At 69.8% G+C, this 56587-nt stretch carries 54 protein-coding genes and 2 pseudogenes (2 of these 56 running past the window's edge); 31 read left to right on the forward strand and 25 right to left on the reverse strand.

Translation table 11 applies throughout. From position 1 onward, the window contains the following. The 4 genes in view from FCI23_RS07995 to FCI23_RS08010 are tightly spaced (each overlapping or abutting the next) and all read left to right on the forward strand, a layout consistent with a single transcriptional unit that may run on beyond the window. Positions 1 to 458, forward strand: the final stretch of a protein-coding gene (locus tag FCI23_RS07995; RefSeq protein ID WP_136722748.1) for a sensor histidine kinase. Its footprint begins 2020 nt before the window's first position; the window shows 458 of its 2478 coding nt (coding positions 2021-2478); its start codon lies beyond the left edge, outside the window; its stop codon occupies positions 456 to 458. After that, positions 455 to 889 carry a roadblock/LC7 domain-containing protein gene (locus FCI23_RS08000; RefSeq protein WP_136722749.1) on the forward strand — a complete coding sequence of 145 codons (435 nt, stop codon included), beginning with the start codon at positions 455 to 457 and terminating at the stop codon, positions 887 to 889. The genes FCI23_RS07995 and FCI23_RS08000 overlap by 4 nt, the downstream gene beginning before the upstream one ends. Beyond that, on the forward strand, positions 886 to 1284 hold the full coding sequence (locus tag FCI23_RS08005; RefSeq protein WP_136722750.1) for a DUF742 domain-containing protein: 399 nt from the start codon (positions 886 to 888) through the stop codon (positions 1282 to 1284). The genes FCI23_RS08000 and FCI23_RS08005 overlap by 4 nt, the downstream gene beginning before the upstream one ends. Next, on the forward strand, positions 1265 to 1864 hold the full coding sequence (locus FCI23_RS08010) for a GTP-binding protein (protein ID WP_136722751.1): 600 nt from the start codon (positions 1265 to 1267) through the stop codon (positions 1862 to 1864). Before FCI23_RS08005 ends, FCI23_RS08010 begins: the two co-directional genes overlap by 20 nt. 660 nt (positions 1865 to 2524) lie before the next feature. Here the strand turns inward: FCI23_RS08010 and FCI23_RS08015 are convergent. The 6 genes from FCI23_RS08015 to FCI23_RS08040 all read right to left on the reverse strand — a co-directional run bounded on the left by FCI23_RS08015 (position 2525) and on the right by FCI23_RS08040 (position 8156). After that, a complete protein-coding gene (locus tag FCI23_RS08015) occupies positions 2525 to 2959 on the reverse strand; it encodes a VOC family protein (RefSeq protein WP_136722752.1) in 435 nt (144 codons plus the stop codon). A gap of 201 nt (positions 2960 to 3160) precedes the next feature. Beyond that, positions 3161 to 4024, reverse strand: coding sequence for an ABC transporter permease subunit (locus tag FCI23_RS08020; protein ID WP_136722753.1), 864 nt, complete (start codon positions 4022 to 4024; stop codon positions 3161 to 3163). Then, on the reverse strand, positions 4021 to 4932 hold the full coding sequence (locus tag FCI23_RS08025; RefSeq protein WP_246143486.1) for an ATP-binding cassette domain-containing protein: 912 nt from the start codon (positions 4930 to 4932) through the stop codon (positions 4021 to 4023). Before FCI23_RS08025 ends, FCI23_RS08020 begins: the two co-directional genes overlap by 4 nt. 615 nt (positions 4933 to 5547) lie before the next feature. Next, positions 5548 to 6984 (reverse strand): IS607 family element RNA-guided endonuclease TnpB, encoded by a 1437-nt coding sequence (gene tnpB / locus FCI23_RS08030; protein WP_246143498.1) that lies wholly within the window; start codon positions 6982 to 6984, stop codon positions 5548 to 5550. 8 nt (positions 6985 to 6992) lie between these two features. Then, positions 6993 to 7568 carry an IS607 family transposase gene (locus tag FCI23_RS08035; protein WP_136722755.1) on the reverse strand — a complete coding sequence of 192 codons (576 nt, stop codon included), beginning with the start codon at positions 7566 to 7568 and terminating at the stop codon, positions 6993 to 6995. A 96-nt stretch (positions 7569 to 7664) separates the two neighbouring features. Then, positions 7665 to 8156: a MarR family winged helix-turn-helix transcriptional regulator gene (locus FCI23_RS08040; protein WP_246143500.1), complete on the reverse strand. Its 492-nt coding sequence runs from the start codon at positions 8154 to 8156 to the stop codon at positions 7665 to 7667. A 95-nt stretch (positions 8157 to 8251) separates the two neighbouring features. On the opposite strand from FCI23_RS08040, the gene FCI23_RS08045 reads away from it, so the two are divergent. Beyond that, on the forward strand, positions 8252 to 8635 hold the full coding sequence (locus FCI23_RS08045) for a tautomerase family protein (protein WP_136722756.1): 384 nt from the start codon (positions 8252 to 8254) through the stop codon (positions 8633 to 8635). A gap of 322 nt (positions 8636 to 8957) precedes the next feature. Here FCI23_RS08045 and FCI23_RS08050 read toward each other — a convergent pair whose 3' ends face one another. Both FCI23_RS08050 and ctaD read right to left on the reverse strand, forming a co-directional pair. Next, entirely contained in the window at positions 8958 to 9362 is a 405-nt protein-coding gene (locus tag FCI23_RS08050; RefSeq protein WP_136722757.1) for a hypothetical protein, read from the reverse strand. A gap of 17 nt (positions 9363 to 9379) precedes the next feature. Beyond that, the gene (gene ctaD / locus FCI23_RS08055) at positions 9380 to 11110 is read right to left on the reverse strand and encodes an aa3-type cytochrome oxidase subunit I (RefSeq protein ID WP_246143502.1); all 1731 of its coding nucleotides are present in this window, start codon (positions 11108 to 11110) and stop codon (positions 9380 to 9382) included. Between the two features lie 350 nt (positions 11111 to 11460). Here ctaD and FCI23_RS08060 point away from each other — a divergent pair, with 350 nt between their 5' ends. The 10 genes from FCI23_RS08060 to pssA all read left to right on the forward strand — a co-directional run bounded on the left by FCI23_RS08060 (position 11461) and on the right by pssA (position 23548). Next, complete coding sequence (locus FCI23_RS08060) at positions 11461 to 12603, forward strand: glycoside hydrolase family 88/105 protein (RefSeq protein WP_136722759.1); 1143 nt, start codon at positions 11461 to 11463, stop codon at positions 12601 to 12603. 176 nt (positions 12604 to 12779) lie between these two features. Next, on the forward strand, positions 12780 to 13295 hold the full coding sequence (locus tag FCI23_RS08065) for a GNAT family N-acetyltransferase (protein WP_246143504.1): 516 nt from the start codon (positions 12780 to 12782) through the stop codon (positions 13293 to 13295). Positions 13296 to 13601: 306 nt separating this feature from the next. Beyond that, the gene (locus tag FCI23_RS08070; protein WP_136722760.1) at positions 13602 to 15398 is read left to right on the forward strand and encodes a 3-hydroxyacyl-CoA dehydrogenase family protein; all 1797 of its coding nucleotides are present in this window, start codon (positions 13602 to 13604) and stop codon (positions 15396 to 15398) included. Positions 15399 to 15593: 195 nt separating this feature from the next. Then, positions 15594 to 16358, forward strand: a complete 765-nt coding sequence (locus FCI23_RS08075) for a TetR family transcriptional regulator (protein WP_136722761.1) — start codon at positions 15594 to 15596, stop codon at positions 16356 to 16358. Positions 16359 to 16740: 382 nt separating this feature from the next. Then, complete coding sequence (ccrA, locus tag FCI23_RS08080; protein WP_136722762.1) at positions 16741 to 18078, forward strand: crotonyl-CoA carboxylase/reductase; 1338 nt, start codon at positions 16741 to 16743, stop codon at positions 18076 to 18078. Between the two features lie 10 nt (positions 18079 to 18088). Next, positions 18089 to 20152 (forward strand): protein meaA, encoded by a 2064-nt coding sequence (locus FCI23_RS08085; RefSeq protein WP_136722763.1) that lies wholly within the window; start codon positions 18089 to 18091, stop codon positions 20150 to 20152. Between the two features lie 5 nt (positions 20153 to 20157). Further along, positions 20158 to 20661 (forward strand): MaoC family dehydratase, encoded by a 504-nt coding sequence (locus FCI23_RS08090; RefSeq protein WP_136722824.1) that lies wholly within the window; start codon positions 20158 to 20160, stop codon positions 20659 to 20661. Positions 20662 to 20673: 12 nt separating this feature from the next. Further along, positions 20674 to 21885, forward strand: coding sequence for an acyl-CoA dehydrogenase family protein (locus tag FCI23_RS08095; RefSeq protein ID WP_136722764.1), 1212 nt, complete (start codon positions 20674 to 20676; stop codon positions 21883 to 21885). A 171-nt stretch (positions 21886 to 22056) separates the two neighbouring features. Then, entirely contained in the window at positions 22057 to 22704 is a 648-nt protein-coding gene (locus FCI23_RS08100) for a phosphatidylserine decarboxylase (RefSeq protein WP_136722765.1), read from the forward strand. Next, positions 22691 to 23548 carry a CDP-diacylglycerol--serine O-phosphatidyltransferase gene (pssA, locus tag FCI23_RS08105; protein ID WP_136722766.1) on the forward strand — a complete coding sequence of 286 codons (858 nt, stop codon included), beginning with the start codon at positions 22691 to 22693 and terminating at the stop codon, positions 23546 to 23548. The genes FCI23_RS08100 and pssA overlap by 14 nt, the downstream gene beginning before the upstream one ends. A gap of 66 nt (positions 23549 to 23614) precedes the next feature. Here pssA and FCI23_RS08110 read toward each other — a convergent pair whose 3' ends face one another. From FCI23_RS08110 to FCI23_RS08120, 3 genes are all read right to left on the reverse strand, one after another. Beyond that, positions 23615 to 24745, reverse strand: coding sequence for a site-2 protease family protein (locus FCI23_RS08110; protein ID WP_136722767.1), 1131 nt, complete (start codon positions 24743 to 24745; stop codon positions 23615 to 23617). A gap of 103 nt (positions 24746 to 24848) precedes the next feature. Then, entirely contained in the window at positions 24849 to 25115 is a 267-nt protein-coding gene (locus FCI23_RS08115; RefSeq protein WP_136722768.1) for a hypothetical protein, read from the reverse strand. 42 nt (positions 25116 to 25157) lie between these two features. Next, entirely contained in the window at positions 25158 to 25511 is a 354-nt protein-coding gene (locus FCI23_RS08120) for a UTRA domain-containing protein (RefSeq protein WP_169316716.1), read from the reverse strand. A gap of 65 nt (positions 25512 to 25576) precedes the next feature. On the opposite strand from FCI23_RS08120, the gene FCI23_RS08125 reads away from it, so the two are divergent. Both FCI23_RS08125 and FCI23_RS08130 read left to right on the forward strand, forming a co-directional pair. Next, entirely contained in the window at positions 25577 to 25762 is a 186-nt protein-coding gene (locus FCI23_RS08125; protein ID WP_136722770.1) for a hypothetical protein, read from the forward strand. 266 nt (positions 25763 to 26028) lie between these two features. Then, complete coding sequence (locus FCI23_RS08130; protein ID WP_136722771.1) at positions 26029 to 27789, forward strand: coagulation factor 5/8 type domain-containing protein; 1761 nt, start codon at positions 26029 to 26031, stop codon at positions 27787 to 27789. 87 nt (positions 27790 to 27876) lie between these two features. Here FCI23_RS08130 and FCI23_RS08135 read toward each other — a convergent pair whose 3' ends face one another. Continuing rightward, positions 27877 to 28983 carry a glycerate kinase gene (locus FCI23_RS08135; protein WP_136722825.1) on the reverse strand — a complete coding sequence of 369 codons (1107 nt, stop codon included), beginning with the start codon at positions 28981 to 28983 and terminating at the stop codon, positions 27877 to 27879. Positions 28984 to 29084: 101 nt separating this feature from the next. Between FCI23_RS08135 and FCI23_RS08140 the strand changes: the two genes are divergently transcribed. The 4 genes from FCI23_RS08140 to FCI23_RS08155 all read left to right on the forward strand — a co-directional run bounded on the left by FCI23_RS08140 (position 29085) and on the right by FCI23_RS08155 (position 32576). Further along, entirely contained in the window at positions 29085 to 30161 is a 1077-nt protein-coding gene (locus FCI23_RS08140; protein ID WP_136722772.1) for an ADP-ribosylglycohydrolase family protein, read from the forward strand. 83 nt (positions 30162 to 30244) lie between these two features. After that, positions 30245 to 30736: an NUDIX domain-containing protein gene (locus tag FCI23_RS08145; RefSeq protein ID WP_136722826.1), complete on the forward strand. Its 492-nt coding sequence runs from the start codon at positions 30245 to 30247 to the stop codon at positions 30734 to 30736. A gap of 254 nt (positions 30737 to 30990) precedes the next feature. Further along, positions 30991 to 31791 (forward strand): nucleotidyltransferase domain-containing protein, encoded by an 801-nt coding sequence (locus FCI23_RS08150; RefSeq protein ID WP_246143507.1) that lies wholly within the window; start codon positions 30991 to 30993, stop codon positions 31789 to 31791. Next, complete coding sequence (locus tag FCI23_RS08155; RefSeq protein WP_136722773.1) at positions 31788 to 32576, forward strand: DUF427 domain-containing protein; 789 nt, start codon at positions 31788 to 31790, stop codon at positions 32574 to 32576. Before FCI23_RS08150 ends, FCI23_RS08155 begins: the two co-directional genes overlap by 4 nt. A gap of 15 nt (positions 32577 to 32591) precedes the next feature. Here FCI23_RS08155 and FCI23_RS08160 read toward each other — a convergent pair whose 3' ends face one another. Next, positions 32592 to 33188, reverse strand: coding sequence for a TIGR03086 family metal-binding protein (locus FCI23_RS08160; protein ID WP_136722774.1), 597 nt, complete (start codon positions 33186 to 33188; stop codon positions 32592 to 32594). A 96-nt stretch (positions 33189 to 33284) separates the two neighbouring features. Between FCI23_RS08160 and FCI23_RS08165 the strand changes: the two are divergent. Beyond that, positions 33285 to 33631, forward strand: a pseudogene (locus FCI23_RS08165) (Sir2 family NAD-dependent protein deacetylase); the annotation flags it as partial. A 329-nt stretch (positions 33632 to 33960) separates the two neighbouring features. On the opposite strand, the gene FCI23_RS08170 reads toward FCI23_RS08165, so the two are convergent. After that, the gene (locus tag FCI23_RS08170; protein ID WP_136722775.1) at positions 33961 to 34944 is read right to left on the reverse strand and encodes an aldo/keto reductase; all 984 of its coding nucleotides are present in this window, start codon (positions 34942 to 34944) and stop codon (positions 33961 to 33963) included. 82 nt (positions 34945 to 35026) lie between these two features. Between FCI23_RS08170 and FCI23_RS08175 the strand changes: the two genes are divergently transcribed. Further along, the gene (locus FCI23_RS08175) at positions 35027 to 38638 is read left to right on the forward strand and encodes a hydantoinase B/oxoprolinase family protein (protein ID WP_136722776.1); all 3612 of its coding nucleotides are present in this window, start codon (positions 35027 to 35029) and stop codon (positions 38636 to 38638) included. A 266-nt stretch (positions 38639 to 38904) separates the two neighbouring features. Here FCI23_RS08175 and FCI23_RS08180 read toward each other — a convergent pair whose 3' ends face one another. Both FCI23_RS08180 and FCI23_RS08185 read right to left on the reverse strand, forming a co-directional pair. Continuing rightward, the gene (locus FCI23_RS08180; protein WP_136722777.1) at positions 38905 to 40332 is read right to left on the reverse strand and encodes a phytoene desaturase family protein; all 1428 of its coding nucleotides are present in this window, start codon (positions 40330 to 40332) and stop codon (positions 38905 to 38907) included. Continuing rightward, positions 40329 to 41147 (reverse strand): inositol monophosphatase family protein, encoded by an 819-nt coding sequence (locus FCI23_RS08185; RefSeq protein ID WP_136722778.1) that lies wholly within the window; start codon positions 41145 to 41147, stop codon positions 40329 to 40331. Before FCI23_RS08185 ends, FCI23_RS08180 begins: the two co-directional genes overlap by 4 nt. 116 nt (positions 41148 to 41263) lie before the next feature. Here FCI23_RS08185 and FCI23_RS08190 point away from each other — a divergent pair, with 116 nt between their 5' ends. Further along, positions 41264 to 41509: a hypothetical protein gene (locus FCI23_RS08190; RefSeq protein WP_136722779.1), complete on the forward strand. Its 246-nt coding sequence runs from the start codon at positions 41264 to 41266 to the stop codon at positions 41507 to 41509. A gap of 187 nt (positions 41510 to 41696) precedes the next feature. After that, positions 41697 to 42512 (forward strand): class I SAM-dependent methyltransferase, encoded by an 816-nt coding sequence (locus tag FCI23_RS08195; RefSeq protein WP_136722780.1) that lies wholly within the window; start codon positions 41697 to 41699, stop codon positions 42510 to 42512. A gap of 360 nt (positions 42513 to 42872) precedes the next feature. Here the strand turns inward: FCI23_RS08195 and FCI23_RS08200 are convergent, their stop codons facing one another. The 4 genes and pseudogenes from FCI23_RS08200 to FCI23_RS08215 form a co-directional block, all read right to left on the reverse strand. Then, complete coding sequence (locus tag FCI23_RS08200) at positions 42873 to 43073, reverse strand: DUF397 domain-containing protein (RefSeq protein ID WP_136722781.1); 201 nt, start codon at positions 43071 to 43073, stop codon at positions 42873 to 42875. A 12-nt stretch (positions 43074 to 43085) separates the two neighbouring features. After that, a pseudogene (locus tag FCI23_RS08205) lies at positions 43086 to 43307 on the reverse strand (Scr1 family TA system antitoxin-like transcriptional regulator); the annotation flags it as partial. Positions 43308 to 43403: 96 nt separating this feature from the next. Beyond that, entirely contained in the window at positions 43404 to 44936 is a 1533-nt protein-coding gene (locus FCI23_RS08210) for a DHA2 family efflux MFS transporter permease subunit (RefSeq protein ID WP_136722782.1), read from the reverse strand. Positions 44937 to 44959: 23 nt separating this feature from the next. Next, positions 44960 to 45574 (reverse strand): NADPH-dependent FMN reductase, encoded by a 615-nt coding sequence (locus tag FCI23_RS08215; protein WP_136722783.1) that lies wholly within the window; start codon positions 45572 to 45574, stop codon positions 44960 to 44962. Between the two features lie 111 nt (positions 45575 to 45685). Between FCI23_RS08215 and soxR the strand changes: the two genes are divergently transcribed. The 4 genes from soxR to FCI23_RS59365 all read left to right on the forward strand — a co-directional run bounded on the left by soxR (position 45686) and on the right by FCI23_RS59365 (position 47841). Further along, positions 45686 to 46141 carry a redox-sensitive transcriptional activator SoxR gene (gene soxR, locus FCI23_RS08220; RefSeq protein WP_136722784.1) on the forward strand — a complete coding sequence of 152 codons (456 nt, stop codon included), beginning with the start codon at positions 45686 to 45688 and terminating at the stop codon, positions 46139 to 46141. A 170-nt stretch (positions 46142 to 46311) separates the two neighbouring features. Next, the gene (locus FCI23_RS59355) at positions 46312 to 46716 is read left to right on the forward strand and encodes a glycosyltransferase family 2 protein (protein ID WP_246143509.1); all 405 of its coding nucleotides are present in this window, start codon (positions 46312 to 46314) and stop codon (positions 46714 to 46716) included. Further along, positions 46686 to 47246, forward strand: coding sequence for a hypothetical protein (locus tag FCI23_RS59360; protein ID WP_246143511.1), 561 nt, complete (start codon positions 46686 to 46688; stop codon positions 47244 to 47246). Before FCI23_RS59355 ends, FCI23_RS59360 begins: the two co-directional genes overlap by 31 nt. Next, the gene (locus FCI23_RS59365) at positions 47131 to 47841 is read left to right on the forward strand and encodes a hypothetical protein (protein WP_246143513.1); all 711 of its coding nucleotides are present in this window, start codon (positions 47131 to 47133) and stop codon (positions 47839 to 47841) included. Before FCI23_RS59360 ends, FCI23_RS59365 begins: the two co-directional genes overlap by 116 nt. Before the next feature lie 73 nt (positions 47842 to 47914). On the opposite strand, the gene FCI23_RS08230 is transcribed toward FCI23_RS59365, so the two are convergent. Next, on the reverse strand, positions 47915 to 48745 hold the full coding sequence (locus FCI23_RS08230; protein ID WP_246143514.1) for an SAM-dependent methyltransferase: 831 nt from the start codon (positions 48743 to 48745) through the stop codon (positions 47915 to 47917). Positions 48746 to 48929: 184 nt separating this feature from the next. Here FCI23_RS08230 and FCI23_RS08235 point away from each other — a divergent pair, with 184 nt between their 5' ends. Both FCI23_RS08235 and FCI23_RS08240 read left to right on the forward strand, forming a co-directional pair. Beyond that, positions 48930 to 49931: a YihY/virulence factor BrkB family protein gene (locus FCI23_RS08235; protein ID WP_136722786.1), complete on the forward strand. Its 1002-nt coding sequence runs from the start codon at positions 48930 to 48932 to the stop codon at positions 49929 to 49931. Between the two features lie 268 nt (positions 49932 to 50199). Continuing rightward, on the forward strand, positions 50200 to 51303 hold the full coding sequence (locus FCI23_RS08240; RefSeq protein ID WP_136722787.1) for an AI-2E family transporter: 1104 nt from the start codon (positions 50200 to 50202) through the stop codon (positions 51301 to 51303). Positions 51304 to 51561: 258 nt separating this feature from the next. Here the strand turns inward: FCI23_RS08240 and FCI23_RS08245 are convergent, their stop codons facing one another. The 4 genes from FCI23_RS08245 to FCI23_RS08260 all read right to left on the reverse strand — a co-directional run. Continuing rightward, positions 51562 to 53091 carry an NCS1 family nucleobase:cation symporter-1 gene (locus FCI23_RS08245; RefSeq protein ID WP_136722788.1) on the reverse strand — a complete coding sequence of 510 codons (1530 nt, stop codon included), beginning with the start codon at positions 53089 to 53091 and terminating at the stop codon, positions 51562 to 51564. A gap of 119 nt (positions 53092 to 53210) precedes the next feature. Next, positions 53211 to 54227 carry a TIGR03842 family LLM class F420-dependent oxidoreductase gene (locus FCI23_RS08250; protein ID WP_136722789.1) on the reverse strand — a complete coding sequence of 339 codons (1017 nt, stop codon included), beginning with the start codon at positions 54225 to 54227 and terminating at the stop codon, positions 53211 to 53213. 11 nt (positions 54228 to 54238) lie between these two features. Further along, the gene (gene hydA / locus FCI23_RS08255; RefSeq protein WP_136722790.1) at positions 54239 to 55645 is read right to left on the reverse strand and encodes a dihydropyrimidinase; all 1407 of its coding nucleotides are present in this window, start codon (positions 55643 to 55645) and stop codon (positions 54239 to 54241) included. After that, positions 55642 to 56587: the 3' portion of an aspartate aminotransferase family protein gene (locus tag FCI23_RS08260; RefSeq protein ID WP_136722791.1), read on the reverse strand. 395 nt of this gene lie beyond the right edge of the window; only the last 946 of its 1341 coding nucleotides appear in the window; its start codon lies beyond the right edge, outside the window — the gene reads right to left on this strand; the stop codon is at positions 55642 to 55644. The genes hydA and FCI23_RS08260 overlap by 4 nt, the downstream gene beginning before the upstream one ends.

Raw genomic sequence — 56587 nt, forward strand, 5'->3', positions numbered from 1 at the left:
GCCCCCGCCCGGTACCCGGGCCGGCCGCGCTCCCCGAGGAGGTCCCCCGGGACCCCGCCGGTCCGCAGCCCCACCCGCTGGACGGTACGGACGGTCCCCGCCCGCCCCACGAGGACGGGCAGTTGCCGACCCGCTCCCGGGGACGCGCGATGGCCGACGTAACAGCACCCGCCGGATCACCGGATCGGAGTGACGCGGCCGCATCGTCCGATTCCCAGCCACTGCCCCAGCGGGTGCGCCAGGCCAGCCTGGTCACCGAGCTCAGGGCCCCGGCGGACTCCGGTGAACAGACCGACCAGGAGACCTGGGCCGTACGCGATCTGCCCAGCCGATCCGGTGCCACGATCGGCGCGTTCCAGAGACAGTCCCGCAGGACCCGGCCCGTCGACGACGCCTTCCAGCCCCCGGCGAACGGATCCCCCGAGCCCAGTTCCCGCACGACGGAGGACCGAGGATGACGCAGCCAACCACCGCCACCAACGCAGACCTGGACTGGCTCCTGGACGGCCTGGTCGACCAGGTCGCGGGCGCCCGGCACGCCATCGTCCTGTCAGACGACGGCCTGGTGATCAGCCGGTCCCAGACCATCGAACGCTCGGACGCCGAACGCCTCGCCGCGATCGCCACCGGCCAGCAGAGCCTGGCCCGCGGTGTCGGACAGCTCTTCAGCGGCGGACCGGTCCACCAGGTCATCGTCGAGATGGCCGACCTGTGGCTGTTCATCACCGCGGCGGGCCGCGGCACCCATCTGGCCGTGGTCGCCTCCCAGGAGGTCGACGCCGAACTGATGGCCGTCGCAATGCACACCCTGGTCCAGCAGGTCGGCCAGAAGCTGGGAACCGACGCGCGCAGCACCCCGCAGGCCGATGACGCGGGGAGACACGGATGAAGCACTGGACGGAGGGCTTCGACGACGATGACGCCGACGAGCCCCTGGTCCGTCCCTACACGATCACCAGCGGACGAACCACCCCCGAGCGGGACGACCTGACGCTCATCACCCTGGTGACGGCGATTCCCGAGGTCTCTTCGGAGGCCGGACACGGCCTGCGGAGAATGCAGCCGGAACACCGCACCATCCTCGCTCTGTGCAAGGGGCCCATGGCGGTGGCCGAAGTCGCCTCCGCGCTGGACCTCCCGGTGACAGTGACCAAGATCCTCATCGGCGATCTGATCGAGGCCGGCCAGGTGCGGGCCCGGCCACCGCTGGCCTTCGCACAGGCAGGCGGCATCCCCGACATGACAATCCTTGAGGCGGTGAGGGATGGGCTACGCAAGCTCTGACCACGGGGACACTGCTCCCCTGGCAGTCAAGATCCTGATCGCCGGTGGTTTCGGCGTCGGAAAGACGACCCTGGTCGGCACGTTGAGCGAAGTCGCCCCACTGCGCACCGAGGAGTACCTGACCCGTGCCAGCGTCGGCGTGGACGATCTGGAGGGGGTGAGCGGCAAGTCCACCACCACCGTCGCACTGGACTTCGGGCGCATCACCATCAGCAGCGAACTCGTCGTCTACCTGTTCGGCACCCCCGGGCAGGAACGCTTCTGGTTCATGTGGAACGACCTCGTCAACGGGGCGATGGGCGCGGTCGTCCTGGTCGACACCCGCCGACTGGATGTGAGCTTCGCGTCGATCGACTTCTTCGAAAGCCGCGGTATCCCCTTCGTCGTCGGCGTCAACTGCTTCCACGGTGTCAGGGACCGGACACAGGAGGAGATCCGCGCGGCACTCGATCTCGATCCGCAGGTGCCGCTGGTGCTCTGCGACGCCCGCGACCGGTCGGCGGCCCGCGATGTGCTGCTCGCGCTCATCGAACACCTGATGGCAGGTCACTCCCGCCCCGCACCACACCCGGTGGCCTGACCGGGCCGCGTCCCTGGACGCTCCGATGCCCCGCACCATCGCTCTGGTGGTACGGGGTCGGCGGCGTCCGACGCCGGGCCCAATCCAGTGCTGCGCGACGGTAAGCGGACGGTGTCAGCCATGAGCCCCTGGAGCAAGGAGATCTGCCCCAAGTGAGCGAAGCGGTCCCTGACCAGCCCGCGTAGTCGTTCCTCGACCGTATGGACATTTCCCGAAGTGGGGCTGACGACGACCCGGCCGAGGTCCCCGTCGGGCGCGGCCGGCAGGGAGTCCGTCCGGCCGTGACCGCGCGGCCTGGCCGGATCGTGCCCATGGCCTTCTTCCCTGTTAGGTCTGCGTGTTGAAGCGGATCGAGCAAGGGTGGGTTCGTGACTGGATGGCGTACGTACTGGGTGCCGCAGCGCCGCTGTGTGGAATCCGAGCTGGTGCCCGCTTTGGCGGGGTGGGGGGATCTCGCGGCACGTGAGGAGCGTGCTGGGGTTCATGTGGGGGACCCGATTCTGCTTTCGCCGGACTTCCGGGTCGCTCCTGCCTTCCACCAAATCGTCCACCCGCACGAGATCACAGCCGAACTCAGGCGCGAACTGATCGACGGGACGGCGACCCTCGCGATGGCGAACTGCACCAGTCGACTCGCGAAGGTGCCACGTTCGCGGCCACTCAGTCGAGACAGAACTCGTTGCCCTCGATGTCCTGCATCACGAGGCACGACTCGTCGAATCCATCGGCAAGCAGTAGTCGCACGCGTACCGCGCCGAGCGCGACCAGTCGTGCGCACTCGGCCTCAAGTGCGGCCAGGCGCTCTTCACCCACGAGCCCGATGCCGACCCGCACGTCAAGATGCAGCCGATTCTTGACGACCTTCCCTTCGGGAACGCGCTGGAAGAACAGTCGCGGGCCCACACCTGAGGGATCAATGCATGCGGACGCCGAACCCTGACGCTCAGGCGGCAGTGCGCGATCGAAATCGTCCCAAGTAGCAAACCCCTGCGGTGGCGGCGGTACGACGTACCCCAACACCTCGCACCAGAAACGAGCGACGCGCTCAGGTTCTGCGCAGTCGAAGGTGATTTGGAACTGCTTGATCGACGCCATCGGTCCATCCTAGAGACGGGGTCTTACGTCGTCTCCACGGGCCCGTCCCTGGCTAGGTTGTGGCGCATGCGGCCGACTCTTGGCGATGAGTGGGACCTTGAGCCGTGGGATGACGATCCTGACAGTGTCGATGCCCACTACATTCGGGAGTCCGGTTGCCGGATCACGGGCCACCGGTTCGCCCGCCCGGTCTGAGCCGGCTCAGACGTCTCGACGCCGCACGACGACGACGGCGACGACCACCGAGACAAGCGCCCAGGCCCCGAGCACGATCCACGATCCGGTGATCGACGGTGGGTACTTGCCCATGGTGGTGTAGGAGTTCGGGTTCACGGTCAGCCGGCCCTCCGCGACGAGGGGCAAGCAATTGCCGATCTGCCTCAGGAGCTTGTACCTGTCGCCTCCGAAAAGCAGGGGCACGACGAACAACAGCCCCACGACCCCGACGATCGAGGCCGTAGCGTGCCGGAGGACGGCACCGAACGCCATACCGATGAGCGCGCATACAGGGACGATCAACGCGTATGCGGCGACAGCCCGCAGACAGCCGGGGTCGTTGATCGAGAGTCCGACGTGGCGCGAGGCCAACATCGCGTTGGTGGTGAAGAACGACGTCGTCGAGACGAGGACACCAAGAACAAGTGTGACCGCCGAGACGACGGTCACCTTGGCTGCCACCATCGCACGGCGGTCGGGAACGGCTGCGAGCGTCGTGCGGATCATTCCGGTGGCGTACTCGCCGAAGACCGTGATGGCGCCGATACTGGCCGCGGCCAGCGCCATGAGGTAGGCGGCGATGCTGTTGAGGCCGTGCCAGAGCGGGTCGTACTTGTAGGGCAGGAAACCGGGCTGCGCGGGATGAGGGTGGTCGATGTAGGGGAAGTCAGAGTGGACGGCGTTGATATTGATCGCGATGGCTGCGAGCGCGCTGAGCACAAGCACCCAGTAGGTCGACCGGAGCGACCGGAGCTTGATCCACTCGGCGGCGAGAAGGTCCGCGAACCGCGCCGGAAGTTCGGCCCCGGGCGCGGGCGGCCTGCCGGCGGACAACGTCAGTGTGCTCATCGGGATTCTCCTGCGAGGTATTCGGCGCTGTCGGCAGTGAGTTGCATGAACGCCACCTCCAAGGAGGAGGTCTGAGTGGTGAGTTCGTGCAGCACGATGCGGTGCCGGTGGGCGAGCTCGCCGATCCGGGCCGCGCTCAGCCCGGTCACCTTGCCCACCTCGTCATTCTCCTGCTGCACCGACGCGCCCTCGGTGGTCAGTACGGCCGCCAGCGCGGCGAGATCCGGCGTATGCACCGTGACGCTCAGGTGTGTGCTGCGAGCCGAGAAGTCCACCAGGCTCTGGTCGGCGATCAGTTCGCCCTGACCGATGACGATGAGCTGGTCGGCGGTGTGCTGCATCTCGGCCATCATGTGGCTGGAGACGAAGACAGTGCGGCCCTCGGACGCCATGCGGCGGAACAGGCCGCGCACCCACAGCACGCCTTCGGGGTCCAAGCCGTTGAGCGGCTCGTCGAACAGAAGTACTGGGGGGTCGCCGAGCAGGGCGCCCGCGATGCCGAGTCGCTGCTTCATGCCGAGGGAGAAGCCGCCGATGCGGCGCCGCGCTGCTCCGGCCAGTCCGACCTCGTGGAGGACCTTGTCCACACGGCTCAGCGGGATGCGGTTGCTGCGGGCCAGGGCGGACAAGTGCGCAGCCGCGCTACGTCCGCCGTGGACGTCCTGGGCGTCCAGCAGCGCGCCGACGTGGCGGAGTCCGCGCGGGCGGTTCGAAAAGGGGACCCCGTCGACAGTGACGGACCCGCTGGTGGGAGCGTTCAGGCCGAGGATCATCCGCAGCGTGGTGGACTTGCCGGCGCCGTTCGGGCCGAGGAACCCGGTGACCTGGCCGGGCCGCACCGTGAAGGTCAGGTCGTTGACGGCGACGATGTCTCCGTAACGCTTGGTCAGTTGCTTGGCTTCAATCACGGTGTCAACGGTGCTGTTCCGGCGTCCGGGCCACATCGCGCCGGCGGCCACAATCCGCGAACGCGTTTGTATCCCGGGGGATTACGTCTGCGGGCCAATGTGCCGGTGAGTCCCGGAGCTTACGATCCATCCATGACCGCCACGTCCCGGCCCCCCCTGCTCAAGCGTCTGCCGCCAGGCGTGTGGGTGGCTGTCTTCTGGTCGACGGTGATCCTGGTGCGCACGCTCCAACGGCCCGATGAGTTGCGCCATTTGCTCGACCTCAGGGGCAACATGGAGGACGGGCCACTCCTGATCACCGCTGTCGTCACGACACTGGCCGCGCTGATGCTGTTCCGCGTGCCGCTGGCGGCCCTTGCCGTGGTGCTCGCGGGCTCCTACTTCTCCCTCGTGTGCTGGGTGGTGGAGACGCCGGTCGTGCTCTTCCTCCTGGCCGATGGAGTCGTGGGTTACGTCGCGGCCACCCGCTCGCGTCGCGTCTCTGTCCTGGCGGCCCTGATGCCGGTCGGCACGGTGACCGGCTACACGATCTGGCGGCTGGCATCCATGTACCGTTGCTTCGATCCTCAGGGAATCTCAGCAATCCGGGCATTCCGGCCCGGAAGGTCCGTCACATCACCAAAGCGTGAGGGCTTTGGTTTGAGTACGGTCTCTCGTTTCCTTCTGCTGCTGGTGCGGCAGTCTTGTGCCACCTGCCCGCCCCGCCTCGGCCTTGCGGCTGGGGCGGGTGACGCGGGTCTTCCGGTCGGCTCCACGAGGTTTCGGCGCTCGCGCGTCCTGGTCTCCGGCCACTCCGGTACCAGTCATGCAGGCCGCCGCGAGAGCGGCGAGGTTCCTGGCTGCGTTCTCGTCCCGGTCCATGACCAGGGGACAGGAATCGCAGTCGAAGACTCGGACGTGCAGCGGCAGCTTGGCTTTCACCGCACCGCAGTCCGAGCAGGTTTTCGAGGAGGGATACCAGCGGCTGGCGACCACCGTGCGGCAGCCGTTCCGCTTGGTCTTGTAGGTGATCTGACGACGGATCTCCCCGAACCCGGCATCAGCGATCTTCCGGGCCAGGCGCCGGTTGCGGAGCATTCCGGCGACGTTGAGGTCTTCGACCACGACGGTGCCGTACTCGCTCGTGATCGTGGTGGTGAGCTTGTGCAGGGCATCGGCGCGCAGGTGCGCGACCCGGTGGTGGACCCGGTTGCGCTCGGTGTTGGCCTTCAACCAGCGTTTGGACGGCTTCTGACCGGTCCTGCGGTCCGGGCCTTGCCTGCGGCAGACGCGACGTGACATGCGCCCCAGGGTCTTGAGGGCGGTGTCGTAGTGCGCCGGGTTCGGGATGCAGCGGATCTCCCCGAGGGAGTCGGCCATCACTGCGAGGACCTTCACCCCGAGGTCAACGCCCACGGCGACCTGCGGACGGGCGACGCGCTCCAGTTCCCGCTTGACCTCGACCTGGAACGAGACGAACCAGCGTCCGCGCTCGTACCTGATCGTGGCGGACAGGATGCGGGCGGTGCCGTTGCTGACGCGCCGCTCAAGCTTGCGGGTGGACTCGTGGGTGCGGATCGTCCCCAGCCGGGGCAACGTCACATGCCTGCGGTCCGCCTCGACGCGGATGGTGCCGGTGGTGAACCGGCACGCGAGGCGAGCGCGGTGCTTGGACTTGCGGCGGGGCATCCCGACCCGCTTGCCCTTGCGCTTGCCCTGCTTAGACTTCGCGTAGTTGTCGAACGCGGCAGCAGCGTTCGCGAGACCGGTGGAGTACGCCTCCTTGGAGTTTTCCTCCCACCACCCGGCAAACCGGGGGTCGATCTTCTTCGCCTCGTTGAACACCTTCCGCAGCGCGGGCAGCGACCACGGCCGCCAATGCGTCAGCCCGTCCTCGGGGACGCCGTACGACTCCTCGGCCCTCCGCTGCCACCACGATGCCTCAACCCAGGTCACCGCCCAGTTGAAGGAGGCACGGGCCGCACCGCAGTGGGAGAACATCATCTGCCTGGTTGTCGCGCTCGGGTCCAGCGCGTACCTGTACGCCTGCACCACGAACCCCGGCTGCGGCATGAACTTCCTCACCCGGCGTTCTCGCCCGTCACGGCGGCCATCGCACGGGCGGCACGGTTCTTCGCGGCCCGGTGCCCGTACAGCCGGGCGCACATAGAGGTGAGGACTTCGGTGATATCCCGGACCAGATCGCTGGTCGTCTCCTGCGGGTCGAGCACCACCAGGCGGCGGCCTGATGCCGACAGCGCGGATTCGAGGTGCTCGACTCCGAAGCGGGCGAGACGGTCGCGGTGTTCCACGACGATGACGGTAGCGGTCGGGTCCGACAGGACGCGGTGCAGCTTGCGCCGCTTCCCGTTCAGCCCAGACCCGACCTCGGTCACCACCTCGGCGACCGCGAGCCCGAGCCCAGTGGCTCCCTGGACGACACGGGAGACCTGCCGGTCAAGATCCTGCTTCTGGTCTGCGGAAGAGACGCGGCAGTACGCCACGGTCCGGCCGGACACAGGTACTTCGGGTTCGACAACGAGCCAGGAGCCAGAAGGAGTCTGGACGACGGGAACCGGCATCTTGCCGTCCCGCGCCCACTCCCACGCGGTCTGGTAGTGCACACCAGCCCGCTTCGCCCACTCCGAAAGCTTCACACGATCACGATAGACCATAAGAGAAGCTGACATTTACCTATGCATCATGCAACAGTTGACAGTTCCTCAGCGGCCGGCGAGGAATATGACGTGCGATCAGTCATCCTCGTCCCCGGCCATCCCGGCCTCGTAGGCGAGCAACGTGTCAATGAACGTCCGTCTTTGGTCGGGCGTCAGCGGTGCCAGGGCATGACGCCAGGCGGTGGCCCCCTGGGCCAGCCAGTCGGCGATGGGCGGCCGCTTGCTGTCGTTGATGCTCACGATGCGTCGGCGGCGGTCCGAGTCGTCCTCGCGTCGCTCCAGGATCCCCTTGCGGCTCAACTCGCCGACCATGAGGCTCACGGTCGTCGGTGCTACCCCCAGCCGCGCAGCCAGGTCGTTCACGGCCATCGGCCCGTCGAAGAGCAGATAGGACAGCAGCGACAGATGTCGCGGCGCCAAGGCGAGCGACTGGAGCTCGTCGGGCACCGGGATTCGCTTCGCCCGCCCGACCATGCGGGGCATGAGCAGCAGCAATTCCCTGATGGCATCGTCGACGCCCGGGGCGGATCCGCCCCGACCGCCGTCCCGTCGGCCCTCCATTGACATCGACCATCCCTCCACATAGCTTTGAGAGTAAAGGTTCTTTGTTCGCAAAGCAGAATCGCTTTCATGCTAGTGAACCAGCCGAAGGGGGATTCACCATGCCGCACTTCAACGTGCAGATCCGCGAAGAGGAGCTGGATGGAAAGGTCGAGCCGAAGCTCATCCGGGCGCTGACCGAAGCGGTGGTCACGGTGTACGGCGAGTGGGCTCGCGCAGTCGCCGTCGTGGAGCTGTTCGGCATCCCGCAGCGCCGTTGGGGCATCGGCGGCATACCTTCCGAAGCGAACGCACCGATCGTCACCCTGAACATGCGTGAACCGGCATTGAATCTGCCGGGGATCGGCAACGCCCCCGCAGGGCTGATCGCGTCCATCACCGATGCCATGGTCACGGTCTTCGGGGAGCCCGTCCGGAAGCGCGTGACCGTGCTGGTCGTCGGCGTCCCCGCAGGACGCTCCGGAGTTGGCGGGGAAGCCGTCTGAGCGAGGGGCCAGGCCGGGGCAGTGTGAAGCGGACAGCCCTGGGGCCGGTCGCCGCTGCCGCCAGCCGGACCGGTGACGTCTCCGCCGTGCACGGTGTCGTGGTCCTCGCCCGGCGCGATGGAGATGCACCCGCGCCGCCAAGCGGACCGGCTTCCACCACCTGCACGCCACCGAGGTCCACCCCCTCACCCCGAGGTTCGGACCACCGGACGGCAACCGCAGACAGCCACGCCGCGCCCGAAAAGCCTGGAAACCACAGGCACACACAGAGTTCTAGAGACGCTGCCGTGGTGACGCGCTGCGGACGGACGACGTTCCCCTCTCAAAGCCGGGCAGGCCAGCAGCCGGGCGCGGCGAAGAACGCGAGGAGAGCGACACACAGCACGCCCAGGGCGGCCGCCGCGAGGTACAGGGCGACGCATCTGCGCATGAGGCGGTGGCGCAGCGCGTCGTAGCGGGCTTGGTACTCAGCGCGGAGCTGGCGTGCCCGGTGTGCGGTGGCCTGCCAGATGCGCTGGGACACGGCGAGGCGGTGCTGGGTGTAGAGGTGGACGACCTCCTCGTGCTGCACGGTGGTCAGCCATGGCAGGTGCTGGGCGAAGGCCTCTGCTTCCTGGTGCGCGGTCGTTCGTTCGCGCTCCAGCAGGAGGTATCCCTCCAACTGGGCGATGCCGGCCCGGATTTCCTCTTCACCGGTCGGCCGGCCGGTTGGCTGTCGCTCGCTCATGTCCAAGGTCCCGGGTGTCAGCCTGTGCCGCCGGTCGGGGGGCGGTCGGTGGCGCCGGGGTCGGGTTCGACCATGTCGCGCTGCCCGCCGGGGAGTTCCCCCTCGGCGATGACCCCTGGGTGGTGCAGGTCGAAGGCCGGGGATTCGGAACGGATCCGGGGCAGGGCGAGGAAGTTGTGGCGGGGCGGGGGGCAGGAAGTGGCCCATTCCAGGGAGCGGCCGTATCCCCAGGGGTCGTCCGTCTCGACCTTCTTGCCTTCCTTGGCGGTCTTCCACACGTTGTAGAGGAACGGCAGGGTGGACAGGCCGAGCAGGAACGAGCTGATGGTCGACACGGTGTTGAGAGCGGTAAAGCCGTCGGCGACCAGGTAGTCGGCGTAGCGGCGGGGCATGCCATTGGTGCCGAGCCAGTGCTGGACGAGGAAGGTACCGTGGAATCCGACGAAGAGGGTCCAGAATTGGATCTTGCCAAGGCGTTCGTCGAGCATCGTCCCGGTGAACTTGGGCCACCAGAAATAGAATCCGCCGAACGTGGCGAACACCACGGTGCCGAACAGGACGTAGTGGAAGTGGGCCACGACGAAATAGGAGTCGGTGACGTGCCAGTCAAGTGGCGGTGACGCCAGGATCACGCCGGTCAGTCCGCCGAACAGGAACGTGACCAGGAACCCGATCGACCACAGCATCGGCGTCTCGAACGAGAGCGACCCGTTCCACATGGTGCCGATCCAGTTGAAGAATTTGACTCCGGTCGGCACCGCGATCAGATAGGACATGAAGGAGAAAAAGGGAAGCAGAACCGCGCCGGTGGCGAACATGTGGTGGGCCCAGACCGTCGCCGACAGGCCGGCGATGCTGATCGTCGCCGCGATCAGCCCCACGTAACCGAAGACCGGTTTACGGGAGAACACCGGCAGGATCTCGGTCACGATGCCGAAGAACGGCAGCGCGACGATGTAGACCTCCGGGTGCCCGAAGAACCAGAACAGGTGCTGCCACAGGATCGGACCGCCATTGGCGGGATCGTAGACGTGCGCACCGAATTTGCGGTCCGCCTCCAGGGCCAGTAGCGCGGCGGCGAAGACGGGAAAGGCGAGCAGCACCAGGACGCTGGTGAGCAGCACGTTCCAGGTGAAGATGGGCATACGGAACATCGTCATTCCGGGGGCGCGCATACAGATGATGGTGGTGATGAAGTTGACGGCACCCAGGATGGTGCCGAATCCGTTCAGGACCAGGCCCATCACCCACATGTCCCCGCCGATCCCCGGCGAGCGGACGCCGTCGGACAGTGGGGCGTAGGCCGTCCAGCCGAAGTCCGGGCCACCGTCTGGCAGGAGCAGGCTGGCGAGCACGATGAGAGAGCCGAAGAGAAACAGCCAGTACGCGAACATGTTCAGGCGCGGGAACGCCACATCCGGCGCGCCGATCTGCAGCGGCATGATCGCGTTGGTGAAGCCGGCGAACATGGGGGTGGCGAACAGCAGCAGCATGGCGGTGCCGTGCATGGTGAACAGCTGGTTGTACTGCTCGTTCGTCATGATCTGCAGCCCTGGCCGCGCCAGCTCGGCGCGCATCATCAGGGCCATCGCGCCTGCCAGCAGGAAGAAGACGAAGGAGGTCACCATGTACATGGTGCCGATCTTCTTGTGGTCCGTGGTCGACAGCCATGACACCGCCACCGCTCCCGGCGACCTCTTCGGCACAAGCCGCTGCTCCTGAGCATGCTGCTGCTCCTGCGTCGCCACGATTCTCGCCCTCTCCACAATGACCCATATACAGACGTCCTACGCCAAGGGGCGCTTTGCGCAAGAAACCCCAAGGTGACGTTGATACCGCGCGAATGCTCCGAAGGCGCGGCTTGAGCCGATCGTGGGCGCGTAGATCTCTCATCACTTCAACACTTCAACTCACTTCAACGCCGCGCCCGGCGACGTGTTTCGGACAGGGCGGGAACGGTGTGTCAGGACCCTTTCGCTCCACCCGGTCGGCTGGAACCATATCTTCACGTCTCCGAACAGAGTTCACAGACATGGACGCCGGGTCGCGTGACGCCACCCGGCGCGCGACCGCACCCGCAACCGGAAGGCACTCACTCATGGAACGACGTCGATTCGTCACCGCCGGTGCTGCCCTGGCGGCCACCCTGCCCGCCTGGTCTCCCACCGGCGCGGCCGCCGCCACACGGCCGCGGACCGTGGCCGGCCGGCTGCCCGCCCTCGCGGACGTGGTGTCCGTACTCCGCCTGGTCGCCGACCACTGGATCGGCGCGAACACCGACCCCGGCGACAACCAGTGGGCACGCGCCACCTTCTTCAGCGGTCTCATGGCGCTCCACCGCCTCACCGGCGAACCGCGCTACCTCAGCTACGCCCGCGGCTGGGCGGAGAAGCATTCCTACGCGCTGAACGGCGGCGTCACCACCCGGCACGCGGACAACCACTGCGCCGGCCAGACGTACCTCGACCTGTACGCGCTCGAGCCCGAGCAGGCGAAGATCGCAGCCATCGAGGCATCGCTGCGCCGCATGATCGCCGCTCCCGACGGATACGACGACTGGACGTGGTGCGACGCTCTCCACATGGCCATGCCACCCTTCGCCCGGCTCGGTGTGCTGCGCGGCGAATCCGCCTTCGCGGACACCATGCACGGCCTGTACACCCACACCAAGAGCGCGGAGGGCGGTCCGGGCCTGTACGACACCGGCAGCGGCCTGTGGTATCGCGACGCGCGGTTCCTGCCCGGCGGGATCACCTCGCCGGGCGGCCTGCCGGTGCTGTGGTCCCGCGGCAACGGCTGGGTGGCGGCAGCCCACGTGAAGGTGCTCAGCGCCCTGCCCACGACCCACCGGGACGCCCCCGAGTACCGCCGCACACTGGCCGCCGGGCTCACCGCACTGCGCAAAGTCCAGCGCGCGGACGGCTTCTGGAACGTCAACCTCGCCGACCCCGCCCACCTGCCGGGCCCCGAGACCAGCGGCACCGCGTTCTTCACCTACGCCACGGCCTACGCGGCGCGAACCGGTCTGGTCACGGCCGGGCAGTACCGGCCCATCGTCGCCGGCGCCTGGAACGGCCTGGTGACAACAGCCGTCCACCCGGACGGTTTCCTCGGCTACGTGCAGGGCGTCGGCGACCGGCCCGAATCAAGCCAGCCGGTGACCTACGACACCACCGCCGACTTCGGCGTCGGCGCATTTCTGCTGGCCGGTGCAGAAGTCGCCGCACTGGCCGGCACCTGAGAACCGCCGCCCGACACGCCGGCCTGCCGCATCCAGCCGTAACCCCACCGGACGCCGCCGCTGGTGCCGGCGCCCGCCTGCGCCGGCCGGGGCCGGGTGCTGGCGCTGCGGGCCCGGCGCGCCGCCGACGGCGAACCGCGGTGACGCCCACGGGCCGGCCGCCGTACGATCCGGGCATGGTTCACATACGTGGAATGACCGGGGCGGACATCGACGCCGTGGCGGCGGTCCGGGTGCGTGGCTGGCAGTCCGCGTACGCCGGGATCGTGCCGCAGCCGTATCTGGACGCGATGAGTGCCGAGGAGGACGCCGCGCGCCGCCGGGAGTACTTCGCGCGGTCCGACGGGCGGGCGGAGAACCTGGTAGCAGTGGACGGCACCGGAGTCATCGGCTGGGCGTCCCACGGTCCGTACCGGGGCGAGGATGCCCGGACCGGCAATGGCGAGCTGTACGCGATCTACGTCCGCCCGGAGCTGATCGGCACCGGCGCCGGCCGTGCCCTGATGGATGCCGTACTCGAGCGCGCCGCCGAGCGCGGCTTCACGCGCCTGCGGCTGTGGGTGCTGGAGAAGAACGCCAGGGCCCGCCGGTTCTATGAGCGCGCCGGTTTCACGCCGGACGGCGTGGAGCAGGATGAGGATTACTACGGCACCGCCCTCGCCGAGGTGCGCTACGTACGGGACCTCACATAACCGGACGCGCTCATCTGTCGGCGGTGCAAATCACATGCGCGGAAGTCTGGCGCGTAGGTTACTCCCCAGTTACCCTCGAACCAACGTGCACGGCGGCCTGGTGACGCAGCCGCCGCGCACGTGGCACCAACAGCACCAACAGCATTACGTCGGTTCGGCACCATCGCGGCGCAGCCCCGGGACAGGGCGGCGCCACCCCCTCATGCGGGCACGCATACCTGCGTACAGGCCCCGCGACTCCACCCAGCTCCTCCACCGCGTATGCGAGTGCGCATCCGCGGTCCCCTCAGCATCTGGAGTTCCGCGATGGATCGTCCGTCCTCTTCCCGTCCCTTCCCCGTGATCGCCGTTGTCGGTCTGGGCACCATGGGCGCCGGTATCGCCGAGGTCCTGGCCCGTGCGGGCCACGAGGTCATCGGCATCGACATCAGCGACCAGGCCGCGGCGCGCGCCATCGCCGCTCTGGAGTCCTCCACCGCCCGCGCCGTGCGACGCGAGCGGCTCACCGATTCCGAGCGCGGCGACGTCCTCGCCCGTTTCCGCACGTTTCCCGATCTGCGGGCCGCGGCCGAGGCCGACCTGGTGATCGAGGTCGTGGACGAGCGTTTCGAGGCCAAGAGCGAGGTGTTCGCGGCGCTCGACCGGATCGTCAAGCCCGACGCCATCCTGGCCACCGGCACCAACGCGCTGTCCGTCACCAGGCTGGCGTCCCGCACCTCGCGCCCGGACCGGGTGCTCGGTCTGCATTTCTTCGCGCCGGTGCCTGCCATGAAGCTGGTCGAGGTGGCGCCGACGGTGCTGACCTCGCAGGAGACGACGGACTCGGTCACCGGCCTGGTGCGCGCGCTCGGCAAGGAGCCGGTGCCGGTGGGCGACCGCCCGGGGTTCATAGCCGACGGCCTGCTCTTCGGCTATCTGAACCAGGCCGCCGCGATGTTCGAGGCCCGGTACGCGACCCGCGAGGACATCGACGCGGCGATGCGGCTCGGCTGCGGCCTGCCGATGGGCCCGCTGGCGCTGCTCGACCTGATCGGCATCGACACCGCGCAGACCGTTCTGGAAGCGATGTACGAGGCCTCGGGCGACCGGCTGCACGCCCCCACGCCTGTGCTCAAGCAGCTCGCCGCCGCGGGCCTGCTGGGCCGTAAGTCCGGCCGCGGCTTCTACACCTACGAGATCCCGGGCGGTTCCACCACCGTGCCCGATGCCGACACGCCCGGCGGGGCCGCGAACGCGACACCAGGGCGCGGGATCAGCAGCATCGGTGTCGCCGGGTCGGGCACCATGGCGGCCGGCATCGCCGAGGTGTTCGCCAAGGCGGGATACGAGGTGGTACTCGCAGCCCGTGGCCAGGAGAAGGCCGACCAGGCCCTGGCGCGGCTGGCGAAGTCCCTGGACCGGTCGGTCGCCAAGGGCCGCCTCACGCAGGAGCAGCGCGACGCGGCCGTCGCCCGGGTCTCCCCGGCAGGCTCCCTGGACGCGTTCGCGGAGGTGGACCTGGCGGTGGAGGCGGTCGCCGAGGACCTGGCGGTCAAGCAGCAGCTCTTCGCGACACTGGACAAGGTCTGCAAGCCGGGCGCGGTGCTGGCCACCACGACCTCCTCGCTCCCCGTGGTGGCCGTGGCCATGGCCACGTCCCGCCCGCAGGATGTCGTCGGGATGCACTTCTTCAACCCGGCACCGGCGATGAAGCTGGTCGAGGTGGTGCGTACGGTGCTGACCGCCGACGATGTCCACGCCACCGTCCACGAGGTGTGCGGCAGCATCGGGAAGCACGCCGTGGACTGCGGCGACCGGGCCGGTTTCATCGTCAACGCGCTGCTGTTCCCGTATCTGAACAACGCCGTGAAGATGGTCGAGGAGCACTACGCCACGGTCGAGGCGATCGACTCGGCGATGAAGCTCGGGGGCGGCTATCCGATGGGCCCGTTCGAACTGCTCGATGTTGTCGGCCTGGATGTGTCGCTGGCGATCGAGCAGGTGCTGCACCAGGAGTTCCGCGACCCGGGCCTGGCGCCCGCACCACTGCTGGAGCACCTCGTCGCGGCGGGATGCCTGGGCCGGAAGACCGGCCGCGGCTTCCGTGAGCATGCCCGGCGCTGATCAGTACGCGGGCGGGGCGGCCGGTCCGGCCGCCCCGGGATTCCCGCTCGGGCGGGGAAACGCAGTACCGTCCCCGCGTGACTCCTCCCCAGGCAAAACCCGGGGCTTCTCAATTGGCCACTGGCGTAGCCTCATGACGGACAAGCCCTGCCCGGTGCCTTGCGGCACGTCACGTAGCTCAGCAAGGAACGATGGATGGCCCAGCCCGTCAAGCCCGCGCGTACGACCGTCGCTTCCGCCCAGCGCCACCGCGTACGGCAGGACCTGGCGGCGGCCGCGATGCACCTGTTCGCGACGCAGGGGTACGAGGCGACGACGGTGGACGAGATCGCGGCGGCGGCCGGGGTGGCCCGGCGTACCTTTTTCCGGCACTTCCGGTCCAAGGAGGAGGTGATCTTCCCGGACCATGACGACACCCTGGTCCGGGTGCAGGCGGTGCTGGACGACGCGGAGCCGCGCGAGCACCCGTTGGACACCGTGTGCCGGGGCATCACCGAGGTGCTGCGGATGTACGCGGAGTCCCCCGAGGTTTCCGTGGAGCGGTACCGCCTGATCCGGGAGGTGTCGGCGCTCCGGGAGCGCGAGATCACCTCGGTGGCCCGCTACGAGCGGCTGTTCACCCGGTATCTGCTGGGCCACTTCGACGAGGCGGCGCACCGCGACGGGGACGACGACCCGCTGCTGGCCGAGGTCGCCGCGTCCGCCGTGGTGGCGGCCCACAATCATGTGCTGCGGCGCTGGCTGCGGGCCGGAGGGAAGGGCGATGTGGAGGTACAGCTCGAACACGCCTTCGCGGTGATCAAGGAGACCTTCGGCACCGGCATCGGCCTGGGCCGGCAGCCGCTCACGGCAGCCGCCAGCGCCTCCCGTGGCGGCGAGGTGGTCATCGCGGTGGCCCGGACCGATGCCTCCCCGGCGGAGGTCATGAACGCCATCGAGAAGGCACTCAAGCCCTCCTGACCTGCGTCTTCGCAGAATCCAACACGGCCGCCCACAGCTCCGCGGGCGGCCGTGTTGCGTACGCGTGAAAACTGTCGAGAATTGATGGCACGCAGTGTCTTTACGAGTGACACCCGGTGCCATACCGTGTTCCTTGTCCGGGCGGACGGCGTGCAGCGATCCAACGCACGCCGTCTGTCCCCAAAGGCCCGGACGCCTGCGTCACAGGCATCCCCGGACTCCGTCCGGGGGACCCCCGACCGCGCCACCAAGCGCATCCGCTCCACCCGTGCGACCGTCACGGTCATCGCGCCACCCCGCCGAACCGACGGCACCATCAGATCCACGACATCCCGACGTTCCCTCAAGCGTCCCTACGTCGCGCTTCGCCGGAGGCCCCACCGTGAAGGACATCCTCGACGCGATCCTCGCGTCAGACACCGCGGCCGCGGACATCGCGGCCCTGCCCCTCCCCGAGTCCTACCGTGCCATCACCGTCCACAAGGACGAGGCCGATATGTTCACCGGCCTCTCCAGCCGCGAGAAGGACCCGCGCAAGTCCATCCACCTGGACGATGTGCCGGTTCCCGAGCTCGGCCCGGGTGAGGCCCTGGTGGCCGTCATGGCCAGCTCGGTGAACTACAACTCCGTGTGGACCTCGATCTTCGAGCCGGTCCCCACCTTCGCCTTCCTGGAGCGGTACGGGAAGCTGTCCCCGCTGGGCAAGCGCCACGACCTGCCGTACCACATCATCGGCTCCGACCTCGCGGGCGTCGTGCTGCGCACCGGGCCGGGCGTCAACGCGTGGCATCCGGGCGACGAGGTCGTCGCGCACTGCCTGTCCGTCGAGCTGGAATCAGCAGACGGCCACAACGACACCATGCTCGACCCCGAGCAGCGCATCTGGGGCTTCGAGACCAACTTCGGCGGCCTCGCCGAGATCGCCCTGGTCAAGTCCAACCAGCTGATGCCCAAGGCCGGGCACCTCAGCTGGGAGGAGGCCGCCTCCCCCGGCCTGGTCAACTCCACCGCCTACCGCCAGCTCGTCTCCCGCAACGGCGCCGGCATGAAGCAGGGCGACAACGTCCTCATCTGGGGCGCCAGCGGGGGTCTCGGCTCGTACGCCACCCAGCTCGCGCTGGCCGGCGGCGCCAACCCCGTCTGTGTGGTCTCCAGTCCCCAGAAGGCGGACCTCTGCCGCGCCATGGGCGCGGACGCGGTCATCGACCGTAACGCCGAGGGCTACCGGTTCTGGAAGGACGAGCACACCCAGGACCCCCGGGAATGGAAGCGGCTCGGCAAGCGGATCCGCGAGCTCACCGGTGGCGAGGACGTCGACATCGTCTTCGAACACCCCGGCCGCGAGACCTTCGGCGCCAGCGTCTACGTCACCCGCAAGGGCGGCACCATCGTCACCTGCGCCTCGACGAGTGGCTACACCCACGAGTACGACAACCGGTACCTTTGGATGAGCCTGAAGAAGATCGTCGGCTCGCACTTCGCCAACTACCGCGAGGCGTGGGAGGCCAACCGGCTCATCGCCAAGGGGAAGATCCACCCCACCCTCTCCAGGACGTACGCCCTGGAGGAGACCGGCCAGGCCGCCTTCGACGTCCACCGCAACCTCCACCAGGGCAAGGTCGGGGTCCTCGCCCTCGCCCCGCAGGAGGGCCTGGGTGTGCGCGACGAGGAATTGCGTGCAAAGCACATCGACGCGATCAATCGTTTCCGGAATATCTGAGGCGGCCGCGATGACTCACCCTGACGACCTGGGCTCGGCGAGCGAGCCAAACACCGGGTCGGAGCGCCCGGAGGAGAGGGAGCGCAAAAAAAGGGACCGCCCATGGCTGATGCGGACCTACGCCGGGCACTCCACCGCCGAGGCGTCCAACGAGCTCTACCGGCGCAACCTCGCCAAGGGCCAGACCGGCCTTTCGGTCGCGTTCGACCTCCCGACCCAGACCGGCTACGACCCCGACCACATCCTCGCCCGCGGTGAGGTCGGCCGGGTCGGGGTCCCGGTGTCCCACCTCGGCGACATGCGCCGGCTCTTCCAGGACATCCCCCTGGAGGCGATGAACACCTCGATGACCATCAACGCCACCGCCATGTGGCTGCTGGCGCTCTATCAGGTGGTCGCCGAGGAACACGGCGCGAGCCTCGCCAAGCTCCAGGGCACCACCCAGAACGACATCATCAAGGAGTACCTCTCGCGCGGGACGCATGTCTTCCCGCCCGGGCCGAGCCTCCGGCTGACGACCGACATGATCGCGTACACGGTCGAGCACATCCCCAAGTGGAACCCGATCAACATCTGCAGCTACCACCTGCAGGAGGCCGGGGCAACGCCCGTCCAGGAGATCGCGTACGCGATGTCCACCGCCATCGCGGTCCTGGACGCCGTACGGGACTCCGGCCAGGTGCCCCAGGAGCGGATGGGCGAGGTCGTCGGCCGGATCTCCTTCTTCGTCAACGCGGGTGTCCGCTTCATCGAGGAAATGTGCAAGATGCGGGCCTTCAACCGCATGTGGGACACCATCACCCGCGAGCGCTACGGCATCGAGGACCCCAAGCAGCGCCGCTTCCGCTACGGCGTCCAGGTGAACTCCCTCGGCCTCACCGAAGCCCAGCCGGAGAACAACGTCCAGCGCATCGTCCTGGAGATGCTGGCCGTCACCCTCTCCAAGGACGCCCGCGCCCGCGCCGTACAGCTCCCCGCCTGGAACGAGGCACTCGGCCTCCCCCGCCCCTGGGACCAGCAGTGGAGCCTGCGGATCCAGCAGGTCCTCGCCCACGAGAGCGACCTGCTGGAGTACGAGGACATCTTCGAGGGCTCGCGCGTCATCGAGGCCAAGGTCGACGAGATCGTCAAGACGGCCACCGCCGAGATCGACCGGGTCCAGGAGATGGGGGGCGCGATCCCCGCCGTCGAGTCCGGCTACCTCAAGTCGCAGCTGGTCTCCTCGCACGCCGAGCGCCGGGCGCGGATCGAGTCGGGCGAGGAGAAGGTCGTCGGCGTCAACTCCTACGAGTCCACCGAGCCCAGCCCGCTCACCGCCGATCTCGACGGCGCCATCATGACCGTCGACCCGGCCGGCGAGGCCCGTGTGGTCGCCGCGCTCGGCGAATGGCGCGCCGGGCGCGACGAGCCCCGCGCCCAGCTGGCCATCGCCGCCCTGAAGTCCGCCGCCACGGGCGACGCCAATCTCTTCGGGCCCACCCTGGAGTGCGCCCGCGCCGGCGTCACCACCGGCGAGTGGTCCTTCGCCCTGCGCGACGTCTTCGGTGAGTTCCGCGCCCCTACGGGCGTGAGCAGCGCCCCCGTCGCGGTGACCGCCGCGCCGGGCACCCCGCTGGCCGAGGTCCGCCGCATGGTCGCGGACACCGCCAAGGAACTGGGCGTCGGCAAGCTCCGCCTCCTGGTCGGCAAGCCCGGCCTGGACGGTCACTCCAATGGTGCCGAGCAGATCGCGGTACGAGCGCGCGACGCGGGCTTCGAGGTGGTCTACCAGGGCATCCGGCTCACCCCGGAGCAGATCGTCGCGGCGGCCGTCGCCGAGGACGTGCACTGTGTGGGCCTGTCGATCCTCTCCGGCTCGCACGCCGCGCTGGTCCCCGATGTCCTGACCCGGCTGCGCCGGGCGGGTGTGGACGACGTACCGGTGATCGCGGGCGGGATCATCCCGCCCGCCGACGCTGCCGCCCTGCTGGAAGCGGGGGTGGCCGCCGTCTTCACCCCGAAGGATTTCGGCATCACCGGGATCATCGGCCGTATCGTCGAGGAGATCCGCCGGGCGAACAAGTTGGAGGCATGACACAGATGCAGTTCGGACGCACATACGAAGAGTTCGAGATCGGCGCGGTCTACAAGCACTGGCCCGGAAAAACGGTCACCGAGTACGACGACCACCTCTTCTGCCTGCTCACCATGAACCACCACCCGCTCCATATGGACGCGAACTTCGCCGAGAACACGACGGACTTCGGCAGGAATGTCGTCGTGGGCAACTACATCTACTCACTGCTGCTGGGCATGTCCGTTCCGGATGTGTCGGGCAAGGCGATCGCCAATCTGGAGGTCGAGTCGCTGAGGCATGTGGCGCCGACCTTCCACGGCGACACCATCTACGGCGAGACCACGGTCCTCGACAAGCGGCCGTCCAAATCCAAGGATGACCGCGGCATCGTCCATGTCGAGACCAAGGGCTACAAGCAGGACGGCACCATGGTGTGCGTCTTCCGCCGCAGCGTGATGGTGCCCACCGCCACCTACATCAAGGAGCGCGGCGGCGAACAGCCCGGCCGCCCCGAGCTCAACGCCTAGGAGATACCGGAAATGAGCCGTCTCGCCCAGACCGACGGGCTGACCGAGATCCAGCAGGAGATCCTCTCCACTGTCCGTAGCTTCGTCGACAAAGAGATCCTGCCGGTCGCGACCGAGCTGGAACACAAGGACGAATATCCGACCGAAATCGTCGAAGGCCTCAAGAAACTCGGCATCTTCGGCCTGATGATTCCGGAGGAGTACGGGGGCATCGGCGAGTCGCTTCTCACATACGCCCTGACGGTGGAGGAGATCGCCCGCGGCTGGATGAGCGTCTCCGGCATCATCAACACCCACTTCATCGTCGCTTATATGATCAAGCAGCACGGCACCCAGGAGCAGAAGGACTATTTCCTGCCCCGCATGGCGACGGGTGAGGTGCGCGGCGCCTTCTCCATGTCCGAGCCGGGACTGGGCTCGGACGTATCCGCGATCCGCACCAAGGCGGAGCGGGACGGCGACTTCTACGTCATCAACGGCCAGAAGATGTGGCTGACCAACGGCGGTTCCGCCAACCTGGTCGCGGTGCTGTGCCGCAGCGACGAGGGCCAGCCCGAGGGCAGCGCCCCCCACAAGTCGATGACCACCTTCCTCATCGAGAAGGAGCCGGGCTTCGGCCCGAATCCGACGGTCCCGGGCCTGACCGTGCCCGGAAAGATCGACAAGATGGGCTACAAGGGCGTCGACACCACCGAATTGATCCTGGAAGACGTGAGGATTCCGTCAAATCGCGTACTGGGCGGCGAGAGCGGTCGCGGGTTCTACCAAATGATGGACGGCGTCGAGGTCGGCCGGGTCAATGTCGCCGCGCGCGGCTGCGGTGTCGCGCACCGCGCCTTCGAACTGGGCATCTCGTACGCGCAGCAGCGCCACACTTTCGGCAAGCCGATCGCCCAGCACCAGGCGATCCAGTTCAAGCTGGCCGAAATGGCCACCAAGGTGGAGGCCGCCCACCAGATGATGATCAACGCGGCACGCAAAAAGGATTCCGGACAGCGGAACGACCTTGAAGCGGGCATGGCGAAGTACCTGGCCGCAGAGTACTGCAAGGAGGTCGTGGAGGACGCCTTCCGCATCCACGGCGGCTATGGCTTCTCCAAGGAGTATGAGATCGAGCGCCTCTACCGCGAGGCCCCGATGCTCCTGATCGGCGAAGGAACCGCCGAGATCCAGAAAATGATCATCGGTCGGCGGCTCCTCGAAGAATACCGGATCCAGGGGTGAATGTCTGATATGCGGCGGTTTTCTGGAGGGTGAGGCTACACCGGGTCATCGCAGTTCGGCCACCTACTCGCCTGCGAGCTTGCCCAGTTACCGCCTGCGACCGCTACCATTCCTGGAAAGCCGCCGTCCCCAGAACCACTCTCGCGGCACCCTCCGCTACGAAGGTCTTCCATGCCCCACAGCCATTCCTCTGCACAACGCGGCCGGGTCCGCCTCGCGCGCGGAGCGTCGCCGTGGCTCCTCCCGACCGTTGCCGCCGCAGCGGTCAGTCTCACCCGCGCCCGGCGCTCCGGACGCTGGGCGGCCGTGGCCGTACCCACCACCGCTCTCGCGGCAGGCATGCTGTGGTTCTTCCGCGACCCCGAGCGCGAGATCACCCAGGGCCGCGTCATCTCCCCGGCCGACGGTGTGGTGCAGAGCATCATGCCGTGGAAGGACGGGCGCACCCGCGTCGCGATCTTCATGAGCCCGCTGAACGTCCATGTGAACCGCGCCCCGCTCGCCGGCACGGTCACCTCCGTGGAGCACATCCCCGGCGGGTTCGTCCCGGCGTTCAACAAGGAGAGCGAGAACAACGAGCGGGTCGTCTGGCACTTCGACACCGAACTCGGCAACGTCGAGATGGTGCAGATCGCCGGTGCCGTGGCCCGGCGTATCGTCCCCTACGTCCCGGCGGGGACTAAAATCGAGCAGGGTGAGCGAATCGGGCTGATCCGGTTCGGCTCCCGGGTCGACATCTACCTCCCGGAAGGCATCGAGTCTGCCGTCGAGGTCGGCCAGACCACCACTGCTGGGGTGACTCGCCTTGACCGTGATTGATCCTGATACACCGGCCCCCTGGGCCGCCGAACTGGAGTCCGCCGCCGATGACGATGTGGACATGCCACTGTCCACCCGGCTTTCGATAGCGGACACCCTTACTCTCGGTAACGCCATCTGTGGCTTCATGGCGGTGTACTTCACCACCACCGGTGTTCTGGTGCCGCACCTCATGGGCACCTCGGACGGCGGCATGTCGCGGCACAGCGCCGCCACAGCGGTGCTGCTGATGCTGCTCGCCTCCGTCTTCGACCTCTTCGACGGGCTCGTCGCACGAAAGCTGCGCAGCTCCGCGATGGGTGCCGAGCTGGACAATCTCTCCGACCTGATCAGCTTCGGCCTCGCCCCCGCCTACTTCGTCGTCGTCTGGGGCCTGGTCGCCGACGACGCCTACGGCAAGGTCTCGGCCGTCGCGGCGGTCGTGGTGCTGCTCGCCGTCGTGCTCAGGCTGGCGAGGTTCTCCTGCACCGAAGTACCCGGCGGGGTCTTCCAGGGCATGCCCAGTCCCTTCGGGGCCATGACCGTCATCTCCGTGGTGCTGCTTGAGCTGCCGTTCGTCCCCACCGTGGTGGCGATCGTCGGCGTCGCCTGGCTCATGGTAAGCCGGGTCGAGTACCCCAAGCCCCGTGGCCGCCTCGCGGTGATGACTCTGTCGTGGATCGTCATCAGCATGGCATGCCTGGCGGCCTGGGCGTTCGATGTGCCCGGCGGGCACCGGCTGCTCCAGACCGGAGCCGCGCTCCAGGTTCTCGCGGCGCTGCTCATTCCGCTCTTCGCGACGACGCGGCGGGTCAACACGATCCGCAACAACCGACGCGAAGCGCGTGCCGCGCAGCTTCCATAGGTTTTTCCCGGCCGCCCACCCCTAGCCGGCACCGCAAGGTGCCCGCCTCGGGTGGGCGGACCTGGATCAGCGGAGCGCCTTGCTGTCCAGCGTGTGCTGCTGGACAAGCCGGGAGATGTCATGCGTGGTGACGATTCCTTCCAGCCGTCCGTCGCCCAGGACCAGGATCCGCATTCCGGATCCTGGGCGGAGCCGGTCAAGAGTGTCGTCGAGAAGATCGTTCGGAGCGGCGACCGTGCACTGCGGCAGCGGGGTCGCCACCTCACGCACGCGCACGGATTCCCGGCGCAGGCCCGGTACCGCGGCGAGCTGGCGCATGGTCACGATTCCACTGGGCCGGCCGTCGAAGTCGAGCAGCGGCAGAGCCGAATGATGGGCGTGGACCGCCACCTCGTCGATGAAGCGCTCCACGGTCAGCCAGTCGGCGCCCGTAGTCACCGGGCTGGACATGGCCTCGGTCACCCGCAGACCGCGCAGGGCGGCATGGAGCCTGGAGCGCTGCCGTTCCGCACCGGCGGTCATCGTGATGAAGAAGCCGACGAGGGTGAGCCACAGTCCGCCGGGGGCCCCACGCAGGAACGCGACCCAGCCGACGGCCATCAGCAGCATGCCGATGACCTGCCCGCTGCGGTCGGCGGCCCGCTCGGCCCGGTCCCGGTCCCCGGTGCGCCACCACAGCAGTGCCTGCACTACGCGTCCGCCGTCCAGCGGCACGGCGGGCAGCAGGTTGAACAGGCCGAGGAAGATGTTCGCCCAGCCGAGCCACACCAGGACCGCCGCGATCACCCCCCAACCGGTCACCACACGCACACCGATCCCCGCGCCGAGCGCGGCGCCCCCGAGGGCCAGGCTGGTGAGCGGCCCGCTGGCCGCGACCTCAAGGGCCACCGGAGCGGTCTTCGGCCGCCCCATCCTGGTCATTCCGCCCATGGCCCAGAGCGTCACGTCCTGCACCGAGAGGTTCTTCCTGCGGGCCATGGCCGCGTGCGCCACCTCGTGCAGCAGCACGCTCGCCATGAGTAGCACTGCTCCTACGGCGCTCGCGGCGGTGTACACGGCGGCCGACTGGCCCGGTGTCCACGCGGGAAGGGTCTGGCGGCCCAGACCGTACCCGAGCAGGACCGCCAGCACTGGCACGCTCCAGTGCATGCGCAACGGCACCCCGAACACATGGCCGAACGGGAGCGAGCCGTTCATCGTCATCTCCCACCAGCTGGGCACCGGAGGTCCATCCGGGCAGTCCATCGCCACCTGCGCTCCGCGGAACCGGCCCAGCACGATATTGACCCACCTCCAAGTGTCACTCCCGCGTCCCGGGAACGGACCTCATCGGAGCGCGGACGATGCCGCCGACCTGGCCGCGCGGGACGGCGGAGTCGGTGAGCGCGGCACTGCCGGGGACGAGCCGGCCCCACGCCGTCCGCGACACGAGCGCCGCGATCGCCGACGTCGGGAACTTCGTCCGCGCCCCTGCCGGTGCATCGCCGTCCACATCGCCCGCCAGCGACAGCACGAGGTCCCGCACCCCGGCCTGGTGCCCGATCAGCAGCAGTGTCCGCCGCTCCACGGATGAGTTCCCGGCTCAGGACGCGGCCCGGACCGGGAAAGGTCAGTCCGTGTAGTGGAAGCGCACTCGGCTGCCGAGCCAGACGGTCCTGGTCGTCTCCAGCAGGCGGCCGTCGGCCAGGTGCGCCACCGACCACACGACGAACAGCGGCGCGTCGAGAGTGGCGTTCAGCAGCCGCGCCTCACTGGAGCCGGCGGCGCCGACTTCCAGGTAGTTGTTGGTGTCGCCGGGGACCAGGCCGTACACCTCCTGGAGGGTACGGGACAGGGAGCCGTCGATGAGGGTGCGGCGGGAGAGCCTGGGGACCAGGGCGTGGGCGACCCAGGAGTCGGTGATCCCGATGGCCCGGTGGTCAACGACATGCAGCCGCTTGAGGTGGACCCGCTTGGTGGCCACCTCCTCCGGCGAGAGGAGCTTCGTCAGCTCGTAGGGTTCGGGCTCGGCGGATCGACCCGACGCTCGTGGAGTCCGTCGAGCTGCGCTGCGACGTCGAGCGGCGCGGCGAACTCACCCGCGGCATGACGGTCGTGGAGCGCCGGGCGCATCACGGCCGGGAGGACCTGCCCACCATCCGGGCCGTCTCCGCGCTGGACTTCGACCGTTTCCTCGACCTCGTCACGGGAGTGCTCAGCGACGATCACACCTGAACCCAAGGACACCACAGTGAGAGAGCGCTCTCCCAGAACCGTCCATAGGAATTGACGCTTGTAATACAAACCCTCACACCGGGAGACGGGCAGAGAGCACCGGGAAAGCACCCCATATGGGGCCATTCAAGGGCTGGTTGGCCGGGTGGGCGAAGCGGAACTCGCCATCTCTATTGACGCACTGTTCACATGCCATGAACATGCCTGAGTGAGAGAGCGCTCCCCCACCACCTCTATCGTTCACATCCTGAACAAGGAGAGCCGCCATGCCTGCATCCCCCACACGCCGTACGGTTCTCGGCGCCGTGGCAGCGGCAGCGTCCGCGCCCAGCTTGCTCGCCCTGTCCTCACCCGCGTCCGCCCAGCCCCGCGCCGCAGCCTTGCCCGGCGGCGGCGATCTCGGCCCGAACGTCATAGTCTTCGATCCGTCCACGGCCGGGATTCAGGCCCAGCTGGACGCGATCTTCCAGCAGCAGCAGTCGGCGCAGTTCGGCACCGGCCGCTACCAGTTTCTGTTCAAGCCCGGCACCTACAACAGCATCAACGCGCAGATCGGGTTCTATACCTCGATCTCGGGTCTCGGGCTCTCGCCCGACGACACCACCATCAACGGTGATGTGACGGTGGACGCAGGCTGGTTCAACGGCAACGCCACCCAGAACTTCTGGCGCTCAGCCGAGAACCTGGCGCTCAACCCGGTCAGCGGCACCGACCGGTGGGCGGTCGCCCAGGCGGCACCGTTTCGCCGTATGCACGTCAAGGGCGGTCTCAATCTGTCGCCGACCGGCTACGGCTGGGCCAGCGGCGGCTACATCGCCGACAGCAAGATCGACGGCACGGTCGGACCGTACTCCCAGCAGCAGTGGTACACCCGCGACAGCTCAGTCGGCGGCTGGCTCAACGCCGTCTGGAACATGGTCTTCTCCGGGGTGCAGGGCGCGCCCGCGCAGAGCTTCCCGACGCCGCCGTACACCACGCTGGCCACCACCCCCTTCTCCCGCGAGAAGCCGTTCCTCTATCTGAACGGCACCGAGTACCGGGTCTTCCTGCCCGAGTTGCGCACCAACGCGAGCGGCGTCACCTGGGGAAGCGGCACGCCCAGGGGCACCTCGCTCGCACTCACCCAGTTCTACGTCGCCAAGCCCGGCGTCACCGCGGACACCCTCAACGCGGCGCTCACCCAGGGTCTCCACCTCCTTCTCACGCCCGGCATCTACCATCTCGACCAGCCCATCCTGGTCCAGCGCGCGAACACGGTGGTCCTCGGCCTCGGCTTCGCCACGCTGGTGCCGGACAACGGAGTGACGGCGATGAAGGTCTCCGACGTCGACGGGGTGCGGCTCGCCGGCTTCCTGATCGACGCGGGAACCGTCAACTCCACCACCCTTCTGGAGGTCGGGCCGCTGGGCACGTCCACGGACCACTCCGCCAACCCGACCACTGTGCAGGATGTGTTCGTCCGGATCGGCGGCGCGGGCGCCGGCAAGGCAACCACCAGCATGGTCATCAACAACCGTCACACGATCATCGACCACACCTGGCTCTGGCGCGCGGACCACGGAACCGGCGTGGGCTGGGACACCAACCGCGCCGACTACGGCCTCGTCGTCAACGGCGCAGACGTCCTGGTGACCGGCCTGTTCGTCGAGCACTTCAACAAATACGACGTCCAATGGAACGGCCAGCGCGGCCGCACCATCTTCTTCCAGAACGAGAAGGCGTACGACGCCCCCAACCAGGCCGCGATCCAGAATGGCAGCACCCTCGGCTACGCCGCCTACAAGGTCGCCGACACCGTGACCACGCACGAGGCCTGGGGCCTGGGCAGCTACTGCTACTACAACGTCGACCCGACCATCCACCAGGGGCAGGGATTCGCCGCGCCCGCGGTCGCGGGTGTGAAGTTCCATGACCTGCTGGTCATCTCGCTCGGCGGCATGGGGCAATACGACCACGTCATCAACGCCATCGGCTCGCCCACCTCGGGCACTTCGACGACACCCTCGACAGTGGTGTCATTCCCCTGACGACGATCAGGGCGCCGCAGGCCGGAGACGGCTGGGCTCGCTTTCGCCGACCGGACCGGCAAGAGCGAGCCCGAACCTGACGGAGCCCTACTGGCGGACGAGGAAATCGGCAGCCAGCTGCTCGGCGACGCGCTCCAGCAGGGGCCCGGCGTCTGCGATGCACCGCGCCAGGTCCGGCTCCAGCTCGATGAGAGCGTACGCGCGGCGGATCCCCGCGGCGCCGAGCGCTCCCGGAGCCAGCGTGAGGCGGCCGCAGACGGCGACGACGTCGAGACCACGGGCGCGGGCGGCCTGCGCGACGCCCGCCGGGGCCTTGCCGTGGAGGGTCTGCTCATCGAGGGACCCCTCGCCAGTGATGACGAGGTCGGCGCGGTCCAGGGCCTCGGCGAAGCCGAGCATGTCCAGGAGGACCTCGACCCCGGGGCGGAAGGACGCGCCGAGCCCGACGAGCGCGGCATAGCCGACCCCGCCGGCCGCGCCCGCGCCGGGGGCGTCGGCGGCGCGGGGGCCGAGCAGCTCGGCGTAATGGCGGAGGGCAGCGTCGAGGGCAGCGACGTCGGAGGGGGTGGCGCCCTTCTGCGGACCGTAGACCGCGGCGGCGCCCTTCGGGCCGAGCAGCGGATTGTCGACATCGCTGGCGAGCACGACGTCCGTATCGGCGAGCCGGGGGTCGAGGCCGGACAGATCCGCCGTGGCCAGCGCGGCCAGGGCGCCGCCGCCGGGACCCACCGGCACTCCGTCGGAATCCAGCAGCCGCGCGCCGAGCGCGACGAGCATTCCGGCTCCGCCGTCGTTCGTGGCGCTGCCGCCGACGCCGAGCACGATGTTGCGCGCCCCCGCGTCCAGCGCGGCGCGCAACAGCTCTCCGGTGCCGTGGGTCGTCGCGGTCAGCGGGGCGAAGTACCCCCGGGGGAGGTGCCGTAGCCCGGACGCCTCGGCCATCTCGATGACGGCCGTGTCGCCGCGGAGCGCGTACGAGGCCGTGACCTTGTCGCCCAGCGGCCCGGCAACCACCGCCTCGCGCCGGTCGAAGCCGGCGGCGACCGCCGCGTCCACGGTCCCGTCGCCTCCGTCGGCCACCGGCACGGACTCCACGACCGCCCAGGGCGCGGCCCGCCGCAGCCCCGCCTCGACCCGCTCGGCGACCTGCACAGCAGTGAGTGAACCCTTGAACTTGTCCGCGGCGATCAGCACACGCACGTTGCACTCCCTATCCGGTACGGAATGTCGCGCCGCTCGGACCCTATCCGATCCGGTCTCGCACACAATGCGACGGGTTCCGGTAGACCGGAACCATGACGGTGGACAGCGCGGAAAGCACAGAACTCCATGACCGGATCCTCGGCGGGTGGCTCGGCCGGATCGCCGGCAACATGCTCGGCAAACCCATAGAGAGCGGGGACCACTGGACCCGCGACCGGATCGACCGGTATCTGCGGCTGGCGGACGCGCTGCCGCTCACGGACTACATCCCGGCCCTCGACCCGCCTCCCGACCCCGCGGACTTCGTGCTTCACCACGATTGGCCGGATTGCACCCGCGGCAATATCCACGGCAGCGCCCGCGACGACGACATCGACTACGCCATCCTCGGCCTCGATCTGCTGGAGACGCACGGCTCGGGCTTCACCACCGAGCAGGTCGGCGAGCTGTGGCTGCTCCGTCTCCCGTACGCCCAGACCTTCACCGCCGAGCGGGCCGCGTACCGGAATCTCGCCAACGGCCTCAAACCACCGGTCACCGCGACCGTCCGCAATCCGTACCAGGACTGGATCGGCGCCCTCATCCGGGCCGACATCCACGGCTGGACCTCCCCCGACGACCCGCAGCGGGCCGCCTCCCTGGCCCGGCGCGACGCCGTGCTGTCCCATACCGGGAACGGCGTGTACGGAGCGATGTGGGCGGCGGCCGTGATCGCGGCGGCCTTCAGCGCGACCAGCGCGCGGGCGGCGCTGGAGGCGGGGCTCGCGGAAATCCCGCAGAGCAGCCGGCTGGCGCGCACTGTCCGGCGCACGATCGCGCTGTACGAGGCAGAGGTCCCCTGGGAGGAGGCGTTGGCGGAGGTCGACAAGGAGACGAGCGGGCTGCACTGGGTCCACACCATCCCCAACGCCGCGATCATCACCGCCGGTCTGCTCTACGGCGAGGGGGATTTCACGGCCACCATCGCCCTGACCGTCCGGGGCGGCCTGGACACCGATTCCAGCGGTGCGACGGCCGGCTCGGTCGCGGGCGTGCTGTGCGGGGCGGCGGAGATTCCGCCCCAGTGGACGGCGCCGCTGGAGGACCGGGTGCGCAGCGCCGTCTTCGGCTTCGACGGTGCCCGGATCAGCGACCTCGCGGAGCGTACGGTGCGGCTGGCCACCGGCTGACCCCGACAGTCCGCCGGCGCCCCGGACCCACCCCCACGGCGGTTCGTGGTTTCCGCCCCGGCGGTAGGTTGAGAGGCGTGACCTTGGACTATGCCGCGTACATCGCTGGACTCCCGAAGATCCTCGCCGGAGCGAGCGTCCTCTTCCGTGACGCCGAGGGCCGGATCCTCATCGTCGAGACGACCTACAAGGAGGACGGGAAGTGGATCCTGCCCGGTGGCACCATCGAGTCCGCCGACGGTGAGACTCCGCGTCAGGCCGCCCGCCGGGAAACGCTGGAAGAGATCGGGCTGGACCTCCCGCCCGGGGCGCTGATCGCCATCGACTGGCTGCGCGCCCCGACGCGGCCGCCGCTGGTCGTCTACCTCTACGACGGCGGAGTGCTCGACGAGGCCGCGCAGGCCGCGATCCGGCTCCAGGCCGAAGAGCTGTCCGCCTGGCGGCTGGTCCCCGTCGACGAGGCCGGGGAGTTCGTCTCCGACGACATGCACCGCCGCATCCGCGCCGGCCTCGCCGCGCTCGCGGCCGGCACCGGGCCCGCGGAGCTGGAGGACAGCCGGCCGCCACAGCCCTGACAACCAGGGCTGCCCCGGGCTTCGGTTGCCATGTGCGGGCCGGTGGCCGGGGGTCCCCCCATGCCCGCAGGGCGTAGCCATCGGCCGGCCCACGGAAAATCAGCTGCCCGGGCGGAGGATGACGCATACGATCGCGGGCCATGAGCGATCCGCGCGCCGATGTACCGGATCGCCACCGCCGACGGGCTCGGCAGGAAGCTCGACGAGTTCGACCCCGCTGTCGCGCTCGTGCTCGGGGACTTACGGAGGGACCCATGACCGGTGTCGAGGCGATGGCCGAACGGCTCACCCGCGTTCCCGGCGTCGTCGGTGTGATGCTCGGCGGCAGCCGGGCGCGCGGCACACACCGGCCCGACTCCGACTGGGACCTCGGCGTGTACTACCGGGGCGAGCCCGACGTGGCGGCGTTGAAGCGGCTGGCCGCCGATGCGACCGGCGCGCCGGTCGAGGTCGCGGGGCCCGGCGGGTGGGGGCCGTGGGTGAACGGCGGAGCGTGGCTGACCGTCGGCGGCGCGCGTGTCGACTGGATCCTGCGGGACCTGGACCGCGTCGAGCGGGTGTGGGCCGACTGCCTGGCCGGGCGGTACGAGGTGGGCATCCAGCCCGGGCATCCGCTCGGCTTCTGGTCGCCGTGCTACGCGGGCGAGGTGGCGCTCGGGCGGATGCTGGCAGACCCCGCCGGGGAGTTGGCCGCGCTCCAGCAGCAGACCCGGCACTACCCGGAGCCGCTGCGCCGGGCGCTGACCGATGCCGCGTGGGAGGCGGACTTCACGGTCGGGGCCGCCCGCAAGTCCGCGGCCGGCGGCGACCTGCTGCATGTCGCACTGTGCCTGTCGCGGGCCATCGGCATCCTCGTACAGGCCATCCTGGCCCACCATCGCGTCTGGTGCCTCAACGAGAAGGGCGCCCTGGCGGCCGCCGCCGGTCTCCCGGACACCCCTGCGGGCTTCCGCGACCGCGCGCAGGCGGTCCTCAGCGGGCTCGGCGATCCTCCCGCCGCTGTCGAGGCAACGGCGGCACTCGTCGCGGAAGTAAGACGTAGCGTGGAGGAATGACGCTGACGCTTTCCCATGGACCGCTGTCCGGCAAACCGCCGAAGACCGTCAACTACGAGATCCACGGCCCCCAGCACCGCCTGCTCATGCACGATTTCCCGCGCCGGGTGCGCGCGGTGTTCGCCGGTGAGACGCTGCTGGACACCCGTCGTGGCGTCCTCCTCCACGAGACCGGCCTGCTTCCCCGGCTCTACGTCCCGGACGAGGATCTCCGCGCCGACCTGCTGGAGGCGACCGGCCACACCACGTACTGCCCTTTCAAGGGCACGGCCTCGTACTGGTCCGCACGCGCCGGGGACCGCACGGCGGAGAACGCGGTGTGGGCGTACCCGGAGCCCCTGGAGCCGGCCTCCTGGCTGCGTGGGTACAAGTCCGTGTACTGGGAGGCGATGGACCAGTGGCTCGACGAGGACGAGGAGGTGCTGGGGCATCTCCGCGACCCGTATCACCGCGTGGATGTGCTCCGGACCAGCCGCCAGGTCCGCGTCCTCACGGCCGACGGCGAGGTGCTCGCGGAGACCGGCAGCCCGCTGCTGCTGTCCGAGACCGGGCTGCCGAACCGCTACTACCTCCCGCGCGCCGATGTGCGTCTGGAGGCGCTGAAGCCCAGCGCTACCACGTCGGTCTGCCCCTACAAGGGCACCACGGAGTACTGGTCCCTCGACGGCACGGCCGATGTCGCCTGGTCCTATCCCACCCCTCTGGCAGAGGCTGTCAAGATCGCGGGCTACGTCTGCTTCGCGCACGAAGCGCTGACGATCGAGATCGACGGTCAGGCCGAGTAGCCCGCCGCCCAGCCTTCAACTCGCTGTCCAGCCCGGATCCCGGCCGAGCAGGGCGAGGATCCGGTCGAGCAGCCCGGCGCCCTCGCCCGCCGGCACCCCGTGCCGGAAGGCGCTGCCCTTCCGCTCCCGCGCCGCCCCGCCGGGCACTGCCTCCGCGATGGGCAGCACGGCCGCCAGCACATCGGCGTCGAACTCCGCCTCGACGCCGATCGACCGCGCCACGTCCCAGCCGTGCACCACGGTGTCCACGAAGTGGAAACCGATCGCCGTCCGCGCCGGAAACGGCCCCCCGTCCCGGATCTCCGGCAGGCAGAATCCCCGCTCCAGCGCGCCTTCCTCCCCGAAGGCCGCCGTCACTTCCGCCGCCGACGCCGCGAAGGCCTCGGCCGGTTCCTCCCCCACCGGCCGGTCCGCCCACACCGCCAGGTCCTTCCCCGCACCTCGCGCCGCCGCCGCGAACCCGTGGTTCTGCCCGACCATGTGCGCCAGCAACTGCGCCAGCGTCCACTCCGAGCACGGCGTGGGCCGGTCCGGCCGACTGCCGTCGATCTTCCGGACAATCTCCTCGGCGGCCGCCAAGGCCCGCCGATCGAGCACACGGATATCTGTCATGCCGCCGACCGTAGTTCCCGCCCCTGACAAACCGCATCGCCATTTCCCACGGAAACGCGGTCGACCGCCGCCCGGACCGCTGCGTACTCTCGCCGCATGAGCAGCAACCGCAAGCCGCTGGTGGCGATCCTGAGCGGGGCCGGTATCTCGACGGACTCGGGCATCCCCGACTACCGGGGCCCCAACGGACTGTGGCGGCGCGACCCGGAGGCCGAGAAGCTCGTCACCTACGACAACTACATGGAGGACCCCGAGATCCGCCGCCGGGCGTGGCTGATGCGCCGGGACAGCGAGACCTGGCGCGTCCGAACGGCGCACACCACGCCGTCGCCCGCCTGGAACGCACGGGCGTCCCGGTCCGCGTCATCACGCAGAATGTGGACGGGCTGCACCAGCCGGCCGGGCTCCCGGCCCGCAAGGTGCTCGAACTGCGTGACTCCTCCCCCCGGATAAATCCGGGGGGCTTCTCCTGTCGGTGGCTAGGCCACGTCGGGAAGGACCAGCACCCGCAGGGACCCATAGACGGGAGGCTTCATCGCTTTGCGCTCCGCGTCGTGCTGGCGGTGCGGGGCTGGCGACGGGCTCGCACCTACACCGCCAGCCCCGCCGTTCCAAGGTGCACGCGCGCATTCGGTGTCCCGGCGCATTTGCCAGTGGGGCGAGGTGAAGAAACTCACCAGCCGATCTCGGATGACGCCCGAGGTGCGCACGCCTGCGCGGACTCGCACTCTGCGTACACCCCCGCCCCGCGGGGGTGTACGCAAGCACCCGGCTACCAGCGGCCGTGGACCTGGGCCCGGATCTGCCGGTCGTACAGGTCGGTGACGGCGTCGAGCGTGGCCTGCGGCAGCGGCGCCAGGGCGGCGGCTGCGGCGTTGGCGCGGGCCTGGTCGACGGAGCGGGCGCCGGGGATGACGGAGGTGACGCCGGGCTGCTGGATGATCCAGCGCAGAGCGGTCTGGGCCGGGGTGGCGCCCTCCGGGGCCAGGGCGGCGAATTCGGCGGCGGCCTCCAGGCCGGTCGCGAAGTCGACGCCGGAGAAGGTCTCGCCCTGGTCGAAGGACTCGCCGTGCCGGTTGTAGGTGCGGTGGTCGTCGGCCGGGAAGACGGTGTCCTTGGTGTACTTGCCCGACAGCAGTCCGGAGGCGAGCGGCACGCGCGCGATGATCCCGACGCCCGCCTCGGCGGCGGCGGGGAGGACGGCCTCCAACGGCTTGAGCCGGAAGGGGTTGAGGATGATCTGGACGCTCGCCGTGCCCGGCCGGGCGATCGCGGTCAGCGCCTCCTCGCAGGTCTCGACGCTGACGGCGTACGCGGCGATGCGCTGCTCCTCGACCAGGGTGTCGAGCGCGTCGTAGACGGCGTCCGACGAGTAGACGGCCGTGGGCGGGCAGTGCAGCTGCACCAGGTCCAGGGTGTCAACGCCGAGATTGGCCCGGGAGCGGTCGTTCCAGGCCCGGAAGTTGTCGAGTACGTAATTCTCGGCCATCTGCTCCAGGCGGCGGCCCATCTTCGTGGCGACAAATATCCCCGCGTCCGGCCGGTCCCGCAGATAGCGGCCGATCAGCTGCTCGCTCCGCCCGTCGCCGTACACGTCCGCGGTGTCGAAGAAGGTGACGCCCGCCTCGACCGCCGCGTCCAGCACGGCGAGGGCGTCCTCCTCCCGCACATCGCCCCAGTCGGCTCCCAGCTGCCAGGTCCCGAGTCCTACGACGGACACCTTGCGGCCCGTCCTGCCCAATACACGCTGCTCCATGACCGCGATGTTACGACGCCTCGCGGCGGCGGCCGTACGGACGGATACTCCAATCACGACCTACCCAGGGAGGGAGACGGCTGTGGCAGGCGTCGGCTGGCAGTTCTGGGTCGACCGCGGTGGCACCTTCACCGACGTCGTCGCCCGCCGTCCGGACGGCCGGCTGGTGACGCACAAGCTGCTGTCGGAGAACCCGGCCCGCTACCGCGACCCCGCCGTGGCGGGGATCCGAGCGCTGCTCGGGGAGCGGCCCATTACGGAGGCGGAGGTCGACGCGGTCCGGATGGGCACCACGGTGGCGACCAACGCCCTGCTGGAGCGCAAAGGCGAGCGGACCGTGCTGGTCATCACACGCGGGTTCGGCGACGCCCTGCGCATCGGGTACCAGAACCGGCCGCGGATCTTCGACCGTGAAATCGTCCTGCCCGAGCAGCTGTACGAGCGAGTGATCGAGGTCGACGAGCGGATCGCGGCCGACGGCACAGTGCTGCGCCCGCCGGATCTCGACGCGCTGGCCGGGGAGCTGCGACGCGCCTACGACGACGGCATCCGCGCCGTCGCGGTGGTCTGCGTGCACAGCTATCTCTACCCGGCGCACGAGCAGGCGATCGGGGAGCTCGCGGCAAGGACCGGGTTTCCGCAGGTGTCGCTGTCCAGCGAGGCCAGCCCGCTGATGAAGCTGGTGCCGCGTGGGGACACCGCTGTGGTCGACGCCTATCTCTCGCCGGTACTGCGCCGGTATGTGCGGCAGGTGGCGGGGAGGCTGCCCGGGGTGCGGCTGATGTTCATGCAGTCCAATGGCGGCCTGGCCGAAGCAGGGCATTTCCGGGGCAAGGACGCGATCCTGTCCGGTCCGGCCGGGGGCATCGTCGGCATGGTGCGCATGTCGGGGCTGGCCGGCTTCGACAAGGTGATCGGCTTCGACATGGGCGGCACCTCCACCGATGTCTCGCACTACGCCGGGGAGTACGAGCGGGTCTTCAACACGCAGGTGGCCGGGGTCCGGCTGCGTGCCCCGATGCTGGACATCCACACCGTCGCGGCCGGCGGCGGATCCGTACTGCACTTCGACGGCAGCCGCTACCGGGTCGGTCCGGACTCGGCGGGGGCCGACCCCGGACCGGCCTGCTACCGGGGCGGCGGACCGCTGACCATCACCGACGCCAATGTGATGCTCGGGCGCATCCAGCCCGATCATTTCCCGCGCGTCTTCGGACCGGACGGCGACCAGCCGCTCGACACCGGCACCGTGCGGCGGCAGTTCTCCGAGCTGGCCGCCGGCATCCGTGACGCCACCGGGGACGAGCGGTCGCCCGAGCAGGTCGCCGAGGGGTTCCTGGCGGTCGCGGTGGCGAACATCGCCAACGCCGTCAAGCGCATCTCCGTCCAAAAAGGCCACGACGTCACCGAGTACGTGCTCACCACCTTCGGCGGCGCGGGCGGGCAGCACGCGTGCGCGGTGGCGGACTCACTCGGCATCCGTACCGTCCTCGTACCGCCCATGGCCGGGGTGCTCTCCGCGCTCGGCATCGGGCTGGCCGACACCACCGCCATGCGCGAGCAGTCCGTCGAGCTGCCGCTCGAAGCGGCGGCGATGGGCCAGGTGCGTGAGGTGGCCGACGCGCTGGAGGCGGCGGCGCGCGCGGAACTGCTCGACGAAGGCGTGCCCGAGGCGCGGATCCGGGTGACCCGGCGCGCCCAGCTGCGCTACGACGGCACCGACAGCACGCTGCCGGTGGAAATGGCTGCGGCTGACGCCATGACCACCGCGTTCGAGGCGGCCCATCGCGCGACGTACTCGTTCCTCATGGACCGTCCCGTCATCGTCGAGGCCCTGTCGGTCGAGGCGACCGGCCTGACCGAGCAGCCCGACCTCGGCGACCTGGGCAACTTCACCGACCTCACCGACCTCGGCGAACAGGCAGAACCCGGCGCCCCCGCGGACGCCGGCACCGCACAGCTGTACACCGGCGGAGCCTGGCGGCAGGCGCCGCTGCGCCGGCGCGAGCGGATGCGGCCCGGTGACTCGGTGACCGGGCCGGCGGTCATCACCGAGGCCAACGCCACCACCGTCGTCGACACCGGCTGGCAGGCCGCGATGACACCGGGCGGGCATCTGGTGGTGGAACGGGTGGCCGCCCGGCCCGAGGCCGACGTCGGTACCGAGGCGGACCCGGTCCTGCTGGAGATCTTCAACAACCTCTTCATGTCGATCGCCCAGCAGATGGGCGCGCGCCTGGAGTCAACCGCCCAGTCCGTCAACATCAAGGAGCGGCTCGACTTCTCGTGCGCCCTGTTCGACCCGGACGGCAGCCTCATCGCCAACGCCCCGCACATCCCCGTACACCTCGGATCGATGGGCACCAGCGTCAAAGAGGTCATCCGCCGCCGGGCCGGGAGCATGAAGCCGGGTGACGTCTACGCCGTCAACGACCCCTACCACGGCGGCACCCACCTGCCCGATGTCACCGTGGTGACCCCCGTCTTCGATGCCGACGGGGAGATCCTGTTCCACGTCGCCGCACGCGGCCACCACGCCGAGATCGGCGGCATCGCCCCCGGCTCCATGCCCGCAGGCAGCCGCGACGTGCACGAGGAGGGCATCCTCTTCGACAACTGGCTGCTCGTGGAGAACGGCCGCCTGCGCGAGGCCGAGACACTGCGGCTGCTCACCGAGGCGCCGTACCCGTCGCGCAGCCCCGCCACCAACCTCGCCGACCTGCGCGCCCAGATCGCCGCCAACAACAAGGGCGTCGAGGAGGTCGGCAGGATGATCGCCCACTTCGGCCTCGACGTGGTACAGGCCTACATGCGGCATGTGCAGGACAACGCAGAGGCCGCGGTACGCCGCGTCATCGACGCCCTGGACGACGGCGCCTGCCGCTACGAGACCGACTCCGGCGCGATCATCTCAGTCACGATCTCCGTCGACCGCGAACAGCGCTCGGCCACCATCGACTTCACCGGCACCTCGCCCCAGCTCGGCACGAACTTCAACGCGCCCTCGTCGGTCGCGACCGCCGCCGTGCTCTACGTCTTCCGCACCCTCGTCGCCGACGACATCCCCCTCAACGACGGCTGCCTGCGCCCGCTGCGGATCGTCATCCCGCCCGGCACCATGCTCTCGCCCGTCTTTCCGGCCGCCGTCGTCGCGGGCAACGTCGAGACCTCGCAGGCGATCACCGGCGCCCTCTACGCCGCCCTGCGCGTCCAGGCCGAGGGCTCCGGCACGATGAACAACGTCACCTTCGGCAACGAACGGCACCAGTACTACGAGACCGTCGCCTCGGGTTCCGGTGCCGGTGACGGCTTCGTGGGCGCCGCCGTGGTTCAAACCCATATGACGAACTCCCGGCTGACCGACCCCGAGGTCCTCGAATGGCGCCTTCCCGTCCTGCTCGACGAGTTCGCCGTACGGCGCGGCAGCGGCGGTGCCGGACGCTGGCCCGGCGGCGACGGGGCGGTGCGCCGGATCCGTTTCCGCGAGGCGATGACGGTCAGTACCCTGTCCGGCCACCGCCGGGTGCCGCCCTACGGCATGGCAGGCGGCTCCCCCGGCGCGCTGGGGGCGAACGGGGTGCGGCGGGCGGACGGCACAGTCGAGCCGATGGCCGGATGCGATTCGGTCGAGGTGCGGCCGGGGGACGTCCTGATGATCGACACGCCCGGCGGTGGCGGGTACGGGCCGCCGTGAGCGGGGCACCCCCTCCCGGCACCGGAGCGCCGCCGCCGTGGGACTGGGAAGAGTGGTAGCCGATTCGTACCGCCGCGTGCTGTGGCGGCAGCTCCAGCGCGTCCGCCAGCTCCCGGCGGCTCAGCTCCCCCGCGACCTCCAGCCACCACAGCGACAGCAGGTGCCGGTCTCCTTTTCTTCGCCGCTCCCCACGGCTCGGTCCGCCGGCCTCCCCGGGGACCCTTCATCGGCCGCCGGCGGCGCGGTCACGCGGCGCCCGCCGGGGCTCAAGCCCCGCCGGCCGCCAGCCGCCTCAGCACCGCCCTGGCGGCGTGGTGCCCCGGCATACCGTGCACGCCGGGCCCCGGCGGGGTCGCGGAGGAGCAGAGGAAGACCCCGGGGCGGGAGGTCGTGTACGGCACCCACGCGAGCTTCGGCCGCAGGACGGTCTGCAGTCCGGAGAAGGCCCCGCAGCTGATGTCGCCGCCCACATAGTTCGCGTTGCGGGCGGCGAGCTCGGCCGGCCCGCTGACCGCGCGCGCCAGGACGCGGTCACGGAAGCCGGGGGCGAAGCGTTCGAGCTGCCGCTCGATGGCGTCGGTGGCGTCGCCGTGCCAGCCGTTGGGGACATGGCCGTAGACCCAGAAGACGTGTTTGCCCTCCGGGGCGCGGGTCGGGTCGATGAGGCTGGGCTGGGCGGAGATCAGGAAGGGCGTCAGCGGCGGGCGGCCCCGCACCGCGCGCTGCAGGGCCTCGCCGATCTCGCCGTAGGTGGGGCCGATGTGCACGGTACCGGCCCGGCGGGCGGCCGGGGCGGTCCATGGGACGGGGCCGTCCAGGGCATAGTCGATCTTGAAGGCGGCGGGTCCGTACCGGTAGCCGCGGTAGGCGTCGCCGAGGTCGGCGATACGGGCCAGGGCGGTCGGCGAGGTGTCGAAGACGTACGCCCGGGCGGGCGGCAGCTCGTCGAGGTGGCGGATGGTGACGCCGGTATGGATCGTGCCGCCCAGCTCGCGGAGATACGAGGCCAGCGCGTCCGAGATCGCCTGCGAGCCGCCGCGCGCCACCGGCCAGCCGGCGTCGTGCGCCGCGAGGGCGAACATGAGCGCGGTCGCGCCGGTGAGGGGATTGGTCAGCGGCGCGATGGCATGGGCCGCGAGCCCTGCCAGCAGCCCGCGCGCCTTCGGGTCCCGGAAGCGGCGGGCGAGCAGGGCGACGGGCGGCAGACCGGTAAGCCCGAAGCGGGCGAAACGGATGGGGTCGCGCGGCAGGCCGAGCCACTGCGGGCGGAGGAAGTCGGCGGCGATGGTGTCCCAGTGGCCGACGTACGGGGCCAGCAGCCGCCGGTACGTCCCCGCGTCGCGCGGCCCGAGCGAGGCGGCCGTCTCGCCGACGCTGCGGGCCAGCACCGCCGCCGTACCGTCGTCGAAGGGGTGGGCCAGCGGCAGATCCGGGTGCAGCCACTCCAGCCCGTGCCGGGCCAGCGGCATGGCGCGGAAGGCGGGCGAACGCACCCCCATCGGGTGCACCGCCGAGCACGGGTCGTGCCGGAACCCCGGCAGCGTCAGCTCCTCGGTGCGGGCACCTCCCCCGACGGCCTCCCCGGCCTCGTAGAGCTCCACGGACAGCCCCGCCCGTGCCAGCTCGACCGCGGCCGTGAGGCCGTTGGGCCCGGCGCCGACCACGATCGCGTCCCTGACGCCGGCCCGGCTCACCGCGCGTTCCCCGGCGCCATCAGCCCGACGACCCGCCGCGCGGTGGCCGCGTCCCTGGCCACCGAGAAGGGCAGCGCGTTCCCGCCGGTGATCCGGAACGGCTCCCCCGCCGCCGTGGTGCTCGCCCCGCCCGCCTCGGTGACCAGCAGCAGCCCCGCCGCGTGGTCCCAGGGGTGCTCCCAGGTGAAGGCCACCGCGTCCAGCTCACCGCGGGCCAGCTCCAGGTAGTCGAGCCCGGCGCAGCTGCACGGCCGGGGCAGCACTCCGTCGATCCCGAGCCCGTCCATCCCCCGTCGCTCCTGCGCGTCGAGGTAGGCGTACTGCGAGGTCGCCACCCGCAGCACATCCCCGCCCACGGCGGTTCCAACTCGCTCCCCGTTGACGTACGCCCCCTGCCCCCGGCGGGCCGTGGCCAGCAGGCCCAGCCTCGGTACGTACGTCCATGACGCGAACACCTCGCCGCCCCGCGCGAGCGCGACCAGCGTCCCGAACTCCGGTTTCCCGGCGACGAAGTTGGAGGTGCCGTCCACCGGGTCGACGATCCAAACCGGTGCTTCGCCCCTGATCCGCTCCAGCACCCCCGGGTCAGCGCTCACGGCCTCCTCGCCGACCACCACCGAACCGGGCAGCAGCGCGCCGAGCTCCTTCGTGAGCCGTTCCTCCGCCCGCCGGTCCGCGATGGTGACCAGGTCCAGTGGACCGGTCTTCTCGCTCACGTCCCCCTCGGCGAGCCGTCGGAAGCGGGCGACGACCTCTTCCTCCGCCACGGTCCGGATCGCCGCGGTCACTGCGTCGAACGTCCTCTGCTCGATCATGCGGTCATTTCATCAGACCTTTTCCGGATTCCGCGATGCCCAAGACACACCCTGAAGGGGTGGCACCCCCCCCATCGGCGTGGCCTCCGACCCTACGTGCGTCCTAGTGTCGGAGGATGCTCTACTCCACACCTGGACTCACGTCGGACGACCTGCGGGTCATCGAGGACATCGAGGCCTTCCGCTCCGAATTCCGGCACCGGCTGGCGGAACCACGACGTTGGCAAGGGCAGCTGCGCCGGTCCCTGACCGCGGCGGCGGTACGCGGCTCCACCCGCATCGAGGGTTACACGATTACCCCCGAGGACGCCGAGACGCTCGTGGCCGGCGGACCTTGGCGGGAACGGACGGAACCGCCGTGATCTACCGCCTGAAGGGCTCGCCGACGTGCGACCGGCCCATTGCCACGCCGTCCTCCGCGCCGTGACATCCTTTCCGATGGACTGAACGATTCGACTCGGAGAAGAGAGTGTGCGTGAACAGCTCCGCCAAAACGTGCCCACCGCGGAGCCGTCGCCGTCGGCTTCCTGACCCTTTGCCGGAGGCGCCATGAGCACTGCCCGACCGTCCGGAGTATGGGCAACCGCCGTGGGTGTCGCGCGGGTCCGCGCGTTGGAGAGCGAACGGGAGAAAGCCCTGTTCCGCGATCCGCTCGCGGCGGCGTTCACGGCCGCGGGCGGACTGCCGAAGGTCACGGGTACGCCGCCGCGACGGTGGGTCGCGGTCGCCTTCTCGATCGTGATCAGGACTAGGTTCCTGGACGAGCTGCTGGCCGAGGCGATGGCGGCGGGGGTCCGCCAGGTGGTGCTGCTGGGCGCGGGCATGGACAGCAGGGCCTACCGGCTGGACTGGCCGGCGAAGACCCGTTTCTTCGAGGTCGACACGGCGGAGCCGTTGAACTTCAAGGAGTCGGTGCTGCGGGCGGAGCGGGCCGAACCGCGCTGCGAGCGGATCACGGTGCCGGTGGACCTGCGCGAGGACTGGCCCACGGTGCTGGCCGCAGCCGGTCATGACCTGGACGCCCCTACGGTGTGGATCGCCGAGGGCCTGCTGATCTACCTTCCGGCGGACGCTGTCGACCGCCTCCTCGGCCAGATCGGGCACCTCTCCGCGCCCGGCAGCAGGATGGGGCTCACGCTCGGCTCACGGGGCGTCCTGGAGCGCTTCGCGGAGGACCAGGAGACGGCGGCTTCGATGTGGGTCTCCGAGATGCCGGAGGACCCGATCGCCTGGCTGGCCGACATGGGCTGGACCGCGGAGGCGTTCACCGTCCGCGAGCGCGCCGCCGCCTACGGGCGGCCCGTCACCGTACCGGCCGCAGGCCCGGAAGGCCCGGGAGGCCTGGTCTCGGCGATCCGCCGGTAGCACCACAGAGCCTCCCAACGGCCGGATTCCCTGACACAGAACACGAATCCACCCGACCCCACGGCCACCCCCAGCCGACCCCTCCACCAAATGGCCGTGCCATCCAAAAAGGCCCGCCCAGGTCAGCGCAACACCACCCGGCCAACTTCAATGTCCAAGGACAACAGGCCTACCGATGGAGCCAGTTGTCATCGACAAAGCCACCGCCGGCTGGTTCACGCACCGCAGGTACCCGGAGACGGCCACGTTCTGAGACCCCATCTTGGCGCTGACGCGGGAGGTCACGGCGGACGAAGTGCCGCTGCGGCCCACACGTAGGGTTCCCAGGAGGTACCAGCCGGCGTACCGGGCAGCCCAATATCAGACCTCGAGGAAGCGGTCGAACTCGCCTGCCTGGACGCTGCGTATGAAAGACCGCAGCCCGGCGGGCGTGGTGGTCACGATATCGCCGGGAGCATCGCTCTCGCGCAGCTTGACAGTCCCATCCTCACCTGCCGCGACGTAGAGGCAGTTGGCCGCCTCACCACTGAACGAAGACTTCTGCCAGTCATGGACGGACACGTTCGCTCCCCTTCAGATAACTCGTGCGATGCTGCGGATCAGGTCGCGGGACTCCGCCGGTTTGAGGGCACATCCTTCCATCCTGTCCAGGACGGTTTGGTACTTCACCAACTGCGCCGGGGCGTCGAGGAACTCGGAGCCGTGATCTGTGTCGAGCTGGACTGTATCGAGTTGGGGCACGAGGCCGCAGAAGTAGACGACGGACTGTCCGGAACTGGGGAAGGTGCCGGAGCCCGGCTCCCCGTCGGAGGCCGGGCTGCGGCTGCTCGGGGAAGTCGCCGCGGGCGGATTGGTACGCGCCCAGAGCCCGAGCCACGACCGGGGCCGGGCTCAGGCCGGGTCCGGCACCCGGTTCGCGGGATCGGTGGGGGCGACCACCGGCTCCGGGGTGTGGCGGGGCAGCAGCAGGGCCGGCACCAGCGCCAACGCCATCAGGGCGACGGCCCAGCCGTAGGTGTGCTGGAAGGCTTCCGCCACGCGTGGCGCGATCGCCCGCCGGGCCCCGGCCGGCAGTGCCTGCACCGCGCCGAGGGCGTTGCCCTTCCGGCTGGCCGGCCGCCCAGCCGCCCGCCCGGCCAGCCGGTCGGCCAACGCTCCCGACAGCAGCACGGAAATCAAGGCCGTCCCGACCGACCCGGCGACCTGCTGGATGATGCTCAGCGCGGTGCTGGCGGCCGGTACCACCTCGTGTGCGAGGTTACGGGTCACGGCTGTCATCGTGGGCATCAGCGTCATTCCCACTCCGACGCCCATCACGCACCCCGCCCCGCACAACACCCAGTACGGCGTTCCGGCCGCGACCTGGGTGGTGAAGAGCAGAAACCCGGTGGTCGCCACCGCCACTCCGACCGGCACCATCCTGGCCGGGGCGATCTTGTCCGCCAGCCGGGTCGCGATCTGCATCGTGATCCCGGTGGCCAGGGTCTGCGGCGCTGCCAGCAGCCCGGCGCCGGTCGCGCTCTGCCCCCGTACGAGCTGGTAGTACAGCGGCCCCAGCAGCAGCGACCCGAGGAAGGCGCAGCAGAAAAGCGCCAGCGCGCCGGCACCCGCGCCGAACACCCGGCGCCGGAACAGCCGCAGGTCGACCAGCGGGTGCCGGGCGGTCAGCGCCCGGACCGTGAAAGCGCCGACCAGCGCGGCGCCGAGGAGTGTCGGCACCAGCGCGCCGGGGGAGCCGAAGTCGCCCCGTTCACCCCCGGTGGACAGCCCGTAGACCAGCGCGGCCAGGCCGGGCGAGAGGGTCAGCAGACCGGGCACATCCAGCCGGCGGGCGGCCTGCGGAGTGCCGCGCCGCAGGAGCCGTGCCGCGAGCACGAGGACCAGGGCCCCGATGGGCAGATTGACGAAGAAAATCGCCCGCCAGGAGATCGCGTCCACCAGCCAGCCGCCCAGTACCGGTCCGGACAGCGGGCCGATCAGCACCGGAATCCCCAGGATGCTCATCGTCCGCCCGGCCCTGGCCGGATCGGCGGCCCGGATCACGATCGTCATCCCGGCCGGCGTGACCATGCCGCCGCCCAGCCCCTGGAGCACCCGGAAGGCGATGAGCATCCCGGTGTTGCAGGACAGTCCCGCCAGTGCCGAGCCGAGCGTGAACAAGGCGATCGAGAAGATATAGACATGCTTGGTGCCGAACCTGCCAATGGCCCAGGCGGTCACCGGGATCACCGAGGCCAGCGCCAGCGTGTAGCCGGTGGCCACCCACTGAATCGTGGCCAGCGGGGCGTGGAAGCCCTCGGAGAGGTGATTGAGTGCGACATTGACGATGGTCGTGTCGAGGATCGTCATCGTCGATCCGAGGACGACGACCATGGCGATCACCGTGATGCCGTGATCGCGGCCCGAGCCACTGGCTGTTGTCATTGCACGAGTCCTGTTCCGTCTGGTCAGGCGGCGTACGGGCGGACCGCCTTGGCCTCCCGCAATGCCCGCGCCCACCAGGCGAGCTGGTCGAGCATCGTCTTGGCCGCGCCGCCGCAACCGTCTGGACTGATCGGCTCCCCCTGGTCGTCGAACTGGCTCCACGCGCCATGGAAGCTGACGGTGTCCCGGACGGTCACCGCATGCAGCTCCGCGAAGACCACCCTCAGCTGCTCCACCGCCCGCAGCCCGCCAGACACGCCGCCGTACGAGACAAATCCGACCGGCTTGGCGTACCACTCCCTGCTGTGCCAGTCCACGGCGTTCTTCAACGACGCCGGAAAGCTGTGGTTGTACTCCGGCGTGACCACCACGAAGGCGTCCGCCGCCGCCAGCCGGGGCGTCAGCTCCCCCAGCGCGCGGGCAGCCTCGGGCGCCGGCGGGCTCCCGAAGGGCGGCATCTCCAGCGGCAGCCTGATCCCGGCCAGATCCACCACATCAACGGTCATATCGGTTCGCCCGGCCGCCTGCCCGGCGAACCAGTTCGCGACGGTCGGGCCGAACCGGCCCTCCCGGACGCTGCCGATGATCACCGCGAGCCGCAGCTGCTCCGCTCGGCGAGGTTCGGTGTTCTCAGGCATGGCTGATTCCCTTTGTCCAGTCGTATGGGTCCCTGCGACGACCGGGGCCCGGCCCTCGTGGGAACAGACTCGTACTTAAACAAAGGTTCAAGTCAAGGTACGCTGGCCGGCATGCCACCCAACGCGGCAATCCCCAAGGAACTCACCATCGGAGAGCTGTCCGCCCGTAGCGGCGTCCCCACCTCCGCCCTGCGTTTCTACGAGCGCGAAGGGCTCATCGACAGCCGCCGGACCACCGGAAACCAGCGCCGCTACCACCGCGCCACCCTGCGCCGGATCGCCTTCGTCCGCGCTTCGCAGACCGTCGGCATACCGCTGGCGAAAATCCGCGAGGTGCTGGGCTTCCTCCCGAAGGGCGCCGCCCCCACCCGGGAATTCTGGATCCGGGCCTCCGAGTGCTGGAGCCAGGAGATCAACGACCGCATCGCGAAGATGGAGCGCATGCGGGACCGTTTCACCGCCTGCATCGGCTGCGGCTGCCTGTCCTTCGACGAGTGCCGGCTCATCAACCCCGACGATGTCCTTTCGCAGGGCGGCCCGGGGCCCCGCCGGCTGCTGGACCCCTGACGGATCGCCGCCGTAATGCCGATCTCGTCCATCGCGACGTTCGCCGGCCACCGCGCCGGCCGCGAGGCGTACACCCCAGGGGCATCTGGTTGACACGTCCGCGTTTCTCTCGCATAGGGTTCTCAGGATCCGGCCCGGCCCACCGCCCGGGCCTTCACGAGGGACTGCAGATGCGTGTCGTCGTGCCGGTCTACAACACCGGCCGCTACGTGGACGAGTGCGCTCCGTCTCTGCTGGGGCAGAGCCTTCCGGCGGACGAGTACGAAGTGTTCTACGTCGATGACGGCTCCACGGACGACACGCTGGTCCGTCTGGAGAAGCTCGCCGCCGAGCACCCGAACGTCCACGTGCACTCCCAGCCCAACTCCGGCTGGCCCGGAAAGCCGCGCAATGTGGGCATGAGCCACGCGCAGGGCGAATACATCCAGTTCGTCGACCACGACGACCTGCTCGGCCCGGAGGCCCTGGAACGGCTGTACGAGCACGCCAAGCGCAACGACGCCGATGTGCCGACCAGCGGCCGCGCTTCGAGGCGGCGCGCCAGGTGGCACTCGAAGCGTTCCCGCCCGGAGTGAGGGACAGCCTGCCCGCCGTCTCCCGGCTGCGCGCGGAGCTGCTGGAGCGCGGTGACTTCGACGCCGCGGTCGAGCTGGCGAAGCGGATCCGGGAGGTCAAGGCTCACACCGAGATCGATGGGCCGCGCTGGCAGAACGGCCGGCTCGTCGCCGACGTGCGGTTGAGCCTGGTGCGAGGCGACGGCGAGCCGCTGGTGCCGGTCGAGCGGGACGGCCGGGTGCTGCTGGACCCGGACCTCATCGACTCAGTGCCCGGAGTCCCGGAGCGGGAGGTCACCGACCCCTTCCGGCAGACCTATGGCGAGCTTGTCGTCAAGGACCGCGACCGCCAGGACTGGTGGTATCCGGAAGGCGACCTGGAGCCGGCTGGAGTCGCTGGGCGACGGACGCAGCCAGGTGGTCGCGGTGGGCCGGATGACCATCGATTCCGGCACCCTGGCGGGCGGAAAGGCGCTGGAGCGCGGGGTCCACGACGTGTGGGCGTTCGTCCAGCTGCTCGGCATAGACCGGCTCGTACGGCTGAGCGGTGACGGCACCCCGGGCCCGACGGCACAGGCCGGCCCCGCCCTCGTCGGCTCGCCCGCGCGGATCGCGATCCCGTATTGGACGGACCGGGGGCAGCTGGCCCTCGACATGGATGAGCGGCAGCGCCGCCTCACCGATGAACTCCACCGCACCGCGAACGCCGCGCGCAGCCCGCGGCGGCAGCGGTCCGCGATGCCCGCCGAGCTGCCGTTGCCGTTCGTCGCGCAGAGCGACGGGCCGGGGCTGGAGGCGCGGGTGCGGATCGGCGAGGGCAAGAAGGCGGTCACCGTCCCGGCGGAGCTGGTGCCCGGCGGGTCCGGCCCAGTGCTGCGGGTCGCCGGGCGGCTCAAGGCCCCGTCAGGCCGGCAGCCGGTCACCCTGCTGACCGCCAACGTGCCGAAGCCCAAGGGCGGCCCGCTCGCGTACGCCGTCGTACGGGACGGCAGGCTGGTGCGGCTGGAGGGTCCGGCCTACGCTCCCGGCGCCGGACAGCGGCTGCTGGACTCGGTCGGCGGCAACCGCCAGGTGCGACGCGCCCGGAGGCGGCTGCTCGGTGCCGTGAATCGAGTCCGCGCCCACCGTGGTGCCGCACCTCGTTAGGCCCTCAGGGCCTGTCCGGCGGATCATGAACGGCCCCGGGCGCGGCGGGTGCCCGCGATCCGCCGGACAGGCCTCAGGCCTTGCGGCCGACACCACCGCAGGCATCCACATCGGCGGGGCCGCCGGATTCCCCGGGTTCGCCGGCTTCCGGCCGCCATCGCGTCACCGGCACGACGCCGGGCTCCACCAGCTCAAGGCCGTCGAAAACCTGCCTGATCTGCTCAGGGCTGCGGACGTAGTACGGAACCGCGCCGCTGTTGATGTACCGCTCCTCGGCCTCCACCATCTGCGGGCTCGTGTTGGTGCCGTCGCAGTGCACCAGGAAACTGCCGGAGGGCAGTGCGGCCAGCAACCGCCGGACGAGCGCCTTCGCCTCGTCGAAATCGGCGATGTGCCCGATGATGCCCGTCAGGACGAGGGCAACAGGCCGGGTGAGATCCAGCGTCGCGGCCGCGGCCTCCACGATCGCGTCCGGGTTCCGCAGATCCGCGTCTATGCAGTCGGTCCTGCCCTCAGGCGTGTCGACCAGCAGCGCGCGGGCATGGGCCAGCACCAGCGGGTCATTGTCGACGTACACGATCCGGCACTCGGGGGCCGCCCGCTGTGCGACCTCGTGAACGTGCTCCGAGGTCGGCAGGCCGGTGCCGATGTCCAGGAACTGACGGATCCCCTCCTCCGCGGCCAAGTAGTGGACCGCTCGGACCAGGAAGCGCCGGGAACAGCGGGCGACCTCCACCAGGCCCGGCATATTCGCCATGATGTAATCCCCCACCTCCCGGTCAGGGGGGAAGTGGTCCTCGCCGCCCAGCAGGTAGTTCCAGAACCGCGCCGAGTGCGGCACACTGGTGTCGATCTTCGCCGCGATCCGCTCAAGGGACTCTGGCGTCGATACGTGGTCAGCCACGGCCCGGCTCCTGGTGCACATCAGGTATGTGATCACCGCACAACCTAGCCCGCCGATCACCGTTTGACAGGCGTTCCGCAGAACAACCGGTCTCACCCGCAGCGAGGTCCGCAGCCGCGCGCATCCGGTTCACGGGCGCAAGATGGATGGAGGGACGAGCCGCCTGCAGCGTTGCGGAGGAGCGATGAACCGGGTCGAGATCTTGGTGCGCCGGATCGATCGGTTCCAGCAACGTCACAGCGTCGTCGGACTGCCGTTCGCGGTCATCCAGAAGTTCGGCAATGATCAAGCCGGCGGCAAGGCGGCGCTGATCGCCTACTACGCGCTGTTCGCGATCTTCCCGCTACTGCTCCTCTTCTCAACCGTCCTCGGCTTCGTGCTCGGGGGGCATCCCGACCTGGAGCACAAGCTGGTGAACTCCGCGTTGGCGGACTTCCCGATCATCGGCAGCCAGCTGCGCAGCTCGGCGCATCCGCTCCGGGGCAGCGGGCTGGCGCTGGCGCTGGGCATCGCCGGCACGATCTACGGCGCCCAGGGGGTCGGGCAGGCGGCGCAGAACGCCATGAACACGGTCTGGAACGTGCCGTTCAAGGAATGGCCCGGGTTCGTCGGGCGCCGGGTGCGGGGGTTCGCGATCCTGCTGGTCATGGGACTGGCCATTGTGTTCTCGACCACGCTTGTGGAGCTCGCCCCGGTGTTCGGGGTCCTGAACTGGCTCTGGACGGTGGTGGTGTCGACGGTCGTCAACTTCGGGGTGTTCCTCGCGGCCTTCACGATGCTGACCGCGGCGACAGTGCGGGTGCGGGACGTGGTGGTCGGAGCGGTGCTGGCGACGTTCTTCTGGGAGGCACTGCAGGCGCTGGGCACGTGGTACGTCCAGTACGTCCTCGGGCATGCCGCCGCGGTGTACGGCTTCTTCGCGATCGTCATCGGCCTGTTGTCCTGGCTCTACGTCGGAGCGCGGCTGACGCTGCTCGCGGCAGAGATCAATGTCGTCCTGAGGTACCGGCTGTGGCCGCGCTCGATGACGCAGCCGCCGTTCACGGCGGCTGACAAGGAGGCGTTCGTCCGGCTGGCGAAGATGGAGGAACGCCGGCCCGAAGAGACCGTGACGGTGCGCTTCAGTGACGAGGCCGACCGCCAGCCGCTCGACGAGCCCTCACAGCGCCCTTCCCCGCGCCCCTGACCGCGACCGGTGCCCGCCGCGCCGGAGTCGGTTGTCACGCAGCCGGACGTCTTCCCTGATTGAATCACCACATATAGGGATTAATCTCCCTCTGTCTGAGGTGCAGGACCGGGACGAAGGAGGCGGTGGCGGTGGCGCGCAGGTGAGCAGCGAGTCCCTCCCCCCGCCGCAGAGGCCGAAGGGAGAGCGCACGGGGAACTCTGGACGTCCGCCGCGCGGCCGGCGCCCGCGGTACATCGTCCTGCGCAACCGCCCCCAAGGCGCCTCGGTGTCGGTGGCCCGCTCCCGCGCTGCCCCGGCAGTCCCCGCGGCCGGGCGCGGTGAGGGCGAACGCGTCCACTCCGGGCTGCGCCTCGCCGCCGCGTACGCGTGGCGTCTGCTGGTCATCGGGGCCCTTGTCTATGTGGCCTTCATGGTGCTGGGGCGCTTCCAACTCGTCGCGGTCGCGGTGTTCCTCGCTCTGGTGGCGACCGCCTTGCTGCGGCCCCTGACCGACCTTCTGGCGCGCGTGCTGCCCCGGCCGCTCGCGGTGGTACTCGCGGTGTTCGGCAGCCTGCTCGTGGTGCTGGGGCTGCTGGCCCTGGTCGGCAATGCGGCGGCCGGGGAGGCGGGTAAGCTCGCCGGCGATTTCCGCGGCGGGATCAGCCGGATCGAACGCTGGCTGGAGGGCCCCCCGTTCAATGTCCGGCGCGGCACTCTGTCAGGGCTGCACGACAAGATCAGCACCTTCCTGTCGACCCACCGCTCGACCCTGATCAGCAGCGCGCTCAGCGGCGCCAACCGGGCCGTGGAGGTGCTGACCGGCGCGTTCCTGGCGCTGTTCTGCTCAATCTTCTTCGTGCACTCCGGCGACCGGATGTGGCGGTGGTTCAACGACCAACTCCCGGAGACCGCCCGCGCGCCGTGGGACCGGGCGAGCCGGGCGGCCTGGCACACCTTCGCCGGCTACACCAGGGGCATCATCATTGTCGCGGCTTCCAACGCGGTCCTCGTCGGCATCGCCCTTCTCCTGCTGCGGGTACCGCTGGCCCTGCCGCTGACCCTGCTGGTCTTCTTCGCCACCTTCGTCCCCCTGATCGGGTCGCCCATCGCGCTGGCCGTGGCGACCGTGGTGGCTCTGGCCGGACGGGGCCCTGTCATCGCCGCGGTCGTCCTGGCGCTCATCGTCGTCGTCGGCCAGTTCGAGGGGCATGTGCTGCACCCGCTGGTGATGAGCTGGGCGGTCCGGCTGCACCCGGTGGCCGTGGCGATCTCGGTGATCGCCGGAAGCATCGTCGCGGGAGTGATCGGCGCGGTCGTGTCCGTGCCTGTGGTGTCCGTCGCCTGGTCCGTGACCCGCGCGCTGCGCGCCGGGCCGCCCGGACAGGCCTGATGAAGCCGCTCGCGCCGGACGCGTCCGTGGCACCGGACAGCACCACAGAGGCGAGCGGGCCGCCAGGGCCTGTCCGGCGGATCATGGACAGCCGCAGCGGGCACGAGCGGCCTCACCAGCTACCGCCGGGAAGCGCCCCCAGCGCGGCCCGGCCCGGACAGAGCCGCTGTGCACGACCCTCTGCGCCGGTGAGGCCGTCCCCGAGCCTTCGGCCGAACGGCCCCCCGGCGCGAGGGCCCGGGATCCGCCGGGCGGACGCTACGCCTGGACCGGGCGCCCGCCCCGCCACATCAGCCCGGCGTAGGCGATGAACGCGGCCGAGAGGCCGACGGCCCAGCCGTAGTCGGCGAGGGGTTTGAGGAAGGGGATCAGCCCGTCGGAGGGGAAGGGGCCGGAGCCGGGGGCGGAGTAGGAGCCGCCGATGGCGAGAACGCCGCCGATGGCGAAGGAGGCGACGGCACGCCAGTTCCAGCCGCCGTCGTACCAGTAGCGGCCGCCGGAGGTGTACAGGTCGGCGAGGTCGAGCTTGGTGCGGCGGATGACCCAGTAGTCGGCGATGAGGATGCCCGCGACGGTGCCGAGGAGGCCGCCGACGGTGCCGAGCCAGGTGAAGATGTAGGCCTGGGGGCTGGAGATCAGCTTCCAGGGGAAGATGACGACGCCGACGACGGCGGTGATGAGGGCGCCGGTGCGGAAGGAGATGTGGCGCGGGGCCATGTTGGACAGGTCGAAGGCCGGCGAGACCGTGTTGGCGGCGATGTTGACGGAGAGGGTGGCGATGAGGACGGTCACCAGGGCGAAGAGGACACCGGCCCAGTTGTCGAGCTTGGCGGTGAGGGCGACCGGGTCCCAGATGGCGGTGCCGTAGACGGCCTGGGAGCCGGAGGTCACCAGGACCGAGAGCAGGGCGAAGGCGGTCATGGTGGTGGGAAGCCCGAGGGACTGGCCCCAGACCTGGGCGCGCTGGGTGGCGGCGTATCTGGTGAAGTCAGGGATGTTGAGGGACAGGGTGGACCAGAAGCCGATCATGCCCATGAGCGACGGGAAGAAGACCTTCCAGAAGCCGCCGCCCCAGCCGAGCTTGGACGGCTGGTCCAGGAGCGGGCCCAAGCCGCCGGCCTTGACACTCATCCAGATCAGCAGGGCGATGGCGCCGACGATCACGAAGGGCGCCGCCCAGTTCTCGAAGCGCCGCACGGTCTCCATGCCGCGCACGATGATGGCTATCTGCAGGACCCAGAAGAGCAGGAAGGACAGCCACTGGGTCCAGGGGTAGCCGCCGATGTGGCCGGCGCCGGACCACCAGTCGCCGAAGAGTTTGCCGGCCAGGGCGAAGATGCCCGACCCGCCGATCCAGGTCTGGATGCCGAACCAGGCGCAGGCGACGGCGGCCCGGACGAGGGCGGGGAGATTGGCGCCGCGGATGCCGAAGGAGGCGCGGGCGAAGACGGGGAAGGGGATGCCGTACTTGGGCCCGGCGTGGCCGGTCAGCAGCATCGGTACAAGGACGATGATGTTGGCGACGGCGATCGTCAGGACCGCCTGCTTCCAGTCCATGCCGAGGGCGACCAGGCTGGAGGCGAGGGTCCAGGAGGCGATGTTGTGGGCCATGCCGACCCAGAGGGCGGCGAAGTTGTAGGTGGTCCAGCGGCGCTGGGCGAGCGGGACGGGGAGCAGGTCCGCGTTGGCGTACGGGCCGGTGGGCAGGGCGGCGCCGACGGGGAGTTCGACGCGGCCGTCGGGGTGGGTGACCTGGCCGGAGGAGGGGGACGGGGCGGTGGCTGGCATGGGAAACCCCTTCGTTCGAGGCGGGGACTTGGATCGAACGGAGCCGTGCGGGGCGAGTGCGGTCCGATCGCCGGACGGGCGGTTTCTTCAGGTCCGTCCGGCGGTCGGGGGCGACGGGATCAGGCGTTGACGGCGGGGATGACCGTTGTGCCGTAGGTGTCGATGGTGGACTCCTTGGCGTCCTGCATGTTGTAGAGCGCGAACTGGTCGACGCCGAGGCCCCGGAGCGCCTTGAGCTTCTCGATGTGCGCCTCGGCGGGACCGATCAGGCAGAAGCGGTCGACGATCTCGTCGGGGACGAAGGCCGTGTCGGGGTTGCCGGTACGGCCGTGGTGGGAGTAGTCATACCCCTCCCGGGCCTTGATGTAGTCGGTCAGCTCCTCCGGTACGGCGGCGGAGTGCTCGCCGTATTTGGAGACCAGGTCCGCGACGTGGTTGCCGACCATGCCGCCGAACCAGCGGCACTGCTCGCGGGCGTGGGCGAGGGATTCGGGGGAGTCGTCCTCGGTGACGTAGGCGGGGGCGGCGACGCAGATCCTGACGTCGTCCGGGTTGCGGCCCGCCGCCACCGCCGCGTCCTTGACGGCTTTGACCATCACCTCGGTGAGGTAGGGGTCGGCGAGCTGGAGGATGAAGCCGTCGGCCTTCTCGCCGGTCATGGCCAGCGCCCTGGGGCCGTAGGCGGCCATCCAGACCGGCAGCTTGCCGTCCTTGATCCACGGGATACGGATCGTGGTACCGCCGAGGTCGGCTTCCCGGCCCTCGGCGAGCTCGCGGATGACGTGCATGGCCTCGTCGATACGGGCCAGGGTGTTGGGCTTGCGGCCGGCCACCCGCATGGCGGAGTCGCCGCGGCCGATGCCGCAGACGGTCCGGTTGCCGTACATGTCGTTGAGCGTGGCGAAGGTCGAGGCGGTGACTTCCCAGGTGCGGGTACCGGGGTTGGTGACCATCGGGCCGACGATCAGCCGCTCTGTGTTCGCCAGGATCTGGCTGTAGATCACGAACGGCTCCTGCCACAGCACGGCGGAGTCGAAGGTCCAGCCGTAGGTGAAACCCTGCCCCTCCGCACGCTTCATCAGCTCCACAACGCCGGATGCGGGCGGGTCCGTCTGGAGGACGAGTCCAAAGTCCATTGGCGCTGCTCCTAAATGAGGTACTGGCAGGTGCCGCGAGGCGTGTACTGGCCGTGGCCGGCCCGGCCGACGAAGGCCTTTCCGTCGATCACCGGCTCACCGCGCGAGAGCACCGTCTCGACCTGCCCGGTGACCCGCTTGCCCTCGTACGCCGAGTAGTCGACGTTCATGTGGTGGGTCTCGGCGGAGATGACCTGCTCGGCGTGCGGGTCGTAGATGACGATGTCGGCGTCGGCGCCCGGGGCGATGGTGCCCTTGCGGGGGTAGAGGCCGAACATCCGGGCCGGGGTGGCGGCCGCGATCTCGATCCAGCGGCGGCGGGAGATGTGGCCGTCGACGACCGCCTGGTGGAGCAGGTCCATGCGGTTCTCGACGCCCGGCAGACCGTTGGGGATCTTGGAGAAGTCGCCCCGGCCCAGTTCCTTCTGCCCGCTGAAGCAGAAGGGGCAGTGATCGGTGGAAACGACCTGGAGGTCGTTGGTGCGCAGGCCGCGCCAGAGGGCCGCCTGATGCTCCTTGGGGCGCAGCGGCGTGGAGCACACATACTTCGAGCCCTCGAAGTCGGGCTCGGCGAGATTGTCGGTGGAGAGGAAGAGATACTGCGGGCAGGTCTCGCCGAAGACGTTGAGCCCCTTGTCGCGGGCGGTGGCGAGTTCGGCGAGGGCCTCCTCGGCGGAGACATGGACGACGTAGAGCGGTGACCCGGCTACCTGGGCGAGCTTGATGGCCCGGTGGGTGGCCTCGGCTTCGAGGAGGGCGTGCCGGACCTCGCCGTGGTAGCGGGGGTCGGTCCTGCCGGCGGCGAGGGCCTGCTCGACGAGGACGTCGATGGCGATGCCGTTCTCGGCGTGCATCATGATCAGGCCGCCGTTGGCGGCGCCGCGCTGCATGGCACGCAGGATCTTGCCGTCGTCGCTGTAGAAGACGCCGGGATAGGCCATGAAGAGCTTGAAGGACGTCACTCCTTCCTCGACGAGGACATCCATTTCCTTGAGGCTGTCCTCGTTGACATCGGCGAGGATCATGTGGAAGCCGTAGTCGATGGCGCACTGGGCGTCGGCCTTGGCGTGCCAGGTGTCGAGGCCTTCGCGGAGGGAGTGCCCGACGCTCTGCACCGCGAAGTCGATGATGGTCGTGGTGCCGCCCCAGGCGGCGGCCCGGGAGCCCGTCTCGAAGGTGTCGGAGGCGAAGGTGCCGCCGAAGGGCAGCTCCATGTGGGTGTGTGCGTCGACGCCGCCCGGGATGACGTACTTGCCGGCCGCGTCGATGACGCGGCCGGCGGACGCGCTCCAGCCGGCCGTGAACTCGCTGTCGTGGGCGGCGAGGGCGACGACGCGGCCGGCCTCGATCAGCACGTCGGCGTGGACCTCGTCCGCGGCGGTGATGACGAGTCCGCCGCGGATGACGGTGCGGCTCATGCGGCGCCTCCCCTTGATCCTGCTGGATCCAGTTGGCTCTGTGCCTGTTTGAGGGCGTCCTCCAGGATCGCCGCGCCCTCTTCGGCCTCGGCGATGGTGAGCGAGAGCGGCGGCGCGATACGGAGCGCGTCGCCGGCCCGGCCGCCCTTGCCGACCAGCAGGCCGCCTGCGCGGGCGGCTTCGAGGACGAGGTTGGCGGCGGCGGGCTCGGCGAGTTCGATGCCGAGCATGAGGCCGCGGCCGCGCACTTCGGTGACGACGGGCAGTGCGGCGGCGATCGCTTCGAGGCGGGACCTGAGCAGTCCGCCGACGCGGCGGGCGTTGCCCTGGAGGTCGTGGTCGATGAGATACGTGAGGTTGGCCAGGGCTCCGGCGGTGGTGATCGGGCTGCCGCCGAAGGTGGAGATGGAGTTGGCGGTGAGGCTGTTCATGACCTCGGCGCGGGCCACGACGCCGCCCATGGAGAGGCCGTTGCCGATGCCCTTGGCGAAGGTGAGGATGTCCGGGGGCCCGGATTCGGCGTGGGCCTGCCAGCCCCAGAAGTGGTCGCCGGTCCTCCCCCACCCGGTCTGCACCTCGTCGGTGATCCAGAGGATCCCGTGCCGGTCCAGGACCCGCTTGAAGGCGCCCAGCAGGCCGTCGGGGCCGGAGGTGAAGCCGCCGACGCCCTGGATGGGCTCGGCGATCAGCGCGGCGACCTGTCCGTTGGCCTGGCCGAGGATGTCCTCCAGGTCCGCCACGCAGGCGGCGGTGAACTCGGCGTCGCTCAGATGCGCGTACGGGCCGCGGGAGCGGACCCCGCCGTGGACGTAGAGCGTCTGCAGGGGCGACAGGCTCGTCGGCGACCAGGCGGTGTTGCCGGTGATGCCGATGGAGGTGAAGGAGCGGCCGTGGTAGCTGTTGCGCAGCGCCAGGATCTGGTTGGACCTGCGGTAGATGGTG

The sequence above is a fragment of the Actinacidiphila oryziradicis genome (genome assembly GCF_005047355.1).
GTDB lineage: Bacteria > Actinomycetota > Actinomycetes > Streptomycetales > Streptomycetaceae > Actinacidiphila > Actinacidiphila oryziradicis.

Coding starts and splice junctions, on each gene's coding strand:
- FCI23_RS08000 (WP_136722749.1), top strand. CDS start 455: ATGACGCAGCCAACCACCGCCACCAACGCAGACCTGGACTGGCTCCTG.
- FCI23_RS08005 (WP_136722750.1), top strand. CDS start 886: ATGAAGCACTGGACGGAGGGCTTCGACGACGATGACGCCGACGAGCCC.
- FCI23_RS08010 (WP_136722751.1), top strand. CDS start 1,265: ATGGGCTACGCAAGCTCTGACCACGGGGACACTGCTCCCCTGGCAGTC.
- FCI23_RS08015 (WP_136722752.1), bottom strand. CDS start 2,959: ATGGCGTCGATCAAGCAGTTCCAAATCACCTTCGACTGCGCAGAACCT.
- FCI23_RS08020 (WP_136722753.1), bottom strand. CDS start 4,024: ATGAGCACACTGACGTTGTCCGCCGGCAGGCCGCCCGCGCCCGGGGCC.
- tnpB (WP_246143498.1), bottom strand. CDS start 6,984: ATGCCGCAGCCGGGGTTCGTGGTGCAGGCGTACAGGTACGCGCTGGAC.
- FCI23_RS08040 (WP_246143500.1), bottom strand. CDS start 8,156: ATGTCAATGGAGGGCCGACGGGACGGCGGTCGGGGCGGATCCGCCCCG.
- FCI23_RS08045 (WP_136722756.1), top strand. CDS start 8,252: ATGCCGCACTTCAACGTGCAGATCCGCGAAGAGGAGCTGGATGGAAAG.
- FCI23_RS08050 (WP_136722757.1), bottom strand. CDS start 9,362: ATGAGCGAGCGACAGCCAACCGGCCGGCCGACCGGTGAAGAGGAAATC.
- FCI23_RS08060 (WP_136722759.1), top strand. CDS start 11,461: ATGGAACGACGTCGATTCGTCACCGCCGGTGCTGCCCTGGCGGCCACC.
- FCI23_RS08065 (WP_246143504.1), top strand. CDS start 12,780: ATGGTTCACATACGTGGAATGACCGGGGCGGACATCGACGCCGTGGCG.
- FCI23_RS08070 (WP_136722760.1), top strand. CDS start 13,602: ATGGATCGTCCGTCCTCTTCCCGTCCCTTCCCCGTGATCGCCGTTGTC.
- FCI23_RS08075 (WP_136722761.1), top strand. CDS start 15,594: ATGGCCCAGCCCGTCAAGCCCGCGCGTACGACCGTCGCTTCCGCCCAG.
- FCI23_RS08085 (WP_136722763.1), top strand. CDS start 18,089: ATGACTCACCCTGACGACCTGGGCTCGGCGAGCGAGCCAAACACCGGG.
- FCI23_RS08090 (WP_136722824.1), top strand. CDS start 20,158: ATGCAGTTCGGACGCACATACGAAGAGTTCGAGATCGGCGCGGTCTAC.
- FCI23_RS08095 (WP_136722764.1), top strand. CDS start 20,674: ATGAGCCGTCTCGCCCAGACCGACGGGCTGACCGAGATCCAGCAGGAG.
- FCI23_RS08100 (WP_136722765.1), top strand. CDS start 22,057: ATGCCCCACAGCCATTCCTCTGCACAACGCGGCCGGGTCCGCCTCGCG.
- FCI23_RS08110 (WP_136722767.1), bottom strand. CDS start 24,745: ATGAACGGCTCGCTCCCGTTCGGCCATGTGTTCGGGGTGCCGTTGCGC.
- FCI23_RS08130 (WP_136722771.1), top strand. CDS start 26,029: ATGCCTGCATCCCCCACACGCCGTACGGTTCTCGGCGCCGTGGCAGCG.
- FCI23_RS08140 (WP_136722772.1), top strand. CDS start 29,085: ATGACGGTGGACAGCGCGGAAAGCACAGAACTCCATGACCGGATCCTC.
- FCI23_RS08150 (WP_246143507.1), top strand. CDS start 30,991: ATGACCGGTGTCGAGGCGATGGCCGAACGGCTCACCCGCGTTCCCGGC.
- FCI23_RS08155 (WP_136722773.1), top strand. CDS start 31,788: ATGACGCTGACGCTTTCCCATGGACCGCTGTCCGGCAAACCGCCGAAG.
- FCI23_RS08160 (WP_136722774.1), bottom strand. CDS start 33,188: ATGACAGATATCCGTGTGCTCGATCGGCGGGCCTTGGCGGCCGCCGAG.
- FCI23_RS08170 (WP_136722775.1), bottom strand. CDS start 34,944: ATGGAGCAGCGTGTATTGGGCAGGACGGGCCGCAAGGTGTCCGTCGTA.
- FCI23_RS08185 (WP_136722778.1), bottom strand. CDS start 41,147: ATGATCGAGCAGAGGACGTTCGACGCAGTGACCGCGGCGATCCGGACC.
- FCI23_RS08190 (WP_136722779.1), top strand. CDS start 41,264: ATGCTCTACTCCACACCTGGACTCACGTCGGACGACCTGCGGGTCATC.
- FCI23_RS08195 (WP_136722780.1), top strand. CDS start 41,697: ATGAGCACTGCCCGACCGTCCGGAGTATGGGCAACCGCCGTGGGTGTC.
- FCI23_RS08210 (WP_136722782.1), bottom strand. CDS start 44,936: ATGACAACAGCCAGTGGCTCGGGCCGCGATCACGGCATCACGGTGATC.
- FCI23_RS08215 (WP_136722783.1), bottom strand. CDS start 45,574: ATGCCTGAGAACACCGAACCTCGCCGAGCGGAGCAGCTGCGGCTCGCG.
- soxR (WP_136722784.1), top strand. CDS start 45,686: ATGCCACCCAACGCGGCAATCCCCAAGGAACTCACCATCGGAGAGCTG.
- FCI23_RS59355 (WP_246143509.1), top strand. CDS start 46,312: ATGCGTGTCGTCGTGCCGGTCTACAACACCGGCCGCTACGTGGACGAG.
- FCI23_RS59365 (WP_246143513.1), top strand. CDS start 47,131: ATGACCATCGATTCCGGCACCCTGGCGGGCGGAAAGGCGCTGGAGCGC.
- FCI23_RS08235 (WP_136722786.1), top strand. CDS start 48,930: ATGAACCGGGTCGAGATCTTGGTGCGCCGGATCGATCGGTTCCAGCAA.
- FCI23_RS08245 (WP_136722788.1), bottom strand. CDS start 53,091: ATGCCAGCCACCGCCCCGTCCCCCTCCTCCGGCCAGGTCACCCACCCC.
- FCI23_RS08250 (WP_136722789.1), bottom strand. CDS start 54,227: ATGGACTTTGGACTCGTCCTCCAGACGGACCCGCCCGCATCCGGCGTT.
- hydA (WP_136722790.1), bottom strand. CDS start 55,645: ATGAGCCGCACCGTCATCCGCGGCGGACTCGTCATCACCGCCGCGGAC.